The sequence below is a fragment of the Pantoea latae genome, assembly GCF_002077695.1.
Taxonomy (GTDB): domain Bacteria; phylum Pseudomonadota; class Gammaproteobacteria; order Enterobacterales; family Enterobacteriaceae; genus Pantoea; species Pantoea latae.
In genome coordinates this window covers 56646-106557 of record NZ_MWUE01000024.1, presented here as the reverse complement: position 1 = coordinate 106557, position 49912 = coordinate 56646, and the positions used below count along the sequence as shown (strand labels likewise).

General features: G+C 61.3%; 42 protein-coding genes (1 of these 42 running past the window's edge). 18 read left to right on the top strand and 24 right to left on the bottom strand.

Annotated elements, in window-relative coordinates:
- Positions 1-282: 282 nt before the first annotated feature.
- Both B2J69_RS16325 and B2J69_RS16320 read right to left on the bottom strand, forming a co-directional pair.
- Complete coding sequence (locus B2J69_RS16325) at positions 283-1371, bottom strand: YncE family protein (RefSeq protein ID WP_081140700.1); 1089 nt, start codon at positions 1369-1371, stop codon at positions 283-285.
- Between the two features lie 113 nt (positions 1372-1484).
- Positions 1485-2402: a LysR family transcriptional regulator gene (locus tag B2J69_RS16320; protein ID WP_081140699.1), complete on the bottom strand. Its 918-nt coding sequence runs from the start codon at positions 2400-2402 to the stop codon at positions 1485-1487.
- Between the two features lie 86 nt (positions 2403-2488).
- On the opposite strand from B2J69_RS16320, the gene B2J69_RS16315 reads away from it, so the two are divergent.
- Positions 2489-3565: a tartrate dehydrogenase gene (locus tag B2J69_RS16315; RefSeq protein WP_081140698.1), complete on the top strand. Its 1077-nt coding sequence runs from the start codon at positions 2489-2491 to the stop codon at positions 3563-3565.
- Here the strand turns inward: B2J69_RS16315 and B2J69_RS16310 are convergent.
- The 3 genes from B2J69_RS16310 to B2J69_RS16300 all read right to left on the bottom strand — a co-directional run bounded on the left by B2J69_RS16310 (position 3562) and on the right by B2J69_RS16300 (position 7104).
- On the bottom strand, positions 3562-4890 hold the full coding sequence (locus B2J69_RS16310; protein WP_081140697.1) for a glycoside hydrolase family 28 protein: 1329 nt from the start codon (positions 4888-4890) through the stop codon (positions 3562-3564). The genes B2J69_RS16315 and B2J69_RS16310 overlap by 4 nt on opposite strands.
- Before the next feature lie 103 nt (positions 4891-4993).
- A complete protein-coding gene (locus B2J69_RS16305) occupies positions 4994-5848 on the bottom strand; it encodes a BadF/BadG/BcrA/BcrD ATPase family protein (RefSeq protein WP_081140696.1) in 855 nt (284 codons plus the stop codon).
- A 2-nt stretch (positions 5849-5850) separates the two neighbouring features.
- A complete protein-coding gene (locus tag B2J69_RS16300) occupies positions 5851-7104 on the bottom strand; it encodes an MFS transporter (protein WP_081140695.1) in 1254 nt (417 codons plus the stop codon).
- A 387-nt stretch (positions 7105-7491) separates the two neighbouring features.
- Between B2J69_RS16300 and B2J69_RS16295 the strand changes: the two genes are divergently transcribed.
- On the top strand, positions 7492-8082 hold the full coding sequence (locus tag B2J69_RS16295) for a hypothetical protein (RefSeq protein WP_081140694.1): 591 nt from the start codon (positions 7492-7494) through the stop codon (positions 8080-8082).
- 281 nt (positions 8083-8363) lie between these two features.
- The gene (locus B2J69_RS16290; RefSeq protein ID WP_081140706.1) at positions 8364-10754 is read left to right on the top strand and encodes a glucose/quinate/shikimate family membrane-bound PQQ-dependent dehydrogenase; all 2391 of its coding nucleotides are present in this window, start codon (positions 8364-8366) and stop codon (positions 10752-10754) included.
- Positions 10755-10822: 68 nt separating this feature from the next.
- Here the strand turns inward: B2J69_RS16290 and B2J69_RS16285 are convergent, their stop codons facing one another.
- The 5 genes from B2J69_RS16285 to B2J69_RS16265 form a co-directional block, all read right to left on the bottom strand.
- Entirely contained in the window at positions 10823-11341 is a 519-nt protein-coding gene (locus B2J69_RS16285) for a hypothetical protein (RefSeq protein WP_081140693.1), read from the bottom strand.
- On the bottom strand, positions 11310-12473 hold the full coding sequence (locus tag B2J69_RS16280; RefSeq protein ID WP_081140692.1) for an XRE family transcriptional regulator: 1164 nt from the start codon (positions 12471-12473) through the stop codon (positions 11310-11312). Before B2J69_RS16280 ends, B2J69_RS16285 begins: the two co-directional genes overlap by 32 nt.
- Positions 12474-12571: 98 nt before the next feature.
- Positions 12572-13768, bottom strand: coding sequence for an MFS transporter (locus tag B2J69_RS16275; RefSeq protein ID WP_081140691.1), 1197 nt, complete (start codon positions 13766-13768; stop codon positions 12572-12574).
- Between the two features lie 107 nt (positions 13769-13875).
- Positions 13876-14766 (bottom strand): LysR family transcriptional regulator, encoded by an 891-nt coding sequence (locus B2J69_RS16270; protein ID WP_081140690.1) that lies wholly within the window; start codon positions 14764-14766, stop codon positions 13876-13878.
- A 69-nt stretch (positions 14767-14835) separates the two neighbouring features.
- Positions 14836-15204: a helix-turn-helix domain-containing protein gene (locus B2J69_RS16265; RefSeq protein ID WP_081140689.1), complete on the bottom strand. Its 369-nt coding sequence runs from the start codon at positions 15202-15204 to the stop codon at positions 14836-14838.
- Positions 15205-15378: 174 nt separating this feature from the next.
- On the opposite strand from B2J69_RS16265, the gene B2J69_RS16260 reads away from it, so the two are divergent.
- The 3 genes from B2J69_RS16260 to B2J69_RS16250 all read left to right on the top strand — a co-directional run bounded on the left by B2J69_RS16260 (position 15379) and on the right by B2J69_RS16250 (position 18531).
- A complete protein-coding gene (locus tag B2J69_RS16260) occupies positions 15379-16038 on the top strand; it encodes a response regulator (RefSeq protein WP_081140688.1) in 660 nt (219 codons plus the stop codon).
- Positions 16035-17390 (top strand): sensor histidine kinase, encoded by a 1356-nt coding sequence (locus tag B2J69_RS16255; RefSeq protein ID WP_081140687.1) that lies wholly within the window; start codon positions 16035-16037, stop codon positions 17388-17390. The genes B2J69_RS16260 and B2J69_RS16255 overlap by 4 nt, the downstream gene beginning before the upstream one ends.
- Positions 17391-17664: 274 nt before the next feature.
- Positions 17665-18531: a nucleoside-specific channel-forming protein Tsx gene (locus B2J69_RS16250; protein ID WP_033793233.1), complete on the top strand. Its 867-nt coding sequence runs from the start codon at positions 17665-17667 to the stop codon at positions 18529-18531.
- A gap of 269 nt (positions 18532-18800) precedes the next feature.
- Here B2J69_RS16250 and yjdN read toward each other — a convergent pair whose 3' ends face one another.
- Together yjdN and B2J69_RS16240 are read right to left on the bottom strand one after the other, a co-directional pair.
- Entirely contained in the window at positions 18801-19238 is a 438-nt protein-coding gene (yjdN, locus tag B2J69_RS16245) for a VOC family metalloprotein YjdN (protein WP_081140686.1), read from the bottom strand.
- 73 nt (positions 19239-19311) lie between these two features.
- Entirely contained in the window at positions 19312-20208 is an 897-nt protein-coding gene (locus B2J69_RS16240; RefSeq protein ID WP_081140705.1) for a LysR family transcriptional regulator, read from the bottom strand.
- A gap of 104 nt (positions 20209-20312) precedes the next feature.
- Between B2J69_RS16240 and B2J69_RS16235 the strand changes: the two genes are divergently transcribed.
- From B2J69_RS16235 to B2J69_RS16220, 4 genes are all read left to right on the top strand, one after another.
- A complete protein-coding gene (locus B2J69_RS16235; protein WP_081140685.1) occupies positions 20313-21626 on the top strand; it encodes an amidohydrolase in 1314 nt (437 codons plus the stop codon).
- Positions 21623-23065 (top strand): M20 family metallopeptidase, encoded by a 1443-nt coding sequence (locus B2J69_RS16230; RefSeq protein ID WP_081140684.1) that lies wholly within the window; start codon positions 21623-21625, stop codon positions 23063-23065. The genes B2J69_RS16235 and B2J69_RS16230 overlap by 4 nt, the downstream gene beginning before the upstream one ends.
- 76 nt (positions 23066-23141) lie before the next feature.
- Entirely contained in the window at positions 23142-24662 is a 1521-nt protein-coding gene (gene abgT / locus B2J69_RS16225; protein ID WP_081140683.1) for a p-aminobenzoyl-glutamate transporter, read from the top strand.
- 187 nt (positions 24663-24849) lie between these two features.
- Positions 24850-26262 (top strand): MFS transporter, encoded by a 1413-nt coding sequence (locus B2J69_RS16220; RefSeq protein WP_081140682.1) that lies wholly within the window; start codon positions 24850-24852, stop codon positions 26260-26262.
- On the opposite strand, the gene B2J69_RS16215 is transcribed toward B2J69_RS16220, so the two are convergent.
- From B2J69_RS16215 to B2J69_RS16195, 5 genes are all read right to left on the bottom strand, one after another.
- Positions 26259-26771: a PIN domain-containing protein gene (locus tag B2J69_RS16215; protein ID WP_081140681.1), complete on the bottom strand. Its 513-nt coding sequence runs from the start codon at positions 26769-26771 to the stop codon at positions 26259-26261. The genes B2J69_RS16220 and B2J69_RS16215 overlap by 4 nt on opposite strands.
- A complete protein-coding gene (locus B2J69_RS16210) occupies positions 26752-27819 on the bottom strand; it encodes a helix-turn-helix domain-containing protein (protein WP_081140680.1) in 1068 nt (355 codons plus the stop codon). Before B2J69_RS16210 ends, B2J69_RS16215 begins: the two co-directional genes overlap by 20 nt.
- Before the next feature lie 145 nt (positions 27820-27964).
- The gene (locus tag B2J69_RS16205; RefSeq protein ID WP_081140704.1) at positions 27965-29281 is read right to left on the bottom strand and encodes a c-type cytochrome; all 1317 of its coding nucleotides are present in this window, start codon (positions 29279-29281) and stop codon (positions 27965-27967) included.
- A 10-nt stretch (positions 29282-29291) separates the two neighbouring features.
- On the bottom strand, positions 29292-31076 hold the full coding sequence (locus B2J69_RS16200; RefSeq protein ID WP_081140679.1) for a GMC family oxidoreductase: 1785 nt from the start codon (positions 31074-31076) through the stop codon (positions 29292-29294).
- A gap of 2 nt (positions 31077-31078) precedes the next feature.
- Complete coding sequence (locus B2J69_RS16195; protein ID WP_081140678.1) at positions 31079-31810, bottom strand: gluconate 2-dehydrogenase subunit 3 family protein; 732 nt, start codon at positions 31808-31810, stop codon at positions 31079-31081.
- 296 nt (positions 31811-32106) lie between these two features.
- On the opposite strand from B2J69_RS16195, the gene sbmA reads away from it, so the two are divergent.
- The 4 genes from sbmA (at position 32107) to B2J69_RS16175 (ending at position 36841) form a co-directional block, all read left to right on the top strand.
- Entirely contained in the window at positions 32107-33348 is a 1242-nt protein-coding gene (gene sbmA, locus B2J69_RS16190) for a peptide antibiotic transporter SbmA (RefSeq protein ID WP_081140677.1), read from the top strand.
- Positions 33349-33578: 230 nt separating this feature from the next.
- The gene (rbsK, locus tag B2J69_RS16185) at positions 33579-34496 is read left to right on the top strand and encodes a ribokinase (RefSeq protein ID WP_081140676.1); all 918 of its coding nucleotides are present in this window, start codon (positions 33579-33581) and stop codon (positions 34494-34496) included.
- Positions 34497-34505: 9 nt separating this feature from the next.
- Positions 34506-35831 (top strand): L-fucose:H+ symporter permease, encoded by a 1326-nt coding sequence (gene fucP, locus B2J69_RS16180; RefSeq protein WP_081140675.1) that lies wholly within the window; start codon positions 34506-34508, stop codon positions 35829-35831.
- Positions 35828-36841: an aldose 1-epimerase family protein gene (locus tag B2J69_RS16175; RefSeq protein WP_081140674.1), complete on the top strand. Its 1014-nt coding sequence runs from the start codon at positions 35828-35830 to the stop codon at positions 36839-36841. The genes fucP and B2J69_RS16175 overlap by 4 nt, the downstream gene beginning before the upstream one ends.
- 3 nt (positions 36842-36844) lie before the next feature.
- On the opposite strand, the gene B2J69_RS16170 is transcribed toward B2J69_RS16175, so the two are convergent.
- The 4 genes from B2J69_RS16170 to B2J69_RS16155 form a co-directional block, all read right to left on the bottom strand.
- Positions 36845-38482, bottom strand: coding sequence for a dihydroxyacetone kinase subunit DhaK (locus B2J69_RS16170; protein ID WP_081140673.1), 1638 nt, complete (start codon positions 38480-38482; stop codon positions 36845-36847).
- A 107-nt stretch (positions 38483-38589) separates the two neighbouring features.
- A complete protein-coding gene (gene yncE / locus B2J69_RS16165) occupies positions 38590-39663 on the bottom strand; it encodes a 7-bladed beta-propeller protein YncE (protein WP_407944751.1) in 1074 nt (357 codons plus the stop codon).
- A 169-nt stretch (positions 39664-39832) separates the two neighbouring features.
- Positions 39833-40042: a YdgH/BhsA/McbA family protein gene (locus tag B2J69_RS16160; protein WP_081140671.1), complete on the bottom strand. Its 210-nt coding sequence runs from the start codon at positions 40040-40042 to the stop codon at positions 39833-39835.
- 215 nt (positions 40043-40257) lie between these two features.
- Complete coding sequence (locus B2J69_RS16155; RefSeq protein ID WP_081140670.1) at positions 40258-41445, bottom strand: MFS transporter; 1188 nt, start codon at positions 41443-41445, stop codon at positions 40258-40260.
- Positions 41446-41549: 104 nt separating this feature from the next.
- On the opposite strand from B2J69_RS16155, the gene B2J69_RS16150 reads away from it, so the two are divergent.
- Positions 41550-42512, top strand: coding sequence for an AraC family transcriptional regulator (locus B2J69_RS16150; RefSeq protein WP_081140669.1), 963 nt, complete (start codon positions 41550-41552; stop codon positions 42510-42512).
- Here B2J69_RS16150 and B2J69_RS16145 read toward each other — a convergent pair.
- From B2J69_RS16145 to gltP, 3 genes are all read right to left on the bottom strand, one after another.
- Complete coding sequence (locus tag B2J69_RS16145) at positions 42509-44053, bottom strand: methyl-accepting chemotaxis protein (protein WP_081140668.1); 1545 nt, start codon at positions 44051-44053, stop codon at positions 42509-42511. The two genes, B2J69_RS16150 and B2J69_RS16145, sit on opposite strands and share 4 nt — an antisense overlap.
- Positions 44054-44240: 187 nt before the next feature.
- Positions 44241-45140 carry an N-acetylmuramic acid 6-phosphate etherase gene (murQ, locus tag B2J69_RS16140; protein WP_081140667.1) on the bottom strand — a complete coding sequence of 300 codons (900 nt, stop codon included), beginning with the start codon at positions 45138-45140 and terminating at the stop codon, positions 44241-44243.
- A 352-nt stretch (positions 45141-45492) separates the two neighbouring features.
- A complete protein-coding gene (gene gltP, locus B2J69_RS16135; RefSeq protein WP_081140666.1) occupies positions 45493-46794 on the bottom strand; it encodes a glutamate/aspartate:proton symporter GltP in 1302 nt (433 codons plus the stop codon).
- 538 nt (positions 46795-47332) lie between these two features.
- Here gltP and acs point away from each other — a divergent pair.
- From acs to B2J69_RS16120, 3 genes are all read left to right on the top strand, one after another.
- The gene (acs, locus tag B2J69_RS16130) at positions 47333-49288 is read left to right on the top strand and encodes an acetate--CoA ligase (RefSeq protein ID WP_081140665.1); all 1956 of its coding nucleotides are present in this window, start codon (positions 47333-47335) and stop codon (positions 49286-49288) included.
- Positions 49289-49432: 144 nt separating this feature from the next.
- Entirely contained in the window at positions 49433-49762 is a 330-nt protein-coding gene (locus tag B2J69_RS16125) for a DUF485 domain-containing protein (RefSeq protein WP_081140664.1), read from the top strand.
- Positions 49759-49912, top strand: partial view of a cation acetate symporter gene (locus B2J69_RS16120; RefSeq protein WP_081140663.1) — the beginning only. It continues 1496 nt past the right edge of the window; the window shows 154 of its 1650 coding nt (coding positions 1-154); the start codon lies at positions 49759-49761; the stop codon falls past the right edge of the window. Before B2J69_RS16125 ends, B2J69_RS16120 begins: the two co-directional genes overlap by 4 nt.

Genomic DNA, 49912 nt, shown 5'->3' with positions numbered 1-49912 from the left:
GCCAGGAGAGCCCGCAGGGATGCGGGCGAAAGGTGGGGCTGGAACAGGGATGTTCCATCCCCACCGGTCCGTCAGGCAGGCGAATGGCGTGAAGGGACCGCGTCAGCGGCGCGAGGACCGCCAGCCTCTGAGCGGCCTCAGACGGCGTTATCATCCATGCTTAACTGACAAGCATTACGCCATCGGCGTCCTTTCAAAATCTTGCAGCGTGCCGACGCGGGTTGCATGGCCCGCGTTTTACGATTTGTGCCCGCTATGAAATAAAAACCACGCCGCTTCGCCTTAATTCAGCTGAATGCGCGCCACGCTGTCCGGGCCTTTGCTGCTGTGATCCTTATTAAAGCCCTGCTTAATGGTGACGTAGAGCGTCTGACCATCCGGCGTGACCAGCAGGCTGTTGGGATGCCCCTCGAACGACCAGCTGTTTTTCACCGCGTAGGTGGTGGCGTCAAGCTGCAGCACCTTCTGCGATTCACGCTGGCTGATATAGATCTCGTTGCGCTTCGCGTTGAACTTGATGCCCAGCGCGTCGCCGTCGATGCGCTTGATCACCTTGCCGCTGCGCTCGTCGAACACCAGCGTGGTCTTCGCCTTTGAATTATCCGTCACGAACAGACGGCCGGTGGCCGGATCCTCCGCCATATTCAGCAGCAGATACTCTTTGCCGTCGCCAGCGGTCAGACGCTTCTCGATCTTATGGCTGCGCGGATTGATCACCAGGATCTCGCCGCCGCCGTTCGCGGCGTAGATGCGATCGGTGACCGGCGAATAGATAATGCCGGTCACCCACTTGCCGGCGTTTTTAATGCGCGTCTTCAGCTTCATGCTCTGCGCGTCCACCACCCAGATCACGCCCGGATCGCCCACGCCGCCGATATAAAGCTCATCGTTATGCAGGAAGATCTCGCGCGCGCCGAACGGGAAGCCCTTCTCGTTGCGCTCGCTGAACAGGGTGCGCGCCAGCACCTTGCCCTTGACCGGATCGATCTTCGAGACGCCGCCGTCGAGCGAGTTGGTCACGTAGAGCACGCTGCCGTCGCTGCTCATGGTCATGCCGAAATTCTTCAGGTCGGTGTAGCCCTTGCCGGTGGTCTCCAGCGTGGCAGGATCGAGGCGATAGATCACCCCGCCGCTGACATCCTTGAAGGCGTCGGCGCTGGCGACGTAGAGCGCCTTACTGCCCGGCACGTAAGCCATCTCATACAGGCCGAAGCCGAGTTCACGCTGCTTCACCTGCGAGGTGGCTGGCTGCGCGGCGGCGGCGGCTGGTGCTTCGGCTTTTTTTGCTGGCGCCTGGCAGGCGCTCAGACCAAAGGCGGCGGCAACCGCCAGAGCAAGCGCGGCGTGGCGCGGGCTGAACAGAGATTTCATGCATAACTCCCTTGTGAAATAAGCTGCGCCCTGATGCTGCGCGCGCAAAAAGAATGAGAATCATACGCATTAACAATCAGTGTGTAAATGTTAACCCGTTGCTGCCACAGCCTTTACGTCTCAGCGCGTAGCCGCGCCTGCAGAAAATCCACAAAGGCGGTAATACGCGTCGGCAGCTGACGCTGCGCCTGCCAGACCGCGAAGATATCGCCGTCGGGCGCCTGCCACTCCGGCAGCACGTGCAGCAGCTCGCCGCGCGCGATGGCGTGCTGCGCATCCCACCACGACCGCAGCAGAATGCCGTGTCCGTCCAGCGCCATGCGCATCGCCACCTCGCCGTCGTTGGTCAGCAGGCTGCCGCGCACCTTCTGGCTGACGCTCTCTTTCTCGCGCACAAAACGCCACAGGGTGAAGTCCCCTTCATGCTGGCGCAGCAGAATGCAGTTGTGCTGCGCCAGAGCATGGATATCGTCAGGCAGACCGCAGCGCGCGGCATAGGCGGGCGAACAGCAGAGAATGCGCGGGTTGGTGCGCAGCCGACGCGCCACCAGCCGGGAATCGGGCGGTTCGCCGACGCGCACGTCGATATCGACGTTGGCGTCGAGAAAATTGAGCGGCTGGCTGCTGAGCTGCAGCGAGAGCGCCAGTTCAGGATGCAGCGCCGCGAACGCCGACACGCAGGGCGCGACGTGGCGGCGGCCAAAGCCGAACGAGGCGTTGATATTCAGCGTGCCGCGCAGCACCTGGGTCTGGCTGCTTACCGCCTCCTCCAGCGCCGCCAGCTGATCGAGCAGCGGACGCGCGCCCTCCAGATAGCGCCGCCCTTCGACCGTCAGCTCCAGCCGCCGCGTGGTGCGCTTCAGCAGCTGCACGCCGAGCCGCCGCTCCAGCTGGCTCAGGCGCTTGCTTACCGCCGCCAGCGACAGCCCGAGATCGCGCGCCGCCGCCGTTAAACTGCCCAGGGTGGCGATACGCACAAAAAAGGCGAGATCGTCGGTCGAGGTGCGGGATTCTTTACTTTGATTCAACATTGGCTTGCGTTTCAGGCTAATTATTTCCCGGTGATGCAAAGTTATACTGCCTCGACAATTCGAACATCAACCCAAAGAGGTGCCCTGTGACGGAAAAAATTCATCGTATTGCCGTAATCCCCGGCGACGGTATCGGTAAAGAGGTGATGCCGGAAGGCATTCGCGTAATGAACGCGGCGGCGGAGAAGTTTGGCATCGCGCTGCGCTGGGAGTGGTTCGACTTCGCCAGCGCCGAATACTGGCAGCAGCACGGCAAGATGCTGCCCGACGACTGGTTCGCGCAGCTGAAAACCTTCGATGCGATCTATTTCGGCGCGGTGGGCTGGCCGGCGATCGTGCCGGATCACGTTTCGCTGTGGGGATCCCTGCTGCAGTTCCGCCGCGAATTCGATCAGTACGTCAACCTGCGGCCGGTGCGCCTGATGCCCGGCGTGAAAGCGCCGCTGGCCAACCGCCAGCCGGGGGATATCGACTTCTACGTGGTGCGCGAAAATACCGAAGGCGAATACTCCAGCGTCGGCGGCACCATGTTCCCCGGCACCGAACGCGAAGTGGTGATCCAGGAAACGGTGATGACGCGCGTCGGCGTCGATCGCATCCTGAAATTCGCCTACGAGCTGGCCAACAGCCGCCCGAAAAAACACCTGACCTCCGCCACCAAATCCAACGGCATCGCCATTACCATGCCCTACTGGGATCAGCGCGTCGAGGCGATGGGCGAGCACTATCCGCAGGTAGAGGTCGACAAGTACCATATCGATATTCTGACCGCCAACTTCGTGCTGCATCCCGACTGGTTCGACGTGGTGGTCGCCAGCAACCTGTTTGGCGATATCCTCTCCGATCTCGGCCCGGCCTGTACCGGCACCATCGGTATCGCGCCTTCCGCCAACATCAACCCGGACCGCACCTTTCCCAGCCTGTTTGAACCGGTGCACGGCTCCGCGCCCGATATCGCCGGCAAAGGCGTGGCCAACCCCATCGGCCAGATCTGGTGCGGCGCCATGATGCTGGAGCACCTCGGCTATAAGGAAGCGGGCGATGCGGTGCTCGACGCCATCGAGCGCACCCTGGCGCAGGGCGAGTACCTGACGCGCGATCTGGGCGGCGAAGCGGGCACCGAAGCGCTCGGCGCCGCTATCGCCGCCGCGCTCAGCGCCTAATCCACGACAAAGCGCTCAGCGCTCCAGCCTGGCGGCAGCGGTTCAGGCCGCTCCACCGCCAGCTCACGCCAGCGCAGATCCTCGACGCCGCGCGCAAACAGCGCCGGCAGGCCGTGAGGATAGCGCTCGACGCCGAACGCCTCTCCCGTGGCCGGATCGCATTTACAGGCGTTGTCCATCCCCATGCCGGTCGGCGCCTCTGGGTTGCACGGCGGCCGAATATCATACTCGCCCTGCCCGCTCTGGCGGCTGACCACCTGCCGCAGCTGCACGTCGGCGATCAGCACGTTGCGGATATCTCCTGGCCGCGCCGCGTGCAGGTTGATCGCCCCCTCGGCTGTGCCGCTCGCGTGGGTGAACTGCAGCTGCTCGACCCGCCCTGGCTGCACCGCCGGATCGCGCGGGCGCACCGACACGAAAAGCGGATCCGCCTTGCCCCAGTGGCACGGCGGCGCGTGGCGGCAGACAAAGGTGAGATGGCTGAACAGCAACCGCCGCATCGTGCCGCCGTCGCGCGACAGAATGCCGATGCCGCGATTGGAATCAAAAAGGGTGCAGTGGGTGACGGTGACGTCCTCGATATCGTCGAAGGTTTCGCTGCCGATCTTAAAGGCGCAGCTGTAGGAGCGCAGCAGGCAGTTGCTGATGGTGATCTGCCGCGCGGCGCGGCGGAGCGCGGCGGGCTTAGCGGTGGTTTTGATGCAGATGGCGTCGTCCGCCGCGCTGAAGTAGCTGTTGCTGACGAATACCGCCTCGCAGCTGTCGATGTCGAGCGCGTCGGTGTTAGGCATCGTCATCGCGTTGTCGATGGTCAGATGATCGATATGCACGTGGCGGCAGCTCACCAGATGCACCGTCCACATCGGCGCCTGCACGATGCTGAACCCCTCCAGCGTCACCTGCTCGCACGCTTCGAACACGATTATGCGCGGCCGGTGCGGCTGCGGCTGCCGATAACCCTGATCGTCGCGTTCGGCGGCGAACCAGACCTCGCCGTCGCCGTCGATCCTGCCCTTGCCGCTGATGGTCAGGTTGCGCTGACCACAGGCGTAGAGCAGCGCGTAGCGCGAACGCTCTGCCTCGCTCTGCGTCTCTACGCGCTGATAATCTTCAGGCCGGCGGCTGGCGAGCAGCACCGCGCCCGCTTCCAGATGCAGTTCGCTATCGGACGATAAGATCAGCGTACCGCTGCGGTAGCGGCCCGGGGGCACCGTGAGGCGCCCGCCGCCGTGCGCCGCCAGCTGATCCAGCGCGCGCTGCAGCGCGGCAGTGTCCAGGGTTTCGCCGTCGGCGGCAGGGTGAAAATCGGCAAGGGAAAGATGCATGGTTCGGCTCCTGCTAAAGAAGAAGCCGCTATTTCAACGCGTCCGGCCCGCAGAAACCTTTGTCTGGCCGCCACCTTGCCGCTTTGTGCGCCGCCTCGCAAAATCAGCGGTGACGGGCCAGCGCCAGCGCGCCGCTCAGCGCATCGCCCTGCGGCGTCGTCAGCTGGCGCCGCAGCGTTTCCGGCAGATAAGGCGCAATGGGCTGCGCCAGGCCGCCCATCAGCGCCAGCTTGCCAGACTGGCGCGCCAGCAGCGGCTGCGCCATCAGGGCGATCTCCTCTGCGCTCTGCCGCACCAGCGCCAGGCCGTGGACATCGCCCTGCTGCGCGGCGGCGAACACCTCCGGCACCACGCTGCCCCAGTCAGCGGTGGTCGCCTGCTGCGACCAGAGCAGCAGCGTTTCCGCCTCATCCTCAAAGCGCGCCATCAAACGCTGCGTCAGGGGCGAGGTGGGCAGGATCGCCTCATGCGCCAGCAGCGCCAGCCGCAGCGCGCGCTGGCCAAGAATCGCGCCGGAGCCGAGATCGGAGAGGGCAAAGCCCCAGCCGCCCAGCAGGGTAAAGCTGTCGCCGTCCCAGCAGGCGCCCTGGCTGCCGGTGCCGACGATAAACACCGCGCCAGGCGCGCCGCCGTGCGCGCCCATACAGGCGATTTCGACGTCGGTCACCACGCGCAGCGAGGCGCACGCCGGGCGCCAGCCCGCCAGACGCCGCTGAACCGACGGCACGTTGGCGCCCGCCAGCCCGGCGACGATATGCAGCCGCGCGGCGGCAATGCGCGCCTCGCTCGTCACCCGCGCGATCAGCGCGTTGAGCGCGTCGATGGCCGCGTCATAGGCGGCAAAAACGTTCGCCGGGCCGCCTTCGGCCTGCGCCAGCAGCACGCCCTGCGCGTCGGTCAGCCTTGCGCGGCAGCGGGTGCCGCCGCCGTCAATGCCAAGATAGTAGTCAGGATCCATGCTTAATTCCGCGTCGCTTCATGTTGGGGATCATTCTCCAGTTTCTGCCGCTTGCGTAAATGCGGAAACAGCGCCATCCACAGGCCAACCACCACCAGCGTGCCGACGCCGCCGATTGCCGCAGCGGGCACCGCGCCGAAAAAGGCGGCCAGCATGCCCGACTCAAACTCGCCGAGCTGGTTCGAGGTGTTGATAAAGATGGCGTTTACCGCGTTGACGCGGCCGCGCATATCGTCCGGCGTGTCGAGCTGCACCAGCGCGCCGCGGATCACCATGCTCACCATATCGAAGCCGCCGAGCGCGGCCAGCGCCAGCAGCGACAGCCAGAGCTGCGTTGAGAGCGCGAACACCAGCGTCGCGACACCAAATCCGGCCACCGAGCCGAACATAATCATGCCGACATGTTTTTCCAGCTTATTACGGCTCAGCCAAATGCCCACCAGCAGCGCGCCCACCGACGGCGCACCGCGCAGCAGACCGAGCCCCCACGGGCCGGTATGCAGGATATCCTGGGCGAAAATCGGCAGCAGCGCCGTGGCGCCGCCGAGCAGCACCGCGAAGAGATCGAGCGAAATCACCCCAAGCACATCTTTGCGATCGCGGATAAAGCGCACCCCGGCAAAGAGATTGGGCAGGTTCATCGGCAGGCGCGTCTGCGGCGGACGCTCGTAGCGCAGGCGCGCCACCAGACAGAGCGACAGCAGATAGAAGGCGGCGGAGACGCCGTAGACCACATCTGGCCCGGCAACATAGAGCAGGCCGCCCAGCGTCGGGCCGACGATCACCGCCGCCTGGCTGCCGACCGAGGTCGACGCCATCGCGCGCGCCAGGATCCCAGGGGGCACCAGCGCCGGCAGCATAGAGGTAATCGCGGGCCACTCCAGCGCTTTCGCCACCGAAATCAGAAACACCAGCCCCCAGATTTCAATTTTGCCCGCCCAGTGAAACAGCGTCAGAAACACCAGCGCCACCAGCGCGGCGCACTCAATCAGCTGGCCCAGCAGCACGATGCGGCGGCGGTCAAACTGATCGGCCAGATGGCCGGCGGGCAGCGCCAGCAGCACCGACGGCAAAAACTGCATCAGGCCGATAATGCCCAGCGCCATTGCGCTGTTGGTAAGGGCGTAGATCTGCCAGCTAATGGCAACGGAGAACATTTGAAAACCAAACGATGAGCAGGTGCGCGCCAGCCAGAATGCGACAAACGCGCGGTGTTTTAACAGCGACTCGTCCGCTGTCGGAGCCATAGATCCCATATTCTATCCCGTTAATCAGTATGCTGGCTCACGTCATGGCGCGAGCCTCTCTTCTTTATCCGCGCAGGTGAATGCGCAGCACAGCGTGCTTGATTTCGGGACGTCTGGCAATGTCGCTCTGTGCCTTCGTGCGGCCATTAATTGCCACCCGTCGTGACGGCTTTATTACTGACCATTATCAGACTATTTATTTCCAGAAAGACAGAATTAGTACCAGTAAATTATTAGAAAACGCATAACCGAGGCGCGTTAATTACCGGGCGGCACTGCGCATAAAAAGGGTGACGTCTTTAATATTTCCGTTTTATATTGAGTCCAGCAGTAACCTGAGCGTTACCTTGAGAAACACTTTTAATTTTGTCCGACTTTTCTTTTAACCAGAGATGCATGGAAAATAGCTTGTACAATCCATATGTTACTGAAGAGATTCGCTGCCCGGCCGGTACATTGCTGGGTTCTTGTTATTCTAAGCCTTACCGACTGGATGATGTTGAGGAAACCAATAATAACGCCGACATAGTTGCATGGAAAAATCACTCTGCAAATGAAGCAGCCTTAATGATTATTCCTGTTGGCGTGAAGCAGCTTAAACAAATCATTGCCGCGCCGGAGCAATATCATTACTGGCAGCATGAGCAGGTTCGGCTGGCGATTAACTATGAGGCGTTTAAAGAGTGCCGCCTCGCTTTGCCTGAAATAATTCCCGTTTTTCGCTTCTGGCTGATCGACTTTGCGCCGCCCGGTGCCGACTGGCGGCTGATTGAATCTTTTCCTTTTGCCGGCATCGTGTTAAGCGAAGATTTCTTTAACGCTAATTATCAAAAATTCACCTTTCCGTTTTTATTATCTTCATTTGCTGAAAGGGAAATGATGGTTATTGTCCGCAGCACGCAACCGGCGCCGCCCGCTGAGGTGATGCGCGCGCTAAATATAGCGGGCTGGCAGCACCAGCGCCGCGCGTCTGCGCCTTCCCCCTGAATTACCGAGGAAAAACCTAACCGCTAGCGTTATGGACGCAGGCTTTGCGCCATAACGCAGCGTAACCCCCATAAAATGTCGTGCTAATTACGCCCGTAAGTGCAAAGCGCTAAAAAAATCAAACCTCTTAACGTTTTTGCTATAAAATTTAACTCACATGGATTGCGATGCTCACGGGAAGAGCAGCATTGAACACCTGCTTTCTTACGTACTTTATGACGTGAAAACAGCCTAATGCGTTGTTTTCTGTGTTTTTATGGCAAAAAAACGAGGTCGACATTATGGGGAAAAGTTCCTCATCTTTTGGCGTAATTCGTTTCCTGACGGTGCTGTTCGCATTCCTGACGGGCGCGTTTATGCTGATAGGCGGTGGTTGGTTAGCCGCTATCGGAGGTTCCTGGTATTACGTTATCGGCGGTGTGGTTATGCTTATCACCGCTTATCTGCTGTCACGTCGCCAAAGCACTGCGCTGGTTCTCTATGCGCTGCTGCTGATCGGCACCCTGATCTGGGGCGTGTGGGAAGTCGGCACCGACTTCTGGGCCCTGGCGCCGCGCACCGACGTGCTGGTGATTTTCGGCGTCTGGCTGATCCTGCCGTTTGTTTACCGTAGCGTAAACGCGGGCAGCAAAGCCGCGCTGGGCAGCATGGCGGTGGCGCTGATCGCCAGCGCACTGGTGCTGGCGTATGCGGTATTCAACGATCCGCAGACGGTGAACGGCAAGCTGCCGGAAACCGCGCAGAACGCCACGCCGGCGCAGCCGCTGAGCGCGATCGACGACGCTGACTGGCCCGCGTATGCACGCGATCAGCAGGGCACCCGTTTCTCTCCGCTGAAGCAGATCAACGAAGAGAACGTGAAAAACCTGCAGGTAGCCTGGCAGTTCCAGACCGGCGACCTGAAAACCGCCAACGATCCGGGCGAAATTACCGACGAAGTGACGCCGATTAAAGTCCGCGACACCGTTTATCTCTGCTCACCGCATCAGATCCTGTTCGCGCTCGACGCCACCACCGGCAAGCAGAAGTGGAAATTTGATCCGGGCCTGAAGCCGAATCCGACCTTCCAGCATGTGACCTGCCGTGGCGTCTCTTACCACGAAGTGCCTGCGGCGGCCGACGCGGCAAACAGCCAGCCTGCGCTCTGCTCGCGCCGTATTTACCTGCCGGTAAACGACGGTCGCCTGTTCGCGCTGGATGCGGAAACTGGCGCGCGCTGCCCTGCCTTTGGCAACAACGGCGAGCTGGATCTGCAGCACAAGCAGCCGGTTACCACGCCGGGTCAGTATGAGCCGACCTCTCCGCCGATTATCACCGATACCACTATCGTGATCGCCGGCGCGGTTACCGATAACTACTCGACTCGCGAGCCGTCAGGCGCCATTCGCGGCTTCGACGTTAACACCGGTAAACTGCTGTGGGTCTTCGATCCGGGCGCGAAAGATCCAAACGCGATTCCGGCTGACGAACACACCTTCACCATGAACTCGCCTAACTCCTGGGCGCCGGCGGTCTACGATCCGAAACTGGATACCGTTTATCTGCCGATGGGCGTTTCTACCCCGGATATCTGGGGCGGCAACCGCACGCCAGAGCAGGAGCGTTATGCGAGCAGCGTACTGGCGCTGAACGCCACCACCGGTAAGCTGGTCTGGTCTTATCAGACCGTGCACCACGACCTGTGGGATATGGATCTGCCGTCGCAGCCGACCCTGGCCGACATCACCGATAAAGACGGTAATACCGTTCCGGTGATCTACGCCCCGGCCAAAACCGGCAACATCTTCGTGCTGGATCGTCGCACCGGCAAGCCGGTGGTGCCCGCGCCGGAGACCCCGGTGCCGCAGGGCGCGGCGAAAGGCGATCACGTGTCGCCGACGCAGCCTTACTCTGAGCTGACCTACCGTCCGAAGAAGAACCTGACGGACAAGGATATGTGGGGCGCGACCCTGTATGACCAGCTGGTGTGCCGCGTGATCTTCAAGCGCCTGCGCTATGAAGGTCCGTTCACGCCGCCGTCCGAGCAGGGCACGCTGGTGTTCCCGGGCAACCTGGGCATGTTCGAATGGGGCGGTATCGCGGTCGATCCGCATCGCCAGATCGCTATTGCCAACCCGATGGCGCTGCCGTTTGTGTCTAAACTGGTGCCGCGCGGTCCAGGCAACCCGATCGAGCCGCCTGAAGGCGCGAACGGCGGTTCTGGTACTGAAACCGGTATCCAGCCGCAGTATGGCGTGCCGTACGGCGTGGAGCTGAACCCGTTCCTGTCGCCGTTTGGTCTGCCGTGTAAGCAGCCGGCCTGGGGCTACGTTTCTGCGGTCGACCTGAAGACCAACGAGGTTGTCTGGAAGAAACGTATTGGTACTACGCGCGACAGCGCGCCGGTTCCGATTCCGTTCAAGATGGGTATGCCGATGCTGGGTGGCCCAATCGCGACAGCCGGTAAGGTCTTCTTTATCGGTGCGACCGCAGATAACTATCTGCGCGCCTTCAGCACCGAAACCGGCGAGCAGCTGTGGCAGGCGCGTCTGCCGGCTGGCGGCCAGGCGACGCCGATGACCTATGAAGCGAATGGCAAGCAGTACGTTGTCATCGCGGCGGGCGGTCACGGCTCCTTTGGCACCAAACTGGGCGACTATGTCATCGCCTATGCGCTGCCGGACGAGAAATAAACGAGCACTAAGCTAAAACGCACGTCTGATGCCGGTCACCTGAGGTGACCGGCATTTTTTTTGCCGTTTCAGGAAAATTTTGCCAGCAGCGCGTCGCGGATAGAGGGTTTCATGGTTAGACCGCGATCGAGGAAGGCCTGAAAAAAGTGGCGCGCCTGCGCTTTGCTCAGCATATGGCGGTTAATCGCCTCTTCCAGAATGCCGCCATGTCTGGCGACTCTGATCCCCCTCTCCTGACAGGTTTTAAACACCGCATTATCGGCAGAGAGACAGGTTGCATCCTGTAAACGCGCCTGAAGAACACAGCTTATATCAGCATGTTTAAGCGCGCGTCGGCGTACTTTAATTTCCTGCATTTCCGCGTAATGTTCGGGTTCGTAATCGTTGGTGAAGGCGTAAGGCAGCTGCAAACGCGCTAGCGTCTGCTGAACGTCCAGCTGGTATTTCACCTTCAGCTCTTCGCATACGTAAGGGTCGATCCAGACGCCGCCGGGAAACAGCTGCCAGATCAGCGCTAAACAGCCGCACCCATAGAAATCGGACAGGACATTGGTATCAATGACGCATCTGGGGCATTGAAAAGGCATCCTCGCCAGCCTCCTGATCGGCGTACCATTTTTCCAGCAGTACGCTTAGCTCCTTTCTGTTGAGTTCCAGCAGATCCGCCAGGAAAGATTCCGATGCCGTTCCTGCTTCCCACGCCTTGCGAGAGAGCACCAGCAGGCGCTCTTTATAGCTGAGCGGATCCCTTATCGGCTTGGGTTCCTGCCTGTTCCAGCCTTTTTGCTGCGTAATGCTCCAGAGCCAGGCTGCGTTTTTTGGCGATATTAATCGACATTTGCTCAGACGGTCGACCATGCAGGCAAAGGAGACGCGGTAAATGCTTTTTAGCCGCATAACCGTCTCCTCATAGGCCCATCCGCCGCCCTGCATCAGGAACTGCTTACGCAGCGCATGCTCAGGGATCAAAAAACAGGCGGCGAAATGATTGGCGACTTTCTCTTCTGGCGAAACCGATTTGCCGCGCGTTTTATAGGTTTTTGCGGGACCGGTATAGTCGTCGCGATGAAAAATGATATGCGCGTATTCGTGGCAGATGCTGAATATCTGTCTCTCAACCGACACGGAAGGGTGATTATTGACGTAGATCGCCGTGCCGTATTTATCGCTAAAGGCCGAAAAACCGGACACCAGTCCCTCTTCAGCCTGATGGCTAAAGGGGATGACGCGGATATCGAATGACTCCAGCAGCGCCACGATATCGCCGACGCAGGTGGCATCGCCGACGCCGAGACGCCGCCGCTCTTCTGCGGCTTTATCCTCGACCCTTAACAGATCCTCTTCCTTCGCCGTAAATATCGGCAGCGAATTGGGAAGATCTTCTGGCTGTCTGGCGTCTGCGGCTTCCTCAATGGCATGGATATGCTGGAGTTTGCTGATAAGCGCATTGCGCAGCTTGCTGTCCAGCATATCGGGATGGTCCGCCCGCATGGCGAAGCGAAACGTGCCTTCATCGCTGTCGTAAAAATAGCCGATCGGTTTGTTATAAAGCTTACAGAGCGCAATAAGCTGCGTCACGGTCGGTACGCCCTGCGCCTGCTCAAACTTACTGTAAGTTTGCCGCACGACGCCAATCGCATCGGCAACGGCGACAGCGCTTAAACCCGCTTCAGCGCGCGCAGCAAACAAGCGTTCCGCTATATATTCCTGGATATTCATAGGTTACTCCCGGTTAACGTTCACGGGAACTTTTCAAGCTTCCATGTTAACTATGGCACACAGTATCAGCTCCCCTCCTGACAGGATAATGATTTAAATTAATGATGTCGGCTGCGGCGCCAGTTCACCGCGCCACACAACAACATCACCGCTGCCGTCAGCAGAAACACCGGCCGCATGCCGAACGCGCCGCCGACAAACCCGCCAAACAGCGGGCCGCTCACCTGGCCGATATACTGCGCCGAGGTCGAGTAGCCGAGCATGCGGCCAACCTGCCCTTCCGGCACGCTATGACGAATAATCGCCGTGATACAGGGCAGCAGTCCGCCCAGCGCCATGCCCATCAGAAAGCGCAGCGCCACCAGCTGCCACGCGGCGGTGATAAACGCCTGCGGGATCAGCAGCGCCGCGCAGGCGATCAGACCGGCGCTCAGCACGCGCCCGTGGCCGATGCGGTCCGCCAGCCTGCCGAGCCGCGGCGCCGAGAGAATGCTGCCCAGCGCGGCGGCGGCCATCACCAGCCCGGCGGTGACGGTAATCGCGTGGTCGCCCTGCACAAACTGGCCGATATAAAGCGTGATAATCGGCTCAATCGACATATTGGCAAAAATCAGCAGCATGCCCGACAGCCACATCAGCTTCACCACGCCGTGGCGGCCGACGTCCGGCGCCTCTTGCGCGCGGCGCGGCGCGGCAGGCTGGCGCGGCAGCTCTTTCAGCAAGAAGGTGGTGGCGAGAAAGGCGAGAAAAATAACGCCGCCGGTCAGCCAGAAGGTATGCCGGATGCCAATCAGCGGCGGCAGCACGCCGCCCAGCAGTGGGCCGACCACGTTGCCCGCCATAATCCCGGACGAGAGCACGCCCAGCGCCCAGCCGGTGTGCGCCTTCGGCGTCTGCGCCGCCACCAGAATCGTCGAGCCAGAGGCGTAGCCGCCGAGCAGCCCCGCCAGCAGCCGCAGCGCCACCAGCTGCCAGGGCGCGGTCGCCATGCCGATCAGCGCCATCGCGATCGCCATGCCGAGGCTGGCGCGGATCAGCATCAGCTTGCGCCCATAGCGATCCGCCAGTCGGCCCCAGAGCGGCGCGGTCAGCGCGGCGCTGAAAAAGGTGGCGCCGTAGGCCAGCCCGGACCAGCGCGCAATCGCCGCCGGCTCGGTCACGCCGAGCTGGCGCACGTAGAGCGGCAGAAACGGCAGCAGCAGCGTCATCGCCACGATGGTGCTGAACGAACCCAGCACACACACCCATAAGTTACGTTTCCAGATTTGCGCGTCTGGCGCGGCGATCGCTTCCATAAAGCCCCCATGATTGTCCGGCTTTCAGGCTAACGTCGTTGAGGCGCAAACAACAGTGGCGGCGCGATAATTGCCAGACGCCGCCCTTTGTTGCCAGAGAGCAACAATCAGCCGCCGAGTGCGGCAATCAGCGCGTCGCACAGCAGGCTGACCGGTGCGGCGGGCTGCGCCTCGTTCAGCAGCAGGTAGCTCTGCAGGCGGTCCATCTGCCACTCCGCCAGCAGCTGGGTGATTTCGCCGCGCGCCAGCGCCGCCTGCGCCATGTAGGAAGGCAGATAGGCGATGCCGCTGCCCGCCTGCGCGGCGTTGAGCAGCGCCATGCTGTTGTTGGCGCGAAAGCGGCTGCGCACGTCGACCGCCAGCCGCTGCTTATCGCGGCGGAAAGGCAGCGCCGCGGTGTGCGCCGGGCCGTGAAACATCAGCAGATCGTGGCGCGGCAGCATATCGGGATGGGTAATGGGCGCGCGCTGCGCCAGATAGGCCGGGGCGGCGTAGAGTCCCCAGTCGATATCGCCCAGCACCCGGACGTGCGCGCCCTGCGGCGCGCGGGCGCGAATAAGGATGGCGATATCAACCTGCTCCTCCAGCCGATCGCTGCTGCGATCGGTCAGGTCGAGATCGACGTTGATATGGATATGACGCCGCAGAAAGGGATTAAGTGCGGGCGCCACGCACTGGCAGCCGTAGGTCACCGGCGCCTGTAGCCGCACATTGCCCGCCGCGTTCTGATGCAGCTGCTGGACGAAAGCGTCGGCGCGATGCATCTCCGCCAGCATGCGGGTACAGAAGGGATAGTAGGCCTGGCCCAGTTCGGTCAACGCCATAGCGCGCGTGGTGCGCTGCAGCAGCTTAAAGCCCAGCCGCACCTCAAGCCGGGCGATCTCCCGACTGACGTGCGATTTCGACAGGCCGAGCGCGCGCGCGGCCTCGCTAAAGCTTCTGCACTCCACCACGCGGGCGAACATCATCATCGCCGTTAAGTTTTCGCTGTTGTCCATGAGTCTGCTTGTCTGCCGGAAAAAAGCAGACTAAACAATTCAGCGATCCGTGGCACCTGTTTGTTGCGGTCAGCTCGCCATCGCCAGCGGAAACAGCAGCCGGTCCGGCTCGACGCGGCGCTGACGGCGCAGCTGTCCCGGCGTGACGCGGAAATAGTTTTTAAAGGTGCGGGTGTAAGCCTGCTGGGTGTCGAAACCGTAGTTCATCGCCACCTGCAGGATCGCCTCATTGCTGTTCAGCAGCAGCAGAGCGGACTCCGTCAGCCGGCGCTGGCGAATATATTCCGCCAGCGAAAAGCCGGTGTGCTGACGAAACAGACGCTGCAGATGCCAGCGGGAATAGCCCGAGCGGCGCGACACCTCATCCAGATGCAGATCCTGGCCTAAGTTGCCTTCAATCCACTCCAGCAGGCTACGAATAAATTCGCGCTGATTCATGTGTTCCTCCTGATACGGCATGATGTTCAGTGAGCCCACTGTAGCGCGGAAAATTTATCCCTTAATTAGCGGAAAATTAGCGCAGAATTAGCAACGGGCGCCGCAGCGCGATTTTAATTCTGTGCTAATAATCGCGGCGTACACTCTGGCTATCTGTATACGAGGACGATTTTCATGCGCGTGCTGCTGGTTGAAGATGATGAAATGATCGGCGCTAACCTGCAGCTGGCGCTGGAGGCCGCAGGCTGGTCGGTTGACTGGGTGCGCGACGGAGTGTTCGCCCATCACGCCTGGAACGAAGGCGGCTACACCTGCGTGCTGCTCGATCTCGGCCTGCCGCGCGACGACGGCCTGCAGGTGCTGAAGCGCGCGCGCGGACGCGGCGACGCCACGCCGGTGCTGATTTTAACCGCGCGCGACACCGTGGCGCAGCGCGTGCAGGGGCTGGACTGCGGCGCCGACGACTACCTTCTCAAACCCTTCGATCTGCAAGAGGTGCTGGCGCGCATGCGTGCAATTACCCGACGTCGCCACGGTGCGGCGGACTCGCTGCTCGGCAGCGGCGACGTCCAGCTGGATATGATGACGCGTGAAGTGCTCTACAAGGGCCAGCGCGAGCAGCTCACCGCGCGCGAATATGCGCTGCTTTACGCCCTGCTGGAGCGCCCCGGCGCCATTCTGTCGCGCGAGCAGCTGGAAAACCGCATCTACGGCTGGGGCGAAGAGGTCACCAGCAACGCAGTGGACGTGCTGATCCACGGCATGCGCCGCAAACTCGATAACGACGCCATCCGCAACGTGCGCGGTCTCGGCTGGCGCGTGCCTGCGCTATGAAGCCGTTCACTTTTATGCGCTCCCTGCGCAACAAGCTGCTGAGCACGCTGCTGATTATCCACCTGCTGATGATCGGCGGCGTCACCTGGTACTTCTTCAGCTGCTACGGCGAGATGATCGGCACCATGAAGGATGACCAGCTGACGAAAATCGCCGACGCCTGGGCGACCAATAAAGAGATCCCGGCGCTGATGCCGCTGATGCTGCACGCCGACAAGGTGAAGAGCGCCTACGTGGTGCAGCTGTGGGACAGCAACGGCAAGCTGCGCGCCAGCTCCTGGCCAGAGCTGCACGCGCCGCTGCAGGCGGAAAAAGGCTGGCACGATATTGATGTCGGCAGCTGCGACGAGTGCGGCTGGCGCATCTATACCCGTCCCGGCGAGCCGGGCAGCGAGATCAAAACCATCCAGGTGATGCATAACCTGAGCTATATGCGTTCGGTGATGGTGAAACGCGCGCTGTCGGCGATTATCCCGCTGATTTTAATGATGCCGCTCTCGCTGCTGGTGATCTGGCTGGTGGTGCGCAAAATTACCCGCGATCTGCGCGTCGCCTCGCGCGAGATCGCCGCGCAGGAGACGCTGCATCCGCATCTGGTGTCGCCAGAGGGGCTGCCGGATGAGATCCTGCCGCTGGTGGAGGCCTACAATTCGCTGCTCAACAAGCTGCGCGCCGCCTGGTCGTCGCAGCGCCAGTTTCTGGAGGACGCCGCGCACGAGCTGCGCACGCCGGTGACGGCGGTGACGCTGCAGCTGGAGAATCTGCGTCAGCATATTCAGCCGGGCGAAGCGAGCCGCCAGTTCGATCAGCTGGAGGCGGGGGTGACGCGCACGCGCCATCTGGTGGCGCAGCTGCTCAATATCTCTCGTCAGGAAGATCAAACCGTGGTCGCCTCGGTGGAGCATATCGAGCTGGAGGATCTGCTGAAAGAGAGCATCGAGCAGCTGATGGTGGTGGCCGATAAGCGCGGCATCGACATCGGCTTTAACGGCTCGACCCACTATCGCCTGCAGGCGAGCCGCTCTGAGCTGCGCAGCCTGTTCGACAACCTGATCGGCAACGCCATGCTGCATACCCCGGAAGGGAGCCTGGTAGACGTGCTGCTGCACCGCGTCGGCGACCGCACGGTGGTGGATATCGTCGATAACGGGCCGGGCATGCCGGAGTCCTTTATCGATCGCGCCTTTGACCGCTTTACCCGCGCGCCGACGGTGAAGGCGCAGGGCAGCGGCTTAGGTCTGTCGATTGTGCGCAGCGTCGCCCAGAAGCACCATATCCAGGTTTCCCTCTCAAACTGCCTCAATCCGCAGGGCGCCATCTGCGGATTGCAGGTGCGCGTCACCCTGCCCTGATTTTCCTGTTCGCGTGCGATGCCGACAACGTAAACGGTTGCGGCGTTCCGTTCGCTGCGGCTTATTTTCGTGACACAGTTCACATTTTCACGTAAATGCAATGCAACACATTTTGACAAACGTGAGCAAAATCTATTTTCTATCGCCCTGTAACGGTCAGGCTACGCAGGTCTAAAACCGGCTGTAAAAAACGGTTACATCTTCGCCGCCCACTCTGGGATCGATTTCACCTTGACTGCGTCCATGCGCGGTCGAAAGCATGTGGTTAATGATAATGAAATTTAAAACCTTGATAGCAGGCGCCTTGCTGGCGACGTCCCTGAGCAGCGGCGCGCAGGCTGCCGAAAGCGACCCGCAATACCTCTCCGACTGGTGGCATCAGAGCGTTAACGTGGTAGGCAGCTATCACACCCGCTTCGGACCGCAGTTCAATAACGACGTCTATCTGGAATATGAAGCCTTCGCCAAAAAAGACTGGTTCGATTTTTACGGCTACCTCGACCTGACCAACTTTTTCGGCATGGGCAACAGCAACGCCAACGGCATTTTCGACCACGGTTCGCCGATGTTTATGGAAATTGAGCCGCGTTTCTCCATCGATAAGCTGACCGGCACCAGCCTGGCGTTCGGCCCGTTCAAAGAGTGGTATTTCGCCAACAACTATATCTACGATATGGGCCGTAACAGCGATAACCGTCAGAACACCTGGTATATGGGTCTCGGCACCGACATCGACACGCACAGCGACGTCGGCCTGTCGCTGAACGTCTACGCCAAATATCAGTGGGAAAACTACGGCGCGGCGAATGAGAACAGCTGGGATGGCTATCGCTTCAAGGTGAAATATATGGTGCCGATCACCACGCTGTGGGGCGGCAACCTGAGCTATATCGGCTTTACTAACTTCGACTGGGGCTCCGATCTGCGCGACAAGTCAGACGCGTCACGCACCAGCAACTCTATCGCCTCCAGCCATATTCTGTCGCTGGGTTACGATCACTGGCATATTTCTGCCGTGGCGCGTTATTTCCACAACGGCGGCCAGTGGGCGGATGGTCAGGAGCTGAACTTTGGTCGCGGACCGTTTGAAGTGAAATCAACCGGCTGGGGTTACTACCTGGTGGCGGGTTATAACTTCTGATAAAAGCGGGCTAATTGCACGCTTAGAAACAGTGCTGTCGCGTGAGAGCCAGCCCGATCGCAAAGACGCAAAAAGCGGCATCCCTGCCAGCTCGGCCTGCGCGGATACGCACCTCATCCCTGAGGTGCGCCCGTTGCCGGGCCAACGCGATGCGTTGTTCAAAAACGCTCCCGGCGTTTTTGTCCATGGCGCAGGACGCTTTGCTCCTCGGGCTGGCTCTCCCGCTTGCAAGCTTGTTCAGCCGTTTATAAGAAAGGCCTGGCGAGCACTTATTCCTGCGGCTTCTCTACGTTAATACGCCACGGAATACCGAACTTATCGATAAACATCGCGAAGCCGTTTGACCAGAAGGTCTCCTGCCACGGCGTCGTTACTTTCCCGCCAGCCGACAGTTTCTCAAACCAGGCTTTACCCTGCTCGACATCGGTGGTCGACAGGCTGACCGCGTAACCGGCGTGCTCGGATGCCGGCGGCTGGTCGGTGTTGCCGTCGCTCAGCATCAGCTCACCCTCGCCGATGCGCAGCTGGGCGTGCATAATTTTCTCCGGCGGCAGCGGCGGCGCGGATTGATCGCCAACCTGTTCGCCCTGGTCCGGCATATCGCCGAACGTCATTTTATAGAGCAACTCTCCCTCGGTGGCCTGCAGGTAAAAGTCGATGGCCTCTTCACAACGGCCATAGAGAAACAGATAAGGACTGACTTGCATCTTCACCTCCGGTTATCGGTTGGATTTTTTACAGCACCTTAACAGTGTAGACGATCGCCTTTACTCGCTGTTTTTACTGGCAATAGCGGCGAAACAGCTGCGCCATGTAGGCGCTCATCGGCGTCAGCGCGGTGTCCTTGCGCTGGATCAGATAGAAGGTCGCTTTCGGCAGCGGATCGTCCAGATCCAGCGCCACCAGCTGATGGCCCAGCACCGGATCGTTAATGACGTCCACCGACAGAATGCTGACGAAATCGCTCTGCGCCACCAGGCTGGTGCAGGCCATAAAGGTTTCGCAGGAGACGACAATCTTCGGCGCCATGCCGCGTTCGGCAAACAGATCATGCAGCAGCCGGTAGTAGCTGCCTTTCGGCGTCGGCATGGTCCAGTCGCACTGCTGCAGTTCCGCCAGCGAGCGCGCCCTCTCCATCGGGTGTCCCTTGCGCACCACCACTTTGTAGTCGCGCTGCATCATCTGCTCAAAGCTCAGCTCCTGATCGAGATGGCTTTGATCGTAGGTGTTGATGGTGAAATCCAGCTCGCCCTGGCGCAGCTCCGGGATCATCGACACCAGCTGTCCCTCCACGATGCGCACCTGCACCAGCGGATATTCGCGGTGAAACTGGGTGATCACCTGCGGCATGATGGTGCGCGCCACGCTGCCGCCGACGCCGATATTGACCCGACCGCCCGCCAGTCCAAGCCGCTGCTGAATATCCTCCTGCGCCACACGTAATTCTTCCAGCACCAGACTGGCATGGCGAAAAAAGTTATCACCCACGTCGGTCATCACCACACCCTGCTGTCGCCGAATAAACAGCCGCGCACCCAACACCTGCTCCAGCTCCTGAATCGCTTTGGTCAGCGCAGGCTGAGAAATACCGGAAAGTCGGCTTGCGGCGCGGATGCTCCCCTGACGCGCCACCTCGACGAAGGCGCGTAGCTGATGCAATTTAAGCTGTGACGGCATGATAACCATTGTTTATCAGGAGAAAGATATTTGCATCTTATGCGGCCAGAGAGGCTTGTGTAAATTCGGGGCTGTGCATAAAAAACCAACAATAAGGATTTCCTATGACAACCCTCTCTGAGCAGGTCCAGGCGCTGACGCCGCAGATGCAAAGCTGGCGGCGCGATCTTCATCAGTTCGCTGAATCCGGCTGGCTGGAATTTCGCACCGCGACGCGGGTGGCCGACGCGCTGCATCAGCTGGGCTATCGGCTGCAGCTGGGCCGCGAGGTGATCGACGCCGACGCGCGCATGGGGCTGCCCGACGCCGAGACGCTGAAGCAGCAGGAGGCGCGCGCGCTACAGCAGGGCGCGCTGCCGCAGTGGCTGTCCCACTTCTCCGGCGGCTTTTGCGGCATCGTCGCCACGCTGGAGACCGGTCGCCCCGGCCCGGTGATGGGCTTCCGCGTCGATATGGACGCGCTGGATCTTAACGAGAGCCAGGCACCCGATCACCTGCCGCAGCGCGAGGGTTTCGCCTCCTGCAACGCCGGCATGATGCACGCCTGCGGCCACGACGGCCATACCACTATCGGGCTGGCGCTCGCCCGCGTGCTGATGGCGATGAAATCGCAGCTAAGCGGCACCATCAAGCTGATCTTCCAGCCCGCCGAAGAGGGCGTGCGCGGCGCGAAGGCGATGGTGGCGGCGGGCGTGGTGGACGATGTCGATCTCTTTACCGCCATTCATCTCGGCACCGGCGTGCCGGCGGGCGAGCTGGTGTGCGGCAGCGACAGCTTTCTCGCCACCACCAAGCTGGACGTCCATTTTACCGGCGTCGGCGCGCACGCGGGCGGCAAGCCTGAAGAGGGCCGCAACGCCCTGCTGGCGGCGGCGCAGGCGACGCTGGGGCTGCACGGCCTGCCGCAGCACAGCGGCGGCGTGGCGCGCGTTAACGTCGGCGTGCTGCAGGCGGGAACCGGGCGCAACGTGGTGGCCGACACCGCGCTGATGAAGGTTGAGACGCGCGGCGTCAGCAATCAGGTCAACGACGACATCTACCAGCAGGCGCTGCGCATTATCGCCGGCGCGGCGGCGATGTACGGCGTGGAGTATGAGGTGAAACTGATGGGCGCGGCGCGCAGCTGCACGCCGACCCAGCCCTGGGTCGACTTTCTTCACCAGCAGGCGGAGGCGCTCGGCATCTTCGACTCGGTGGTGGATCGCAAGGCGCAGGCGGCCGGTTCAGAGGACGCCACCTACATGATGGAGCGCGTCAAGCAGCGCGGCGGTCAGGCGACCTACGCGATTTTCGGCTGCGAGCTGGCGGCGGGCCATCACAATGCGAAGTTCGACTTTGACGAAGGCGTAATGGGTAAAGCGGTGCAGATGCTGGCAACGCTGGCGCTCAACCAGGCGCAGTTCGGCGGTGCGCGATGAACGCAGATTTCCTTGCCGACTATATCGACGCCAGCCAGGCGCGCTTTACCGCCCTCAGCGACGCCATCTGGGACACGCCGGAAACCCGCTTCGCCGAAACCCGCTCCAGCGCGCTGCTGGCCGACGCGCTGGAGCGCGAGGGCTTCGCCGTCACGCGCGGCGTCGGCAATATTGAGACCGCCTTCGTCGCCAGCCTGGGCGAAGGCAAGCCGGTGATCGCCATTCTCGGCGAGTTCGACGCGCTGGCCGGGCTGAGCCAGCGGGCGGGCTGCGCGCGGCCAGAGCCGCTGGAGCAGAACGGCAACGGCCACGGCTGCGGTCATAATCTGCTCGGCACCGCCGGCGTGGCGGCGGCGTTCGCACTCAAGGCGTGGCGCGAGCAGCACGGCGGGCGCGGCACGCTGCGCTTTTACGGCTGCCCCGGCGAAGAGGGCGGCTCCGGCAAAACCTTTATGGTGCGCGAGGGGCTGTTCGACGACGTCGACGCCGCCGTCACCTGGCATCCCGAGGGCTTTAGCGGCCTGTTCAACCTCAGCACCCTCGCCAATATTCAGGCGGCGTTTCACTTTAAGGGCGTGGCGGCGCACGCTGCCAATTCGCCGCATCTGGGGCGCAGCGCGCTTGATGCGGTAACGCTGATGAACACCGGCGCCAACTTCCTGCGCGAGCATATCGTGCAGGAGGCGCGGCTGCACTATGCGGTGACCAACAGCGGCGGCGTCTCGCCCAACGTGGTGCAGGCCGACGCCGAGGTGCTCTACCTGATCCGCGCGCCGGAGCTGCCGCAGGCGCAGGAAATCTACCAGCGCGTGATCAATATCGCCAAAGGCGCGGCGCTGATGACCGACACCCAGCTCACCGTGCGCTTCGATAAGGCGTGCTCTAACTACGTGCCGAACCGCGCGCTGGAGGCGGTGATGGAGCGCTATTTGCATCACTTTGGCCTGCCGCACTACAGCGACAGCGAGCGCGCCTTCGCCGCCGAGATCCGCGCCACGCTCAGCGAGGACGATCTGCGCAACGCGCGGCTTAACGCGGCGCGCACCGGCGGCGAGGCGGGCGCGGCCTGGATTGAGGCGCACGGCGACAAGCTGCTGATGGACGAGGTGGCGCCCTGCGCCGCGACGCGCGAGCTGCTCTACGGCTCAACCGACGTCGGCGACGTCAGCTGGGTGACGCCGGTGGCGCAGTGCTTTGCGCCCTGCTTCACCTTCGGCACGCCGCTGCACACCTGGCAGCTGGTGGCGCAGGGCCGCACCAGCATCGCGCATAAGGGCATGCTGCTGGCGGCTAAGGTGATGGCCGCCACGGTGCTGGATCTGCTCACCGATGAAGAGGCGCTGGAACGCTGCCGCGATGAATTTAGACGGGCGCGCCGCGCGCAGCCCTATAGCTGTCCGATTCCCGAAGGCGTGACGCCTTCAAAACTGGCCAACTGAGCCGCGGCCGCGCCGCAGGCGCGGACCGATAACACAATAAAAAACGCAAACACGACCATACAAGACGAGGAATATCATGACCCTAATGTCGGAGAATCGCAGCCCTGGGAAAGTGTTCGGCTGGATCGAGCGGGTCGGCAATAAAGTGCCGAATCCCTTTCTGCTGTTTGTTTATCTGATTGTGGTGCTGATGGTGGCGACAGCCATTATCAGCAGCCTCGATCTGGCAGTGAAAAATCCGGTCAGCGGCGAGCTGGTGCGCGTCAACAATCTGCTGAGCGTCGCGGGGCTGCAGTGGATCCTGCCCAACATCATTAAAAACTTCAGCGGCTTTACGCCGCTCGGCTCGATTCTGGCGCTGGTGCTCGGCGCGGGTCTGGCGGAAAGGGTCGGCCTGCTGCAGTCGCTGATGGTGAAGATGGCGTCGCGCGTCAGCCGCCGCTACGCCAGCTATATGGTGCTGTTTATCGCCTTTTTCAGCCATATCTCCTCTGATGCCGCGCTGGTGGTGATGCCGCCGCTCGGCGCGCTGATCTTTCTCGCCGTGGGGCGTCATCCAGTGGCGGGCCTGCTGGCGGCCATCGCCGGCGTCGCCTCCGGCTTTACCGCCAACCTGCTGATCGTCACCACCGACGTGCTGCTCTCTGGCATCAGCACCGAGGCGGCGAAGGCGGTGAGCGACACGGTGCACGTCAGCGTGATCGACAACTGGTTCTTTATGGCCACCTCGGTGATCGTGCTGACCGTGGCGGGCGCCATTCTCACCGACAAATTTGTCGAACCGCGCCTGCCGCTGTGGCAAGAAGGCAGCAGCGAGCGACTGGCGGCGCTGACGCCGCTGGAAAATCGCGGCCTGCGCGCGGCGGGCATCGCGGCGCTGCTGTTTATCGGCGTGATGGCGCTGCTGGTGGTGCCGGAACACGCGCCGCTGCGCGATCCGAAAACCGGCGGTATCGTGCCGTCGCCCTTTATTAAGGGCATTGTGCCGATCATCATCCTGTTCTTCTTTGTGGTGGCGATCGTCTATGGCGCGGTGACGAAGCAGATCCGCCGCCCGGACGATATTCCGCAGCTGCTGGTGGAGCCGATGAAGAGCATGGCGGGCTTTATCGTGATGGTGTTTCCGCTGTCGCAGTTCGTCGCCTTCTTCAACTGGAGCAACATGGGCAAGTTTATGGCCATCGGGCTGACTGACGTGCTGGAGAGCGCGGGCATCAGCGGCGCGCCCGCCTTTCTCGGCCTGATGTTTCTGTCGGCGTTTCTCTGCATGTTTATCGCCAGCGGCTCGGCCATCTGGTCGATCCTCGCCCCGGTGTTCGTGCCGATGTTTATGCTGCTCGGTTTTCATCCCGCTTTCGCCCAGATGATCTTCCGCATCGCCGACTCGGCGGTGCTGCCGCTGGCGCCGATGTCGCCCTTTCTGCCGCTGTTTCTCTCTTTCCTGCAGCGCTACCAGAAGGAGGCGCAGCTCGGCACCTATTACGTGCTGATTTTCCCCTACCCGCTGGTGTTTTTTATCACCTGGATCGCGCTGCTGCTCGCCTGGTATGCGCTGGGTCTGCCTATCGGTCCGGGCGTCTGGCCGCAGATGCCGTAGCGGCTTCGCCAGGGACGGCGAAAAGTGCAACGTACGTTGCTAAATACTCACTAACAACCCTCTCGGCAAGGATCGCCGAATTGATTATTCTGCTCTCTCTTCGCTTGCTAACGGTTAATTATTTTTACAACATCGCCACGCCGTTAGCGGGACAGGCAAACATCGTCACACCGAGGTTCACAACATCATGACAACCACCTGCACTCCAGGGATGGCGCCGGGGTTCGCTGCGCCGTCGCCGCATAACAGCTTAGCGGGGCGCATCGACGCGCTGCCTTCATCGCGCGGACTGTGGCGTTTTATTACGCTGCTGGCGCTCGGCGGCTTCTTTGAACTCTACGATCTGTTTGAAACCGGCTATATCAGCTCAGGTTTGCTGGCCGCGGGCGTGTTCCACACCGGCAGCGCAGGCGTGTTCGGCATTGCCGATCAGGCCGCCTTCGCCTCTGCTACCTTTCTCGGCCTGTTTGTCGGCGCCAGCCTGCTCGCGCCCTATGCCGACCGCTTCGGCCGCCGCCTGACCTTTATGTGCGCGCTGGCGTGGTATGGCATTTTCTCGCTGCTGATGGCGTTTCAGCAGAGCGCAGAGATGATTATTCTGTTTCGCTTTCTGGTAGGCATCGGCCTCGGCATCGAACTGGTCACCATCGACACCTACCTCTCGGAGTGGGTACCGACGCATCTGCGCAGCCGCGCCTTCGCTTTTTCATTTTTTGTACAGTTTCTCTCTGTGCCGACGGTGGCGCTGATGTCCTGGTGGCTGGTGCCGCAGACGCTGTTAAGCCTGGAGGGCTGGCGCTGGGTGGTGATCGCGGGCGCGGTCTGTTCGCTGGCGATCTGGTTTATCCGCAAGGATCTGCCGGAGTCGGCGCGCTGGCTGGCGCAGCAGGGACGCCATCAGGAGGCGCATCAGGTGCTGAGCGCGATGGAGAAACGCTGCGGCGTTGCGCCTGGCGCTGACTTCCCGCCGGATGACGCGGCGGCGCAGCTGCCGACACGCGGTCGGTTCAGCGAGATCTGGGCGCCGGCCTACCGCAAGCGCACCCTGATGCTGGTTGTGATGAACTTCTTTCAGGCGATCGGCTTTTTCGGCTTCGGCAACTGGCTGCCGGCGCTGCTGTCCGGCAAGGGCGCGACCGTGACCCATAGCCTGCTCTACGCCTTTTTTATCACCCTCGCCTACCCGCTCGGCTCGCTGATTTGCAGCCGCTACGCCGATAAGATCGAGAACAAATGGCAGATCGTTTTATCCTGCCTGATGACGGTGGTGTTCGGCACGCTGTTCGCTTTTCAGACCAGCCCGGTAATGCTGATCCTTTGCGGCTTTCTCATCACCTACTCCAACGCCTGGCTGACCTTTAGCTATCACGCCTACCAGACGGAGATTTTCCCCACCCATATCCGCGCCCGCGCGGTCGGCTTTTGCTACTCCTTTAGCCGCCTCTCGACGGTGTTCAGCAGCATTCTGATCGGAATGATTTTGCAGTATGCGGGCAGCCAGGGCGTTATCGCCTTTATCGTGCTGAGTATGCTGATGGTGATGCTGTCGGTGGGGATTTATGGGCCGAAAACGCGCGGTATCGATCTGGAGAATATTTAACTGCCTGGCTGCGAGTCGCTAAGGTCCGCCAGCTCATCGGACAGGCGCTGAAACGCCATCTCCCAGGGTAAACGCCTGCCGCTCGCGCGCATCAGTGAATAGGCGCGATGGGCGGCAGCGCGATCGATGATGGCGTAGCGTACCATCTCTTCCACCAGCCACAGCGTGCCTCTGACCTCGACCTGTTCAGCCTTCGCCGCCATTCGCAATGCTTTATCGCCCGTGAGCAACGGGCAGTTTTCCTGCTTCGCCAGCGCCAGAGCGAAGCAATCATAGCGGCTGGGACCCTGCACGCGCATCACCAGCTGGCTGACGTAGCGCAGCGTTTGCGGCGTCATCTCGCCGAGAAGCAGACCCTGCTCCAGCAGATCAGCATGATGCTCCGCCAGCTCGTCATAAAAGAGTAAATCAGGCACCGTGAACCGGTAAGGCAGCTGAAACAGAGAGCGAATCAGCTCGCCCTCTTCCAGATCGATGAGAATGTTGGCATCACTGATAAGAATCAACATCCGGCGATTCCAGTTTGCGCGTGCGGTGGAACTGCGACAGTGAGATGCCGAGCAGCTCGGCAGCCTTAGACTCGCTGAGGATCCCTTCCCCAAGGCCGCGGAAAACCAGCTGCGAGAAAAGCGTTGTGCTTTCAGCCGGATAAGCCTCGCCCGGCTCCAGCGTGCGCCAGTGACTGGCGGAAAACAGCATAAACAGTTTTTGCCGCGTCTGGTCGCTGATAATGCCAAGATCGGCGGCCCGATAGATGCAGGCCATCATGCTCAGGCCCGCTTCCTGCTTCAGAAGATAAAGCTCACGCACTTCCAGCGCGTGGCGACGCGCGCCCAGGCGCTGACGCATTGTGCTGGCAGGTAGCAAAAAAGCGCCGGCAAAGCGATGGCACGCCTTTTCTTCGTCCAGGTTATCCGCCAGGCGGTGATGCAGCACCAGATGACCCAGTTCGTGCGCCAGCGTAAAACGCTGGCGGTCGCCTGGCCATTTCCCAGATATCACAATCACCGGCATACCGTTGACCTTCGCCTGGCAACCGTCGAACTTTTCGGCGTGGTCCGCCTGCGTGACAATTACCAGAATGCCCTGACGCTCCAGCAGATCGATCAGGCTGGCAATGGGCTGGCTGCCCAGACACCACTGCTGGCGCAGGCACTCCGCCACCTTTTCCACGTCGTCATAATGGGTGAGTCGCTGGGTAGAGAAAAGCGGTGCGCTAAACGCTGGAACGGGGAAACAGGGCCAGAGCGCGGCGAGTTCCATCCAGCGCTCTACCTGGTTGATGATATCCGCGTGAATGCGCGTTAAGGCTTTTTTTGAGAGATTGCTGCGTTTACGGTACTCAACCTCTTTCAGCTCAACCGTCGTAGGCCGAAAAAAATATTCGTTTCTGACGCCCAGCGCGCGCGACATTTTCAACAGCACAGCCGAACCCGGCATGCTTTCATTATGCTCATACTTCTTGATCATGTTGGCGCTAACGCCTGCCAGCAGAGCAAGCTCTTTCATTGACAGGCCAGACGCAGCGCGGGCACGAAACAAACGCTCACCAAACACGCCAGCCTCCTGTGGTTTACAAATCAAGATGAAAAGGACTTTTCGTAAACCGGATTATGCGCGCGCAGTGCTGCATTTTCAATCAAAAAAGGGAGGCTATGAGGGAGGAAAAGAGGCCCGCCGTTAGCCGGGCCTCCTGAGGTCACTACTGATTTTCCAGCTGATAAATATCCGCGCTGCCCTGATAAGGCTGGATGGTCTTATCTTTACGCAGCTTCGCCACATCCTTCGCCGTAACCTCCGCTTTGCCGCCGTTGCCCCAGCTGGTGCGGATAAAGTTCACCACGTCCGCCACCTGCTGATCGTCAAGCCGCCAGCCGAACGCCGGCATGGTGATGTTTGACGGCGCGCCTTTCACGCCCGGCAGGGCGCCGCCCGCCAGCACGATATGGATCAGCGAAGTGGGATCGTCGGTCATCACCACCGGATTGCCGCGCAGCGCCGGGAAAAAGCGCTGATAGCCGCTGCCGTCGGTTTTATGACAGGCGGCGCAGCTGTCGACATAGACCGACGCGCCGGTCGCGCTGTCGTCGCCTTTCCACAGCGCTTTCGCCGTGGCGTCATCGACGCTAAAGGCCGCCTGGTTCGGGTCTTTCGCGCCGAGCGACTTCAGGTAATGGGCAATGGCGGCAATATCCTCGTCGCTGAGGTGCTGCAGGCTGTGCTCGACCACCTCGGTCATACCGCCGAACGCGGCGGTATGGTCGTTGCGGCCGTAGCGCAGGAACTGGCGCAGATCCTCTTCGCTCCAGCGTCCCAGTCCGTCGCGGTTGTCGCCGCGCAGGTTGCTGGCGGTCCAGCCGTCAATCGGCGCGCTGCTGCCCGCCAGATAGTCGCTGCCTTCGCCGTTGTTCAGCGCTTTCTCCTGCATGGTAATGCTGCGCGGCGTATGGCAGGCGCCGCAGTGGCCCAGGCCTTCCACCAGATAGCGACCGCGCGCCAGCGCCGGATCTTCCTGCGCCATCGGCTGAAACGCTTTTACGTCGGGCGCGAACATCGTGCGCCAGATCGCCAGCGGCCAGCGCATCGACAGCGGCCAGGGAATGTCGCTTTTATGGTTAGCCTGCTCGACCGGCGCGACGCCGTGCATAAAGTATGCGTAGAGCGCCTGCATATCCTCGTCGCTCACCACCGCGTAGGAGGGATACGGCATCGCCGGATAGAGCGTGTCGCCGTTCTTCGCCACGCCGTGACGCACCGCCTTCTGGAAGTCGTCGTAGCTGTAGTCGCCAATGCCGGTTGCTTTATCCGGGGTGATATTGGTGGAGTAGATAGTGCCAATCGGCGTCGCCATCGGCAGGCCGCCGGCAAAGGGTTTACCCTCTTTGCTAGTGTGGCAGGCGACGCAGTCGCCCGCGCGCGCCAGATACTCGCCGCGTTTCACCCGATCGCCGCCGTTATCGTCCGCCAGCGCGGCAAAGGTCATCGTGCCCAGAATCAGGGCCAGTAAGCCGTTTTTCATCGCCATTTCCTTATGCCTGCACCAGTGGACCCGGGTTTTTCAGATACTGCTCGCGGATCGCCTTCGCCGACCAGTAGGTCAGCGCCGCGACCATGCCGGTCGGGTTGTAGCCCAGCCCCTGCGGGAAGGCGGAAGCGCCCGGCACAAAGACGTTCGGCACGTCCCAGCTCTGCAGATAGCGGTTCACCGCGCTGGTGGTGGGATCCTCCCCCATAATGGCGCCGCCGTTCATATGCGTGGTCTGATAGACCGTGGTGTCAAAGTGCGTGCCCGGCTTTTTCGCGCCGCCGATGATCATCTTCGGACTCATCGCTTCGGCAATTTTGTGCATCTTGCCGACCATAAACTGCGCCATCTTGATGTCGTTATCCTGCCAGTCAAAGGTCATGCGCAGCAGCGGCTGGCCGTGGGCGTCTTTGTAGTTGGGATCGAGATCGAGATAGTTGGCGCGGTAGGACTGATGCGCGCCGTGGGCGTCCATTGAGATATGGTGCGTGTAGGTGTCCGCCACCGCCGCTTTCCACTTGCTGCCCCAGTTGGGCGTGCCGGTTGGGGTCGGCAGACCGGAGATCGGCTTGGTGCCCGCCTGGTTGACCCAGAACGGCGAGCCGCCGACGAAGCCGTGCGGCCCGTGGTCGAAGTTGTCGGCGTTAAAGTCGTCGACGCCAACGCCCGCGCCGCCCGCGCCGATAAACGGGTTGGTGGTGGTGTTCTTGTCGAACAGCGCCTTCAGGGTAGAGATGTTCTGATAGGCGAAGTTGCGGCCGACGGTGCCTTCGTTGGTGATCGGGTTATAGGGCTTGCCGATGCCGGAGAGCAGCATCAGGTGCACGTTGTGGAACTGGAACGCCGAGAGGATCACCAGATCCGCCGGCTGCACCACTTCGCGGCCCTGCGCGTCGACATAGGTGACGCCGGTGGCACGCTTCTTGTCGTCGGTGAGGTTGACGCGCAGCACGTAAGAATTATTACGCAGCTCGAACTTCGGCTCCTGGCGCAGCGCGGGCAGGATGTTTACGTTCGGCGACGCTTTCGAGTACATGTAGCAGGCGTAGCCGCTGCAGTAGCCGCAGAAGTTGCACGGCCCCATCTGCGCGCCGTAGGTATTGGTGTACGGGCCGGAGGTGTTGGCCGACGGCAGATCGTACGGGTGATAGCCCACCGACTTCGCCGCCTCGGCGAACAGCTGCGCCGACCAGGTGCGCTTCTGCGCCGGCAGCGGGAATGTGTCAGAGCGATCCGGCGCGAACGGATTGCCGCCGTTCTCCTTGCCGATCACCTGCCCTTTGATGCTCCACGGCGTGCCGGAGGTGCCAAACACCTTTTCCGCCTTGTCGAAGAACGGCTCCAGCTCGTCATAGGTGACGCCGAAATCCTGGATGGTCATGCCTTCCGGGATAAAGTTTTTGCCGTAGCGCTCTTCATAGTGGCTGCGCTGGCGCAGCTCGGTGGGATCGACGCGGAAGTGGACGCCAGACCAGTGCAGCCCCGCGCCGCCGGTGCCGGTGCCCGGCAGAAACGCCGCCAGCTGGCGATAGGGCACCGCCGTCTGCGAGGCGTCGTGGCGAATGGTCACGGTGCTTTTCGACAGATCCTGGAACAGCTTTTTGCGGATATTGTAGGTCAGCTCGTCAATGGACTGCGGATAGGATCCGTCTGGATAGGTATCGCGAGGCGGGCCGCGCTCCAGCGCCACCACGTTCAGACCCGCTTCGGTCAGCTCTTTCGCCATAATCGCCCCGGCCCAGCCGAAACCAACGATCACCGCGTCTGCTTTTTTCATTTCGTTTGCCATGATTACGCGCGCTCCCCGCGAATCGATACTGAGGGGAACGGATAGCGCTCACCGCGCTCTACCCAGTCCATAAAGTCGGCGCGCGCGCCGGGGAAGCCAATCAGCTTCCAGCCCACCATATTCTGGTTGCCGCCGTGGATCGGATCGCTAAAGAAACCTTCGCGGGTGTTCTGGATCAGAAAGGCGAAGAAGGTTTTCGCCGGCAGCTGGCGGAAGTCAGCCTCGCCGCTCTCCATCGCCTGCAGCAGCGCGTCCTGCTGCTCGCCGCTAAGATCGGCGAATACCTTGCCGTGCTGGCGCTTGCTGTAGTCGTCGGCGTCCGCCAGCCCCAGACGGTAGATCTGCTGCGGCACCAGCGGCAGCTGATAGCCCAGCTCTTTCGGCAGATCGGGATTGAACGGCCCCTGCATATACCAGTTGGCGCCGGTGGCGTACGGCGTGTTCATCTGGCGGTCGATAAACTCCGGCACGCCCGCTTCCAGCGCGCCTGGCCCGCGCTCGTCGTTAGGGATCAGGCGTGCGACGGCCGCCTTGATAAAGGCAAACTCTTCAGCGGTAAACCAGCTCGGCTGGTAGTCGCGCGCGGGTTGCGCGGCGGCGGGATCGGCAGCCTGCACCGCTGGCGCCACGCTGAAGCCGCCGACAACGGCGCTGCCGGCCGCCATGGCGGGTGCCAGCGCAATGGTTTTTAACAGAAAATCCCTGCGTGTCTGCCCACGTTTTTGTTCTGACATGACATTGCCTCAGTACCGCCTATCGTGCGGCATGAAAGTTAAACAGTTGCGTTGTAATGGTTTTTTTATGCGGATTAAGGGATACAGCAGCGTTGTTACCGGTAACAACGGCCGCTAGTGTAACACCGTTGTGGTTAAATATTTAGATACGCGAAACAAATTCGCACAAATTCATTAACATCTGTCGCCGCTTCTCGCTTGCCGCTGGCGCTAACTGTCACTATCGGAAACAACAGACTACAGACAGATAACGCTAAAAAGCGTTATAAAAGAGTCCACACAACAGCGGAGAGCCTATGTTTAAGTCCTATTTTCCCCGGCCAGCGCTGTTTTTCAGCTCGGCAGCGATCTGGAGTCTTATCGCCATTTTTGCCTGGTTCGGCTTTGCCGATGACCTGCCGTCGCGCTGGCCCGCGCTGCATGCCGCCATGCAGCAGCCGCTGCCGACCACGGCCGCACGCTTTATCGCCCCCAGCCAGCTCTGGTTTTATGGCTATTACTGGATCATGGTGGCGATCTTCGCCCTGGCCTGGCGCGTCATCGATAACCATCCGTGGCAGCGCTGGTCGGTGTGGGGCTCGGCGCTGATTATCTTCGTTACCTGGTTCGGCGTGCAGGTCGGCGTCGGCGTCAACGCCTGGTACGGTCCTTTTTACGATTTGATCCAGCAGGCGCTGACCAAAGCGGGCTCGGTGCCGATTAGCCGTTTTTACGCCGAGGTGATGGCCTTTCTCGGCATCGCGCTGATTGCCGTGGTGATCGGCGTGATGAACTCGTTTTTCATCAGCCACTGGGTGTTCCGCTGGCGTACCGCGATGAACAACTACTACATGCATAACTGGCAGCGCCTGCGTCAGGTGGAAGGTGCGGCGCAGCGCGTGCAGGAAGACACCATGCGCTTCGCCAGCACGTTGGAGGACTGGGGCGTCAGTTTTATTCAGGCGATTATGACGCTGGTGGCGTTTCTGCCGGTGCTGATCGGCCTGTCGCACCACGTTAAGGATGTGCCGATCCTCGGCAATATTCCCTACGCGCTGGTGATCGCGGCGCTGCTCTGGTCGCTGTTCGGCACGGCGCTGCTGGCGCTAGTGGGCATCAAGCTGCCGGGTCTGGAGTTCCGCAATCAGCGGGTGGAAGCAGCCTATCGTAAAGAGCTGGTCTACGGCGAAGACAATCCCGATCGCGCCACGCCGCCGACGGTGCAGGCGCTGTTCAGCCGCGTGCGCTTTAACTATTTCCGCCTCTACTTTCACTATCTCTACTTCAATATCACCCGCATTCTCTATCTGCAGGTGGATAACGTGTTCGGTCTGTTTGTGCTGTTTCCCTCGATTGTGGCGGGCACCATAACGCTCGGCTTGCTTAACCAGATCACCAACGTGTTCGATCAGGTGCGCTCCTCATTCCAGTATCTGATCACCTCCTGGTCGACGCTGGTAGAGCTAATGTCGATCTATAAACGTCTGCGCAGCTTCGAGCAGATCCTGCAGGACATTCCGCATCAGGAGATGATGCGCGAAGCGGCGGAAAACGAGTAGCTCCCCTCCCGGACAGGCGCGACGCTGCCGCGCGCCTGTCCACCTGCCCAGTGCCCTTTCTCTCTGCACCCCCATCTATTTGTTAAAATAGTCACATTTATCTTCGCGTCACGCAGCGGGCTAACCGTTTGCATCCCGCGTGCAGGCTGTGAATTTTGTCACATTATTAACTTTAACAAGCTGATAATGTGATTTTAATAACATTATAAAATTCACCTGGGAGCACACAAATGGAGATCGCGGTTATCGGGTCAAATATGGTTGACCTTATTACCTACACCAGCCAGCTGCCTAAAGCGGGCGAAACCCTGGAAGCGCCTGATTTCGCTATCGGCTGCGGCGGCAAAGGCGCCAATCAGGCGGTGGCGGCGGCGAAGATGGGCGGACGCGTGATGATGGTCAGCAAGGTCGGCGACGACCTGTTCGCGCCGGAAACCGTCGCCAACCTGCAGCGCCAGGGCGTGGACACGCGCTTTGTCACCACGGCGCCGGGCACCTCGAGCGGCGTCGCGCCGATCTTCGTGGATGCGCAGTCGCAGAACCGCATCCTGATTATCAAGGGCGCCAATCAGCAGCTTAGCGCGGCCGATATCGACGCCGCCGCCGAGGCGCTGACGGCCTGCCAGCTGATCATTCTGCAGCTGGAGATCCCGCTGGAAACCGTCTACTACGCCATCGACTTCGCCCGTCGCCACAACATTAAGGTGATCCTCAATCCGGCGCCTGCGGTCGCCGATCTCGACATCGCCTGGGCCTGCAAGTGCGACTTCTTTATGCCGAATGAAACCGAGCTGGAGATCCTGACCGGCATGCCGGTCGCCAGCGATGAAGAGGTCAAACTGGCTGGACAGACGCTGCTCCGGCGCGGGCTGAAGAACCTGATTATCACCATGGGCGCGCGCGGGTCGCTGTGGATGAGCGGCGACAGCGTGCATCAGGTGGCGCCGACGGCGGTGAAAGCGGTCGACACCAGCGGCGCGGGCGATGCCTTTATCGGCTGTTTCGCCCAGGCGCTGGTGAAAACCGGCGATATCGCGGCGGCGATGACGCAGGCCTCTGCCTATGCCGCCTGCAGCGTCACCGGCCGCGGCACCCAGCGTTCCTATCCCGACGCGGAAACCTTCCAGCGTTTTCTTAACGTTAACTGAGGTCGAGCTATGCAGCAGAAAATAGTGCAGCAACCCGATGGCTATCTGAATAAAACGCCGCTGTTTCCGTTTATTTTGCTCTCCTGCCTCTTCCCGCTGTGGGGCTGCGCCGCCAGCCTGAACGATATTCTGATCACCCAGTTCAAAAGCGTTTTCGCGCTCAGCGACTTCGCCAGCGCGCTGGTGCAAAGCGCCTTTTACGGCGGCTACTTTCTGATCGCTATTCCGGCGTCGCTGGTGATCCGCCGCGCCAGCTATAAACTGGCGATCCTGATGGGGCTGGCGCTCTATATCGCCGGCTGCGTGCTGTTCTATCCCGCCTCGCATATGGCGACCTACACCATGTTCCTCGCGGCGATTTTTGCCATCGCCATCGGCCTGAGCTTTCTGGAAACCGCCGCCAACACCTACAGCTCGATGATTGGCCATCGCGACCACGCCACGCTGCGCCTCAATATCAGCCAGACCTTCTATCCGGTGGGCGCGCTGATGGGCATCGTGCTGGGCAAATATCTGGTGTTTCAGGAGGGCGACAGCCTGCAGAGCCAGCTGGCCGGGATGAACGCCGAACAGGCGCACGCGTTCCGCCTCAGCATGCTGGAGCATACGCTGGAGCCCTATAAATATCTGGTGATGGTGCTGGTGGTGGTGATGCTGCTGTTTCTTTTCACGCGCTATCCGCGCTGCAAACCGGCGTCGAATGAGACATCGCTGCCGTCGCTCGGGGAAACGCTGCGCTATCTGGCCGGCAACCGCCACTTCAAGCGCGGCATCGTGGCGCAGTTCCTCTATGTCGGCATGCAGGTGGCGGTGTGGTCGTTTACCATTCGCCTGGCGCTGACGCTCGGCGCGGCAAACGAGCGCCACGCTTCTAACTTTATGATCTACAGCTTTATCTGCTTCTTTATCGGCAAGTTCGTTGCCAATTTCCTGATGACGCGCTTTCGCGCCGAGAAGGTGCTGATCGCCTATTCGGCGCTGGGCGTGCTGACGCTGGCGTGGGTGATGTTTGTGCCGAACTTCACCGCCGTCTATGCCGCGGTGTTTGTCAGCGTGCTGTTCGGGCCGTGCTGGGCCACGATTTACGCCGGTACGCTGGCGACCGTGGAGAACAAGTACACCGAAGTGGCGGGCGCCTTTATTGTGATGTCGATCGTCGGCGCCGCCTTTATCCCGGCGATCCAGGGGTTTGTTTCCGATCATCTCGGGTCGATGCAGCTGGCGTTTGGCGTCTCGCTGCTCTGCTTCGCCTGGGTCGGCTTCTATTTCTGGGGCGAGCTGCGCCATAAAAAACAGGCGCGCCAGGCGGGCCGTTTAGTGGAGGAGATGCCATGAAAACCCGTGTACCGCTGCATCGCGAGCAGTTTCACGCCACGCCGACCACCCTGCTGCAAAACGCGGCCTTCCACGTCGAGCTGTTTCGCTATCCCGCCGGGATTGAGGCGGTACGCATCAGCAATCAGCGCGGCGCGGTGGTGGTGCTGCCCTTTTACGGTCAGATGGTGTGGGACGCCTGCTTTGACGGAAAAACGCTGACCATGGGCCACGGCTTTAAGCAGCCGCTGCCGGGCAGTTCAATTGTCGACACCTACGGCTGCTTCGCGTTTCACTCCGGTCTGCTGGCGAACGGCTGTCCGGCAGAGGATGACAGCCATCCGCTGCACGGCGAAATGGCCTGCGCGCGCATGGACAGCGCCTGGCTGGTGCTGGAGAACGATCGCCTGTCGCTGGAGGGGGAAACCGAGTATATCAAGGCCTTTGGCCATCACTATCTGGCGGCGCCTGCAGTGCGCATCGAGGCTGACCAGCCGCGCCTGCATATTGAGATGACGGTGACTAATCTGGCGGGCGCGCCGATGCCGTTGCAGTACATGTGCCATCTTAACAGCGCCTGGATACCCGACGGCGAGTTTAAGCAGACCATCCCGCCGCACGCTTTTCAGCTGCGCACGTCGGTTCCGGCGCATGTAAAACCGACGCCGCAGTGGCAGACCTACACTGCGGCCCTGGCGCGCGATCCGCAGGCGCTGCAGCGGCTGGATCGGCCGGAGATGTGCGATCCAGAGATCGTCTTCTTCGCCGACGATCTGCCGCAGTACGGCGACGAGATGCAGTTCGAGCTGCATGCGCCGCAGGGCTTTGCGCTGATGACGCGCTTCAGCAGCCGGCAGTTTCCCCATGCCACGCGCTGGCTGCTGCACAACCGCGATCAGCAGGTGGCGGCCTACGTGCTGCCCGCCACCTGTCGTCCCGAGGGCTTCAATGCCGCGCAGCGCGCCGGCACGCTGCTGTCGCTGGCACCAGGCGAGCAGCGCTTTTTCAGCGTCGAGACCGGGATAGTGTGAGCGTCACACCAGCGCGGCGAACACCCGCTCCACGGCGTACGCGCCGGGATCTTTCACCCCATCCAGCGTCTGCTGATTGAGATAGGATGAGCGTCCGGCACGGGCGCTCTGCATCCGCGCGGTCGATTCCGCTCCCTGCGCCGCCGCGTCTGCCGCCTCCGCCAGCGATTTACCCGCCGTCAGCGCCTCCAGCGCTGGCTCCAGCGCGTCCACCAGCGTGCGGTGGCCGATCTGCGCGCCGCCGTAGTGCTTCATCTTCTCCAGCCCCTGCTTCAGCGCCTCCGGCAGCGTGCCGCCCTCTGCCAGCTGCTGGCCCGCTGCGGTAAACAGAATCGACATCAGCACCCCGCTCGATCCGCCCATCACCGTCGCCAGCTGTTCGCCCACCAGCGCGAACAGCGCCGGCAGATCCGCCAGCGGCAGCTGCTGCGCCTCCAGCGCGCTTTTCACCTTACGCGCCCCGGCGGCGAAGGTCGAGCCGGTGTCGCCGTCGCCCACTTTGGCGTCCAGCGCGTTCAGCTCCGCTTCAAGGTCGATCAGCGTCTGCGCGACGCGCTCGACCACCTGCGCCGTCTGCGCGTCCTGCGAAGGGGTAAATTCCAGCTCGCTGACCACGCGCTGGCTGCTCAGCGTCGTGACCGGCTCGAGCGCGTGGATCGGCGCCCAGCCCAGCACCTCTACCGGCGCCTTGAGCGCTTCGAGGAACGCCGCCTCAATCTGCAACACCGTCAGCGAGAACCCTTTCATATCGAGCGCGCTCACCAGCGTCGCCGGGCCGATCAGATGGCTGATACGCGCCGCCAGCGGGCTTTTCAGCACGTCGCGCGTCACCAGCGCCAGTTCCAGCATCGAAAAGCCGCCGAGGTTGTTCACCAGCAGCACCGCACGGGTGCCGGAAGAGAGGCTGTTCGCCAGCTTCTCCGTCATGATGCTCACCAGCTGCTGGCTGTTCTGGGTGTCGAGCGTAATCACGCCCGGCTCGCCGTGGATGCCCATGCCCAGCTCGCTCTCGCCCTCTTTGACGCGGTTATCGCGTCGCTCGCCGGGAATATGACAGGTTGAAAAGGCGACGCCGATGCTGGCGGTGCCTTTAATCGCGCGCTGCGTCAGGGTTTTTACCTGCGCCAGCGGCTGTCCCTGCTCGGCGGCGTAGCCGGCGATTTTATGGATCAGCGCGGTGCCGGCGATGCCGCGCGGCTGCGGATTCTCCGGCAGCGCGATATCGTCCTGCACCATCACCATCTCGACCTGGTAGCCCAGCGCGCGCGCCTTCTCCGCCGCCAGGCCGAAATTAAGCCGGTCGCCGGTGTAGTTTTTGACGATCAGCAAACAGCCCGCCTCGCCGGTGACGTTGATAATGGCGCTCAGCACCGCGTCCACGCTGGGCGAGGCGAAAATATCGCCGCACACCGCGGCGGTGAGCATCCCTTTGCCGACGAATCCGGCATGGGCTGGCTCATGTCCCGAGCCGCCGCCGGAAATCAGCGCTACCTTGCTTTTGTCCCAGTCGTTGCGCACCACAACGCGAATATCGTCGCCTAAATCCAGGCGGCTCAGGTTGTGCCACGGCGTGCTCAGCAGCACGCCCTCTATCGCTTCATTGACCAGATTATTTTTTTCATTCATCAGGAACTGGCTCATTGCATCCTCTCCGGTGGTGTTGATGCCGCCAGCCAGCGGCACGCTTTAAAGGTAGCCGAAGAAATGCAAAGGGCGGCCAGCGGCCGCCCTGCAACAGCAAGGGAAAATCAAAGCGCGATGCGCATCACGCTGTCCGGGTTTTTCGGCGGCGCTTTGCGCGAGCCAGGCTGCTTGACGCTGACGAACAGCGTGTTGCCGTCGGCGGAGAGCGCCAGGCTGTTCGGCAGACCCGGCGTTTTCACCGTGCGTTTCACCTTGTAGCTGGTCGCGTCGATGATGCTCACTTCGCCCGCTTTGCGATGGGTGACATACAGCTCGTTGCGCGCAGCGTTGAACAGCACCGCCAGCGACTCTGGCACGGCGATCGCCTGGATCACCGTCTGATCGCGCAGATCCACCACCAGCACCTGCGGCTGTTTTGAGTCGCTGAGGAAAGCACGCTGGCCTTTGGTGTCCAGCGCGATATTCAGGAAGAAGTGCTCTTTATCGCCCTCGATCTTCTGGCGCCTTTCAATGGCGTTAGTGCGGGTGTTGATGGTGACCAGCTCGCCGTCGCCGTTGGTAACGTAGAGCTTCTGCCGATCGCTGTCCAGCGCCAGCCCGGTGCCCATTTTGCCGGTGTTCGGCACCACGCTCATCAGCTGCAGGCTGTTGCCGTCCACCACCCATACCACGCTCTGCGGCCCCAGGCCGGTGACGTAGACGCGGTTGGTTTTGACATCGACAGCGATTTCACGCGGCTGCAGCGGACGCACGTTTTCGCCGCGCTTGCGATTATCCAGCACCAGGGTGTTGAGCACCTTGCCGCTGGCGGCGTCGATGGCGGTCAGCGCGCTGTTCACGGTGTTGCCGATATAGAGCACATTGGTCTGCGGGTTGATAGCCGCGCCAAAGTTCTTCAGTTCGGTGGGGATGGTTTGCTTTACCGCCAGGGTTTGCGGATCGAGGCGGAACAGCGCGCCGCCCGGCGCGTCGCTGCCCTGGGAGGCAGCAAGGAACAGGGTGTTGTCGCTGGGGCTAAAGGCCAGCTCATAGGCGCCTTTGCTCACCGGCTGGTTACGTTCGTCCGCCTGCGCCAGCATGGCGGTGGCAGAAAAGAGTGAGGCAGCGAGCAGCGTGGTGCGCAGCGCAAAAGACAAGGATTTCATGATCTCTCCATAGCAAAAATTCACCACTGTCAGGCAGTGCAGGAAAGCTCACATTGCAAATCGTATAAAAAGAAAAGGGCCTTAAGGCCGGCAGAGACAGTTTTTTGGCAAATCATAAAGATTTATTGCCGAAAGGGAAGCGCTTTGACGCGCTTATACGCCGCCAGGACGCCCGAAGGCGTCCTGTCAGCATCTGACACGCTTATTTCAGCAGTTCAGCGGTCATGTGCACGCCGTTGTTGTTGTAGGCTTCGGTCACTTTATAGGAAGCGCCTGCTTCTTTCGCCTGCGCTGCGATTTTCGCTTCCGCGCCGTCCAGGGTTGAATCGATAGCGGTCACGCTCTGCGCGAAGCTGGTCAGCGGAAGAACGGAGAGTGCGATAACAGCAGCAAAAGTTTTGATAGTTTTCATGGTCAATTTCCTGATTAGTTTTGAGTTGGATAAGGCGTGCTGCCTTGTTGAGAGAAATAATAGACCGGAAGAGGTGCAGCGAATAGCGGAGATAATTGCCGTTCTTTATCAAATTTACTGATTATCAAAGCGCACAAAGGGTGTAGCGCGGCCGCAAAAGGTTAACTTGCTGGCACAAAGAAAAAGGGCAGCATATTCCGCTGCCCTTGTGGCGATTAGCCGTGATGACGTACGCGTGTGAAGATGGTGATCGCGGCGAGCAGCATCAGCACGCCGCTGGCGAGGAAGACGCCACCGGCGCCGCGCAGGTCGAACATCCAGCCGCCCGCCGCCGCGCCGGCGGTGATCGCCAGCTGAATGGTGGCCACCAGCAAACCGCCGCCCGATTCAGCGTCATCCGGCACCGCGCGCGAGATCCAGGTGGACCAGCCGGTGGGCATCGAACCAAACGCCAGCCCCCACAGCGCCACGCCCGCCGCCACCAGCCAGGAGACATCGGCAAAGCTCACCAGCAGCAGCGCGGTCGCGCTCATCACCAGCGCCATCACGCTTAGCGTCAGCGAGACGCTGCGCGTCACCAGATAGCCCGCCAGCGAAGTGCCGAAAAAGTTCGCCACGCCAAACGCTAGCAGCACCAGCGAGAGCTGGTTAAGGTTGAGCTGCGCGCTGCTCTCCAGGAACGGGCGCAGGTAGGTAAAGAAGGCGAAGTGGCCGGTGAACATCATGATCACCGCCAGCATGCCCCAGCGCATCAGGCCGCTGCGCAGCAGATCGAGCACGCCGCCGCCGCGCGCTTTGTTCTCCGGCGGCATCGCCGGCAGCGTAAAGCACTGCCAGATCAGCGCCAGCACGCCCAGCCCGGCGGTCAGCATAAAGATGTTGCGCCAGCCGATCAGGCCGCCGAGATAGCTGCCAAGCGGCGCGGCGATGATGGTCGCCAGCGAGATGCCGCTGAAGACGATCGACAGCGCGCGCGGCACCTGATCGCTGGGCACCAGCCGCATGGTGATGGCGGTTGAGAGCGTCCAGAAGCCGCCGATTGCCATGCCGAGCAGCACGCGCGCCAGCAGGATCAGCGTCAGGTTGCTCGCCAGCGCCACCAGCAGCGCCGAGGCGACCAGCAGCAGCGTAAAGGCCAGCATCACCACGCGGCGATCCAGCCGCCGCGTCACGCTGCCCACCACCAGACTGGTGAGCAGCGCCACCAGCGCGGTCACGGTGACCGTCTGTCCCGCCTGCCCTTCCGACACCTGCAGCGAGGCCGCGATAGGCGTCAGCAGGCTAACCGGCAGAAACTCGGCGGTGATTAAGCCAAAGACCCCAAACGCCATTGCAAATACCGCGCCCCAGGCTGGACGCGCGGGTACGGAAACCTCATCAGCCACTTCTGTGCTCAGACTCATGCAGCTTCTCCATAGAAAATTTATTAAGGCTGGAGCATAGAGGCAGCGGGCAAGACGATCTATGATGGCAACACCTTCATTATTGATAATTCGTCCTGAATGCCATGAGCCACTATGAAGATCTGACCAGCGAACTGCTGATGGGCATGCGCCTGCACGGCGTGACCTACCAGCGCATTCAGCTCGCCGCGCCGTTCGGCCTGCGCTATGAGCATGCGCCGGGCCGCGCGCAGTTTCACTTTGTCGGACGCGGACCGCTGCTGGTGCGCGGCGCGTCGGGCGCGATTTTCACCCTCAATACCGGCGACGCGCTGCTGATCCCCCACGGCAAGCCACACAGCCTGCTCTCCTCGCCCGACGCCGCCTGCGAAAATATCACCGCCTTCAGCAGCAGGCCGATCTGCGACAGCGTCTGCGCCATCGGCGCGCCCGCCGGCGCCTGTGACGACGAAGAGAGCGTGATCCTGTTCAGCGCCTGCATGAAGTTCGAGCTGGGCGGCATGCAGCCGCTGATCAACACCATGCCGGATATTATGCTGGTGAGCACGCTGCTGTCGCAGTATCCGGAGATCCAGCCAATTCTCGACGCGATGGAGCGCGAGTCGCGCACGCGCCACGCCGGGTTCGCCGGTATTCTGTCGCGGCTGGCGGATGTGGTGGCGGCGTTGATCGTGCGCGGCTGGGTAGAGAACGGCTGCGGTCAGGGCAGCGGACTGGTGCAGGCGATGCGCGATCCGCGCCTGAGCAAGGCGATTGCCGCGATGCACCGCGAACCGGGCGAGAACTGGACGGTAGAGCGGCTGGCGAGCGTGGCGGGCTGCTCGCGTTCGGTGTTCGCTGAGCGCTTCCAGAACGCCACCACCATGACGCCGCTGCGCTATCTGACCGAGCTGCGTATGCGGCTGGCGGTGCAGCGCATTGTCAATAACGGCGAAGCGGTGGAGGCGGTGGCGTTTCAGCTCGGCTACGGCTCGCTGGCGGCCTTTAGCCGCGCCTTTAAGCGCATTGTGGGTCAGCCGCCCGGCGCGCTGCGCGCCGGACGGGAAGAGACGCGCGCTGCCTCTTAGCGGAACACGCTGATCGCTTCCACCAGCCGGTTGGCCTGGTGCGTCATACGACCAGAGGCTTCGGCGCTCTCCTGCACGCGCGCCGCGTTGCGGTGGGTGATGTCGTCGAGATCTTCAACGGCGGTGGAGACCTCGCTTAGCGCGGTCGCCTGTTCAGCGGTGGCCGCGCTGATCTGGGCGATCAGCGACGAGACGTTCTGTACCTGCGCCACGATGTCCTGCATGGTGCGGCCCGCCGCGTCGGCGTGATTGCTGCCGAGCTGCACGCGGCTGGCGCTGGTTTCTACCAGGGTTTTGATTTCGCTGGCGGCTTTGGCGCTGCGCTGCGCCAGGCTGCGCACTTCTCCCGCCACCACGGCGAACCCTTTGCCCTGCTCCCCCGCGCGCGCCGCTTCTACCGCGGCGTTGAGCGCCAGAATATTGGTCTGAAAGGCGATGCCGTCGATCACGCTGGTGATATTGGCGATGCGCTGCGAGCTGTCGGCGATTTCCGCCATCATGCTGACCATCTCCTGCATCACCTCGCCGCCCTTGCTCGCCGCCTGGCTGGTGCGCGCGGAGAGCGTGTTGACCTCGCCCGCCGTTTCGGTGTTGCTTTTCACCGTGGCGGTCATTTCGTTCATGGTGGCGGCGGTCTGCTGCACGTTGGCGGCGGCCTGCTCGGTGCGGCGGCTCAGCTCGTTGTTGCTGCTGGCGATGGCGTCGCTGGCGCTGAGGACGTTGATCGCCTGGCCGCTGACGTCGTCCACCAGCCAGCGGAACATCAGGCCGAGCTGGCCGATGGCGCGCTGCGTCATGCCGACCTCATCGACGCGGTCAATCTGCTCGACTTTGTGGCTGGCGCCGGTCGCCACGCTGAGCGCCTGCTGGCACATACGCTCAATGGGGCGCGAGATCTGCTGTTCCAGCCACAGGCTGGTGAGCAGCAGCAGCATCGCCATGCCGCCGCTGAAGCAGCCGAGCGCGGTGGCCGTCACGCCGAGCAGCGCGGCGCTGAGCGTCGCCAGCGGCAGGAGCGCCATCAGCGGCAGTCGGATGCGCCAGCGCAGCGGCAGGGTTTTTAGCAGCGAGCCGACGCGACGCCAGCCGGTGCCGACAATCAATCCTTTATGGAAGCGACGCCCTTTGGCACGTCCTTCGCGGAAGTCACGATAGAGCGCTTCGGTGGCGCGGATTTCCGCCTCGCCTGGTTTGGTGCGCACCGACATAAAGCCCTGCACCTTGCCGTCGCGCACCACCGGCACCGCGTTGGCGCGCACCCAGTAGTGATCGCCATTTTTCCGTCGGTTTTTCACCAGCGCTGACCAGGGTTCGCCCTTTTTTAGCGTCGCCCACATGTCGGCGAAGGCTTCGGGCGGCATGTCGGGATGGCGCACCATGTTGTGCGGCTGGCCGTTGACCTCGTCTGGCGTAAAGCCGCTGACCTCGATAAAGGCGTCGTTGGCGTAGGTGATGTAGCTGTTGATATCGGTGGTCGACATCAGGGTGGCGCGATCGTCAAAGACGAATTCGCGCTGCGTGACGGGCTGGTTATTGCGCATGGGATTCCTTGAAACGGCTGCCAGGTGTAGGGTGATTATCAGTTATGTTTTTTTATATTTTCGGCAGCGAAAGAGGATGGCTTTAGAGGGGGGAATAAATTTTTTCCGCTAAATAAGAGGACTGGCGAGCATTTGACCCGCCAACCCTGTTAGCGCCATCGGTTAGGGCTTTTTAATAATTGCGCTGTCACGCCTGTAGGGCGCGGCGGATAAAGCCCTGGTGGCGGTTGAGCAGTGCGCGCGCCTCGTCGGCGTCCGTGTCGGTCAGCACCATCAGGATAGCGGTTTTGCAGTGGCCGCCGCAGGCCGCCAGCGCCTGGCTGGCGCGCGCCGCGTCGCACTCGGTGGCCTGCATGACGATGTTGATCTGGCGCTGCACCAGTTTCTGGTTGGTGGCCTCTACGTCGACCATCAGGTTGCCGTAGACTTTGCCGCTGCGGATCATCGCGCCGGTGGTGAGCATGTTGAGCACCAGTTTCTGGGCGGTGCCCGCTTTCATACGCGACGATCCGGTGACCACTTCCGGGCCGACCACCGGCGTGAGCGCGATCTCCGCCGTCTGCGCCATGGCGCTGCCGGGATTGCAGGTGAGCGCCGCCGTGGTGGCGCCGAGCGAGCGGGCGTATTCCAGCGCGCCCAGCACGTAGGGGGTGCGGCCGCTGGCGGCGATGCCCACCAGCACATCTTTGGCGCTGAACTGGATGTCGCGCAGGTCCTGCGCGCCCTGTTCGCGGTTGTCTTCGGCGTTTTCGACCGCCTGCAGTATTGCCGGGTGGCCGCCGGCGATCAGCCCCACCACCTGGCCGCGCGGCGTGCCGAAGGTGGGCGGGCATTCGCTGGCGTCGAGGATACCGAGTCGGCCGGAGGTGCCTGCGCCGCTGTAGATCAGGCGGCCGCCCTGCGCGAAGGCGGCGACGATGGCATCGACCGTCTGCGCGATCTGCGGCACGATCGCCTCTACCGCCAGCGCCACTTTTTTGTCTTCGTTGTTAATGACGCGCAGCATGGCGTCGGTGGAGAGTTCGTCAATGTTCTGGCTGGCCGGGTTGCGGCCTTCGGTGATGAGTTGGCTGAGGTCGATAGTCATCGGGCGTGCTCCGGGCGTCATTTATCCAGGCCCGGTTTTATCATATTTGCGGGATAAAAAAAGGGCTCAGAGGATTTCTGAGCCCTGTTACATGGCATGGTGTTGGCTGGAACGCCGGAGCCTGCGCGGATAAGACGGCCCGATCGCAAAGACGCAAAAAGCGCCATCCCTGGCAGCTCGGCCCGCACTTACGCACCTCATCCCTGAGGTGCGCCCGTTCCGGGCCAACGCGTTGCGTTGTTCAAAAACGCTCCCGGCGTTTTTGTCCATGTCGCAGGACGCTTTGCTCTTCTGCCCCCCTCTCCCGTTTACCGGCTTTAGGTGTCGTCTGTTAGTCAGGTCAAAAGCTAAGTTAGCTGGCCGTTTGGGCGCGCAGCTGCAGCTCGTAGGCTTTTGCCTGCTCGGCGTCGAACTGGTTCTCCCAGCGGGCGATAACCAGCACCGCCAGCGCGTTGCCGATAACGTTAAGCGCGGTGCGCGCCATATCCATGATGCGATCCACGCCGGCGATAAAGGCCAGGCCTTCCAGCGGAATGCCGACGCTGCCCAGCGTCGCCAGCAGCACCACGAACGACACGCCCGGCACGCCGGCGATGCCTTTCGAGGTCACCATCAGCGTCAGCACCAGGATAATCTCGTCGGTCAGCGACAGGTCGATGCCGTACAGCTGTGCGATAAAGATCGCGGCGATGCTCTGGTAGAGCGTCGAGCCGTCCAGGTTGAAGGAGTAGCCGGTCGGCACCACAAAGCTGGTGATCGCCTTCGGCGCGCCGTAGGCCTCCATCTTCTGCATAATGCGCGGCAGCACGGTTTCCGAACTGGAGGTCGAGTAAGAGAGGATCAGCTCATCTTTCAGGATGCGCATCAGGGTGGTGATGCGCAGCTTGCAGAGTCGCGCCACGCCGCCGAGGATGACGAAAGCGAAGAACAGGATGGCGGCATACACCAGCAGCACCAGCTTCGCCAGCGGCCACAGCGAGGTAAAGCCGAAGTTGGCGATGGTGACGGCGATCAGCGCAAAGACGCCCACCGGCGCGTAGCGCATGATCATATGCGTCACTTTAAACATCGTTTCCGACACGCTGCGGAAGACGTTGACCAGCGGATCGCGCTGCTCTGACGGCAGCGCCGACAGGCCCATGCCGAACAGCACCGAGAAGAAGATGATCGGCAGCATGTCGCCCTTCACCAGCGAGGCGAAGATATTCTGCGGGATCAGCGACAGGATGGTGGCAACCAGGCTGTGCGGCCCGTTCTGCACCGCTTCGGTCGTGGCTTCGTACTTAGAGATGTCCACCGTTGCCAGCGTTGACATATCAATGCCGGTGCCGGGTTGAAACACGTTAGCCAGCGTAATGCCGACCACAATGGCAAGGGTGGTGATCACTTCAAAATAGAGAATGGTTTTGACGCCAATCCGTCCCAGTTTTTTCGCATCGCCCACGCCGGCGATGCCGACAATCAGCGATGAAATCACGATAGGCACGACAATCATCTTGATGAGATGAATAAAGATATCGCCCGCCGGGCTGAGAATGTTGGTGATTAACCATTCACGATCGTCTGGCTGATTATGCAGCACTGAACCGACAACAATGCCGAACACCAGCGCAATCAGAATCTGCCAGGCCAGGCTTATTTTAAAACCTTTCATAACGCGTTATTTCCTCAGTCAAAACCCCTATTGCTACGCTGCGAAGGTGCAGTGAAGGATACACACAGGGAAGTGAGCAAAAGCCCGGTAAATTAGAGGGTTATTGAGGACAGCGTCCGGTTCGAAAATGCGAAGATTCTCGATCCTTTTTCAGACGCCGTCTGGTTGAGTCCTGCTGAGCAGGGGCGAGATAAGTACCATTTTCACTGTGGTAAATGCAACCCCTGGCGTGTTCGATTAAAGATTAGCCACTCTTATAGCATAAAATGCTGTTTAGTTATCAAACCCCTAACTTACTGTTCTAAAAAGTAATACTTATTAAAAATTTCGCATAGCTATGCAGAAATGGGCAAAAAGGCGGCGGATGCGTTTGCTCTCTTTTTCGCCAGTTGCGCGGGGCGACGGCAGCGCTTTTGCAACGGTTTACACCGGGGATCGGCTGCCCGTGATCTGAGGCGCAAAAAAGAAACAAAGCGCGGACGCAGGCTTCACTTAACCTTTGATTGACATATCATTAACATCTTCAAGGAGATCCGCCATGAGCCAAATACATAAACATCCGATTCCTGCCAGCCTTGCCGCGAATGCCCTGATTACTGCCGAGCAGTATCAGACGATGTATCAGCAATCCGTCAGCGACCCGGATGCGTTCTGGGGCGAACAGGGGAAAATCCTCGACTGGATTAAGCCCTACAGCAAAGTGAAGAACAGCTCGTTTGCGCCGGGCAATATTTCCATTCGCTGGTATGAGGACGGCACGCTTAATCTGGCGGCCAACTGCCTCGATCGCCATCTGGAAAAGCGCGGTGACCATCCCGCCATTATCTGGGAAGGCGACGACGCCAGTGAAAGCAAAACCCTCACCTTCCGTCAGCTGCATAACCAGGTGTGCCGCTTCGCCAACGTGCTGCTGTCGCTGGGTGTGAAAAAAGGCGACGTGGTGGCGATCTATATGCCGATGGTGCCGGAAGCCGCCGTGGCGATGCTGGCCTGCGCGCGCATTGGTGCCGTGCACTCGGTGATTTTCGGCGGCTTTTCGCCGGAAGCGGTGGCGGGACGCGTGGTCGACTCCAGCGCGAAGCTGGTGATCACCGCCGATGAAGGCGTGCGCGCCGGGCGCACCATTCCGCTGAAGAAAAACGTCGACGACGCGCTGAACAATCCCAGCGTCAACAGCGTGAAGAACGTGGTGGTACTGCGGCGCACCGGCCAGAATATCGTCTGGCAGGATGGCCGCGATCTCTGGTGGTCCGAGTTAATGGACAAAGCCAGCGAGCAGCACGCGCCCGCTGAGATGCAGGCGGAAGATCCGCTGTTTATCCTCTATACCTCCGGCTCCACCGGCAAGCCGAAAGGGGTGCTGCACACCACCGGCGGCTATCTGGTCTATGCGGCGACCACCTTTAAATACGTGTTCGACTATCACCCGGACGATATCTACTGGTGCACCGCCGACGTCGGCTGGGTGACCGGCCACAGCTACCTGCTCTACGGACCGCTGGCGTGCGGCGCCACCACCCTGATGTTCGAAGGCGTGCCGAACTGGCCGAAGCCGAGCCGCATGGCGGAAGTGGTAGATAAGCATAAGGTGACACTGCTCTATACCGCTCCGACGGCGATCCGCGCCCTGATGGCGGAAGGCGATAAGGCGATTGCCGGTACCAGCCGTCACAGCCTGCGCATTATGGGATCGGTGGGCGAACCCATTAATCCGGAAGCCTGGGAGTGGTACTACAACAAGATTGGCGACGGCCGCTGTCCGATTGTCGATACCTGGTGGCAGACCGAAACCGGCGGCTTTATGATCACCCCGCTGCCGGGCGCAACCGAGCTGAAAGCGGGTTCCGCCACCAAACCCTTCTTTGGCGTGCAGCCTGCGCTGGTCGATAACGAAGGCAACCCGCAGCAGGGCGCGGCGGAAGGCAACCTGGTGATCACCGACTCCTGGCCGGGCCAGGCGCGCACGCTGTTCGGCGATCACGAGCGCTTCGAGCAGACCTACTTCTCGACCTTTAAAAACTGCTATTTCAGCGGCGACGGCGCGCGCCGCGACGAAGATGGCGACTACTGGATCACCGGCCGCGTCGACGACGTGCTTAACGTCTCCGGCCACCGTCTCGGCACCGCGGAGATTGAATCGGCGCTGGTGTCCCATCCAAAAATCGCCGAGGCGGCGGTGGTGGGCATTCCGCACAGCATCAAAGGCCAGGCGATCTACGCCTACATCACCCTGAACCAGGGCGAAGAGCCGTCGCCGGAGCTGTATAGCGAAGTGCGTGGCTGGGTGCGCAAAGAGATTGGGCCGATCGCCACGCCCGATATTCTGCACTGGACCGATTCGCTGCCGAAAACCCGCTCCGGCAAGATTATGCGCCGCATCCTGCGCAAAATCGCTGCAGGCGACACCAGCAATCTCGGCGATACCTCGACGCTGGCCGATCCGGGCGTGGTGGACAAGCTGCTGGAGGAGAAGCAGGCGATCCGCATGCCGTAAACCGTCTTACCGGCGGGAAGTCTCTTCTTCCCGCCGCCCTTTCCTTACGCAGTGTGTTTCTGAAGTCACATAACAATATCTAATCAGGCCTTTCTCGCGCAGCGGCGTGAGGCTGCCGCCTGCACAACCTCTGGAGAAACTGTGATGAACGACGCCCTTTCCACTCAGGAGGCGCTCAATCAACGGATTGAACGTCATCCGCGCTTTGAGGAGCTGGTGCATAAACGTCAGCGCTTCGCCCTGCTGCTGTCGCTGATCATGCTGGTGCTCTACGTCGGCTTTATCCTGCTGATCGCCTTCGCGCCCGGCTGGCTTGGCACGCCGCTGCACCCAGGCACCAGCGTGACGCGCGGCATTCCCATCGGTGTGGGACTGATTGTGATTTCTTTTGTGCTGACCGGCGTTTACGTCTGGCGCGCCAACGGCGAGTTCGATCGCCTGACGAAGCAGATCCTCAGCGAGGTAAAACCATGAAGCGTCTCTTTCTCCTGCTGCTGCCGCTGCTGCCCGCCTCCGCGCTGGCGGACGCCCTGACCGGCGCGGTGCAGAAGCAGGCCACCAACTATCAGGCGATCGGCATGTTCGTAGTGTTCGTCGCCGCCACGCTCGGCATTACTTACTGGG

Bases quoted from the DNA above. Each gene is read 5' to 3' on its own strand.
- B2J69_RS16265 (WP_081140689.1), bottom strand. From the start codon at position 15,204: ATGAATCAGCGCGAATTTATTCGTAGCCTGCTGGAGTGGATTGAAGGC.
- B2J69_RS16125 (WP_081140664.1), top strand. From the start codon at position 49,433: ATGAACGACGCCCTTTCCACTCAGGAGGCGCTCAATCAACGGATTGAA.
- B2J69_RS16175 (WP_081140674.1), top strand. From the start codon at position 35,828: ATGAAAACCCGTGTACCGCTGCATCGCGAGCAGTTTCACGCCACGCCG.
- B2J69_RS16215 (WP_081140681.1), bottom strand. From the start codon at position 26,771: ATGTTGATTCTTATCAGTGATGCCAACATTCTCATCGATCTGGAAGAG.
- B2J69_RS16235 (WP_081140685.1), top strand. From the start codon at position 20,313: ATGACAACCCTCTCTGAGCAGGTCCAGGCGCTGACGCCGCAGATGCAA.
- B2J69_RS16200 (WP_081140679.1), bottom strand. From the start codon at position 31,076: ATGGCAAACGAAATGAAAAAAGCAGACGCGGTGATCGTTGGTTTCGGC.
- B2J69_RS16205 (WP_081140704.1), bottom strand. From the start codon at position 29,281: ATGAAAAACGGCTTACTGGCCCTGATTCTGGGCACGATGACCTTTGCC.
- B2J69_RS16220 (WP_081140682.1), top strand. From the start codon at position 24,850: ATGACAACCACCTGCACTCCAGGGATGGCGCCGGGGTTCGCTGCGCCG.
- fucP (WP_081140675.1), top strand. From the start codon at position 34,506: ATGCAGCAGAAAATAGTGCAGCAACCCGATGGCTATCTGAATAAAACG.
- murQ (WP_081140667.1), bottom strand. From the start codon at position 45,140: ATGACTATCGACCTCAGCCAACTCATCACCGAAGGCCGCAACCCGGCC.
- B2J69_RS16240 (WP_081140705.1), bottom strand. From the start codon at position 20,208: ATGCCGTCACAGCTTAAATTGCATCAGCTACGCGCCTTCGTCGAGGTG.
- gltP (WP_081140666.1), bottom strand. From the start codon at position 46,794: ATGAAAGGTTTTAAAATAAGCCTGGCCTGGCAGATTCTGATTGCGCTG.
- B2J69_RS16195 (WP_081140678.1), bottom strand. From the start codon at position 31,810: ATGTCAGAACAAAAACGTGGGCAGACACGCAGGGATTTTCTGTTAAAA.
- B2J69_RS16145 (WP_081140668.1), bottom strand. From the start codon at position 44,053: ATGCGCAATAACCAGCCCGTCACGCAGCGCGAATTCGTCTTTGACGAT.
- B2J69_RS16150 (WP_081140669.1), top strand. From the start codon at position 41,550: ATGAGCCACTATGAAGATCTGACCAGCGAACTGCTGATGGGCATGCGC.
- B2J69_RS16255 (WP_081140687.1), top strand. From the start codon at position 16,035: ATGAAGCCGTTCACTTTTATGCGCTCCCTGCGCAACAAGCTGCTGAGC.
- B2J69_RS16155 (WP_081140670.1), bottom strand. From the start codon at position 41,445: ATGAGTCTGAGCACAGAAGTGGCTGATGAGGTTTCCGTACCCGCGCGT.
- B2J69_RS16305 (WP_081140696.1), bottom strand. From the start codon at position 5,848: ATGGATCCTGACTACTATCTTGGCATTGACGGCGGCGGCACCCGCTGC.
- yjdN (WP_081140686.1), bottom strand. From the start codon at position 19,238: ATGCAAGTCAGTCCTTATCTGTTTCTCTATGGCCGTTGTGAAGAGGCC.
- B2J69_RS16325 (WP_081140700.1), bottom strand. From the start codon at position 1,371: ATGAAATCTCTGTTCAGCCCGCGCCACGCCGCGCTTGCTCTGGCGGTT.
- B2J69_RS16290 (WP_081140706.1), top strand. From the start codon at position 8,364: ATGGGGAAAAGTTCCTCATCTTTTGGCGTAATTCGTTTCCTGACGGTG.
- B2J69_RS16280 (WP_081140692.1), bottom strand. From the start codon at position 12,473: ATGAATATCCAGGAATATATAGCGGAACGCTTGTTTGCTGCGCGCGCT.
- acs (WP_081140665.1), top strand. From the start codon at position 47,333: ATGAGCCAAATACATAAACATCCGATTCCTGCCAGCCTTGCCGCGAAT.
- B2J69_RS16320 (WP_081140699.1), bottom strand. From the start codon at position 2,402: ATGTTGAATCAAAGTAAAGAATCCCGCACCTCGACCGACGATCTCGCC.
- B2J69_RS16230 (WP_081140684.1), top strand. From the start codon at position 21,623: ATGAACGCAGATTTCCTTGCCGACTATATCGACGCCAGCCAGGCGCGC.
- sbmA (WP_081140677.1), top strand. From the start codon at position 32,107: ATGTTTAAGTCCTATTTTCCCCGGCCAGCGCTGTTTTTCAGCTCGGCA.
- B2J69_RS16285 (WP_081140693.1), bottom strand. From the start codon at position 11,341: ATGCCTTTTCAATGCCCCAGATGCGTCATTGATACCAATGTCCTGTCC.
- B2J69_RS16260 (WP_081140688.1), top strand. From the start codon at position 15,379: ATGCGCGTGCTGCTGGTTGAAGATGATGAAATGATCGGCGCTAACCTG.
- B2J69_RS16310 (WP_081140697.1), bottom strand. From the start codon at position 4,890: ATGCATCTTTCCCTTGCCGATTTTCACCCTGCCGCCGACGGCGAAACC.
- B2J69_RS16170 (WP_081140673.1), bottom strand. From the start codon at position 38,482: ATGAGCCAGTTCCTGATGAATGAAAAAAATAATCTGGTCAATGAAGCG.
- B2J69_RS16250 (WP_033793233.1), top strand. From the start codon at position 17,665: ATGAAATTTAAAACCTTGATAGCAGGCGCCTTGCTGGCGACGTCCCTG.
- B2J69_RS16160 (WP_081140671.1), bottom strand. From the start codon at position 40,042: ATGAAAACTATCAAAACTTTTGCTGCTGTTATCGCACTCTCCGTTCTT.
- B2J69_RS16295 (WP_081140694.1), top strand. From the start codon at position 7,492: ATGGAAAATAGCTTGTACAATCCATATGTTACTGAAGAGATTCGCTGC.
- abgT (WP_081140683.1), top strand. From the start codon at position 23,142: ATGACCCTAATGTCGGAGAATCGCAGCCCTGGGAAAGTGTTCGGCTGG.
- rbsK (WP_081140676.1), top strand. From the start codon at position 33,579: ATGGAGATCGCGGTTATCGGGTCAAATATGGTTGACCTTATTACCTAC.
- B2J69_RS16275 (WP_081140691.1), bottom strand. From the start codon at position 13,768: ATGGAAGCGATCGCCGCGCCAGACGCGCAAATCTGGAAACGTAACTTA.
- B2J69_RS16270 (WP_081140690.1), bottom strand. From the start codon at position 14,766: ATGGACAACAGCGAAAACTTAACGGCGATGATGATGTTCGCCCGCGTG.
- B2J69_RS16300 (WP_081140695.1), bottom strand. From the start codon at position 7,104: ATGGGATCTATGGCTCCGACAGCGGACGAGTCGCTGTTAAAACACCGC.